Source organism: Rhodovulum sp. HP10 (genome assembly GCF_047553435.1).
Lineage (GTDB): Bacteria > Pseudomonadota > Alphaproteobacteria > Rhodobacterales > Rhodobacteraceae > Rhodovulum.
Map to the genome: position 1 here is coordinate 3,896,913 of NZ_CP180201.1, position 54,706 is coordinate 3,951,618.

The following is a 54,706-nucleotide window of genomic DNA, read 5'->3' on the forward strand; positions in this document are numbered from 1 at the left end:
CGAGGACGGCCCCTCGGCCGAGGATCTGGCCGCGCATCTGGCCTTCCAGCTGGAACGGCTCGAGGCGATGCGGGGCGTCGCGGCACGGTTGATGGGGCGCGATCAGAAGGGCCGCGACTTCTTCGTGCGCGGCCTGCCCGAAGGCGTCGCGCGGGTGCGCCGGGTGCAATATACCGCGACGCTGCTCGATCTGATGCAGGCCTATGCCCGGATCCGCACCCGCGACGATTTCCGGCCCTATGCGCTGGATCGCGAGGCGGTCTATACCATGGAAGAGGCTTTGGAGCGGATGCGCGGGCTGATCGGCTATGCCGGGGACTGGATCGACCTTTCGAGCTGGCTGCCCGAGGGCTGGCAGGCCGATCCCGTCCGTCGCCGCTCGGCCACCGCCGCGCATTTCGCGGCCTCGCTCGAACTCGTCAAGCAGGGCCAGCTCGAACTGCGCCAGTCCGAGACCTTCGCCCCGATCCAGATCCGCCGGAAGCCGCATTGATGAGCCGCCCGCCCGAGACCGAAGAGGACGCCGAGGCCAGCCTGTTCGAGGCGCCGCCCGCGGCCGAGCAGGAGCGCATGGTCGAGGCCATCCTCTTTGCCTCTGCCGAGCCGGTGCGGGTGGCCGAGATGAACGCCCGCATGCCGCATGGCTGCGATGCCGCGCGTGCGCTCGAGACGCTTGCGCGCCGCTATGAGGGGCGGGGGGTGCATCTGGTGCGGGTGGGCGAGGCCTGGGCCTTCCGCACCGCCCCCGATCTGGGCTTCCTGATGCAGAAGGAAACCGTCGAGATGCGCAAGCTCTCGCGGGCCGCGATCGAGACGCTGGCGATCATCGCCTATCACCAGCCGGTGACGCGGGCCGAGATCGAGGAGATCCGCGGCGTCTCGGTCAGCCGCGGCACCGTCGATCAGCTGCTGGATCTGGAATGGATCCGTTTCGGCCGGCGCCGGATGACCCCCGGCCGGCCCGTGACCTATGTCGTGACCGAGGCCTTTCTCGATCATTTCGGGCTGGAAAGCGCCCGCGATCTGCCGGGTCTGCGCGAATTGCGCGCTGCGGGTCTGCTCGACAGCCGCCCGATGCCCGGTTCGGAAGACGAGGACGGAACCGACAGCCAGGGCGACATGTTCGAGGACGAAAGCTGAGGCTCAGCCTCTCCGGCGCGCCGCCCGCCGCCGCCAGGCCTGCCACAGCGCCAGCACCAGAAGCCCCGCCGTCGCCAGCACGAAACCGGCCGCGATGGGGCGTTCGAGAAAGATCATCGGATCGCCCCGGCCGATCAGCATCGCGCGCCGCAGATTGGTCTCGATCAGCGGGCCGAGCACGAAGCCCAGCAGCAGAAGCGCCGGGCTGAACCGCGCCAGAGCCAGCAGATAGCCCGCCAGGCCGATGGCCGCGACTGCCAGGATGTCGAATGTCAGCCCGCGCACCGAATAGACCCCGAGGCAGAGGAAGACGAGGATCGCCGGGTAGAGCCAGCGGAACGGGATGCGCAGCATCGAGACCCAGATCCCGATCAGCGGCAGGTTCAGGATCAGAAGCAGCAGGTTGCCGATCCCGAAACTCGCCACCAGCCCCCAGAACATCTCGGGCCGGGCCTCGAGCATCAGGGGCCCCGGCTGGATCCCGTGAATGACCAGCGCGCCCAGCATCAGCGCCATGATCGGATCGCCCGGAATGCCAAGCGTCAGCGTCGGCACGAAGGCCGAGATCGCTGCGGCGTTGTTGGCGGCCTCGGGTGCCGAGACACCCTCGATCGCGCCGTTGCCGAACCGCTCGGGGCGGCGCGAGACGCGGCGTTCCAGCGCATAGGCCAGGAAGGAGGACAGCGTCGAGCCGGTGCCCGGCAGCGCGCCGAAGAAGCTGCCAAGCGCGCCGCCACGCAGGATCGGGCCGGGCAGGCGCCGCAGATCGTCGCGCCGGGGCATCAGCCCGCGCAGCCCGATCCTTTCGGTCACGCCCTGCCGGTCGGGGTCGCGGACATTGGCGATCAGCTCGGCCACGCCGAACAGCCCCATCGCCAGCGCCACGAGGTTGATGCCATCCAGCAGCTCGGTCCGGCCGAAGGTGAAGCGCTGGACCCCGGAATTGACATCGGTGCCGACACAGCCCAGCAAAAGCCCCAGCACGACCATGGCGAAGCTCTTGACCGGGCTTGTCGAGCCGATGGTCGAGGCGGCGACCAGCCCGAGGATCATCATCGCGGCGTAATCGGCCGCCCCGAAGGCCGTGGCCGCGCGCGACAGCCAGCCCGCCAGCGTCACCAGCACCGCGATGCCGATCAGCGAGCCCGCGAAGGACGAGGCCATGGCGGTGAAGAGGGCCACGCCCGCGCGGCCCTCGCGCGCCAGCGGATAGCCGTCGAGCGAGGTCACCGCCGATTGCGGCGTGCCTGGCAGGCGCATCAGGATCGAGGCGACCGAGCCGCCATATTGCGCGCCGTAATAGACGCCCGCCAGCATGATCAGCGCGGCTTCGGGGGTGATGTAATAGGTGATCGGCAGCAGAAGCGAGATCGCCGCCATCGCGCCGATGCCGGGCAGCACGCCGACAAAGGTGCCCAGCACCACGCCGAGGACGCAATAGACCAGCACCCCGGGCTGAAGCGCAAAGCCGATGCCGTGCAGAAGGCCCTCCCAGGTGGTCATGAGAGGCGCGGCCAGAGCGGGATGTTCATCCGAAGCCCGAGGCCGAAGACAAGCACGGTCAGGGCCGAGATCGCCAGGGCCAGCACCAGGCGCCAGACACGGCCGGGATGGGGGGCGGGCAGCGTGGCGATCAGCACCGCCGCCGCGGTCGCGCCGACAAGGCCGATCCGGAACAGCCCGAGGCCGAAGACGAGGATCGCGGCCAGCACCGCCAGCACCGCGCAGGGCTCGAAGCCGGGCCGGGGGCCTGCCTGCCGTCCGAGCGCGGGCAGGGCGATCGCCAGCCCGAGCCCGGTCAGAAGCGTGCCGAGCGCCACCGGGAAGAAGCCCGGCCCCATCCGGCGCAGGCTGCCGATATCGTAATGCGCAAGGGCCCAGCCCGCCGCCGCCGCGCCAAGCGCGGCCAGCGCGAGGCCGCCGAGGATGTCGGGCCAGTCCTTCTGCATCGGGGCGGCCTCAGGGCTGGGCTTCGACCCGGTCGATCACCGCGCCCCACATCGCGGTATCGGCCGAGATCCGCTCGGCCAGATCCGCGGGCGTGCCCGGCGCGGCCTGCCAGCCGATGGCCAGGAGTTTCTGCTGCACCTCGGGATCGGCGAGGATCTTCCCGATCTCGGTATTCAGCCGCGCGATCACCGCCGGGTCGGTCCCGACAGGCGCGATGAAGGCGTTCCAGAGCTCGGCCCGGAAATCGGCGGGCAGCCCGGCCCGCCCGGCCAGGACGGGCACGTCGGGCGCTTGCGGGAAGGGTTCGGCCGAGGTGATGCCCAGCAGGCGCATCCGGCCCGCGTCGACCTGCGGCAGCGCGGCCGAAGGCGCCATGAAGCCTGCATCGATCTCGCCGCCGACGATCGAGGTGGTGACCTCGGCATAGCTGGCGAAGGGGATGTGCAGCAGGCTGACGCCCGCGGCGTCGGCAAAGAGCTCGGCGGTCAGATGCGCGCCCGAGCCCTGGCCGACCGAGCCGTAGCTGAGAAACTCGGGCTCGGTTCCGGCCGCGGCGACGAAGCTTTCGAGATCGGTGAAATCCGAGCTGGCCGAGACCGCCAGGACCAGCGGCGAGGTCGCGATCAGCGTCACCGGCGCGATATCGGTGGTTGCGTCATAGCCCGTCGATGGCATCAGCCGGGCGGCGGTGGTCAGCGGGCCGTTGATGGTGGTGGCAAAGCTGAGGCCATCGCCGGCATTGGCCAGCATCTGCTGCACCCCGATCACGCCGCCCGCGCCGGGCTTGTTCTCGACCACGACCGGCTGGCCGAGCCGCTCTGCCAGCGGCTCGGTGATGATCCGGGTCAGCGTGTCGGGCGAGGACCCGGCCGGGAAACCGACATAGACATGAATCGGCGCGGTGGGCCAGGCCTCCTGGGCCGCGGCGGGCAGGGCGGTGAGGGCAAGGGCCCCGGCAAGTGCGGCGCGGCGCGTCATCGGGATGGTCACGTCTGGTCTCCTTTTCGCTCGGCGCCAAAGGACACGATCGCGGCGGCCTTTTCAACCGGCTTCCTGCGGACCCGATCCGGGGCGGAAGACGGCGCGGACGGAACGCCGGCCGGGTGGGCGCGAAGGCCGCGGAACGCGCCGTGCGGCGGGGGTGGGGCACGCGGAACGATCACTCGGCCGGTCACCGCGGAACGGGACGGGGTTTTTAATTGGCCGCTATCGGCTCTGCGGGGTTGCACCCGGCCCGGCTTTGGGGCACCCGACGGCCGATGAAAAGACAGTGAAACGGAACGCCATGACCGGGGCGACGATCAGTTTTGAGAATGTCGGCAAGTTCTTTGCCGGCGGGGCCAAGGGCCGGGTGACGGCGTTGCAGGATGTGTCCCTGACGGTGGCCCCGGGCGAGATCTGCGGCATCATCGGTCGCTCGGGCGCGGGCAAGTCGACGCTTCTGCGCATGGTCAACGGGCTTGAGCGGCCAAGCGAGGGCATGGTCAGCGTGGGCGGCAAGGATGTCGGCCGGGCGCGCGGCGCCGCGCTGCGGGCGATCCGCCGCGATGTCGGGATGATCTTCCAGCATTTCAACCTGCTGGCCTCGCGCACGGTCCATGGCAATATCGCGATGCCGCTGGAAATCGCTGGCGTGGCCTCGGCCGAGATCCGGAGCCGGGTCGGGGATCTGATCGCCCGGGTCGGGCTCGAGGCGCAGGCCGACCGCTATCCGGCCGAGCTGTCGGGCGGGCAGAAACAGCGGGTGGGCATCGCCCGGGCGCTGGCCACCCGGCCCAAGGTGCTGCTCTCGGACGAGGCGACCTCGGCGCTCGATCCCGAGACCACGCAGACCGTGCTTGCGCTGCTGCGCGACATCAACCGCGATCTGGGCCTGACGATCCTGCTGATCACCCATGAAATGGCCGTGGTGCGTGACATCGCCAGCCATGTGGCGGTGATCGATCAGGGCCGGATCGTCGAGGCAGGCCCGACCTATGACGTCTTCGTTGCGCCGCAGCATCCGACGACGCGCTCCTTCCTGTCGGGAGTGACCGGCATCACGCTGCCGCGCTTCGTCTCGGGCCGTCTGCTCGGGACCCGGCCGGGCGGCGAGGCCGAAGAGGTTCTGCGGGTTACCTTCGCGGGCGCCCATGCGACCGATCCGATGCTGGCCCGGATGACGGCCGAGCGCGGGATCTCGGTCAATATCCTCGCCGGCGCCATCGAGGAGATCGGCCCGCATCCCTTCGGTAACCTGCTGATCTCGGTCGATGCCGCGCGCGGGGCCGAGGCGCGCGACTATCTCAACCGCCACGGCCTGTCGACGGAGGTGCTTGGCTATGTCCGCTAACCTGATCGCGCTTCTGATCGAGGCGACGCTGCAGACGCTTTACATGGTCTCGGCCGCGGCCGTTCTGGGTACGCTGTTCGGGCTGCCGCTGGGGGTGTTCCTGGCCACGTCGCAGCGTGGCGAGCTGTTGTCCGCACCCTTGGTGAACAAGGTGCTGGGGCTTGTCGTCAATGCCGCGCGCTCGGTGCCCTTCATCATCCTCGTGGTCGCGATCATCCCCTTCACCCGGGCGCTGGTCGGCACCTCGATCGGCACCGATGCCGCCATCGTGCCCCTGACCATCGCCGCCACGCCCTTCATCGCGCGGCTGGTCGAGAATGCCATCCGCGAGGTCGATGCCGGGCTGATCGAGGCTGCGCGCGCGATGGGGGCGACGCCGTTGCAGATCATCCGCAAGGTGCTGCTGCGCGAGTCGCTGCCGGGCATCGTCCTGGGTCTCACGCTCGCCGTTGTCAGCCTGATCGGCTATTCCGCCATGGTCGGTGCGGTCGGCGGCGAGGGCTTGGGCGATCTGGGCATCCGCTACGGCTATCAGCGCTTCATGCCCGACGTTATGCTGGCCGTCGTCGTGATCCTGATCGTGATGGTCCAGCTCGTGCAATCTTTCGGCGAATGGATCGCCGCGCGGGTCGATCGCCGCGCGCCGCGCAATCGCGGCCACTGATTTTCCGAAGAGCTCCCGCAGACAAGAAAGGACCCTTCCGATGCTGCGTCTGATCCCACTCGTTTCCGCCCTCGCGCTGTCCGCCGGTACAGCCTTTGCCGATGACATCCGTGTCGGCGTCTCGCCCGGCGAGCATGCCGAGATCATGGAAGAGGTCGCCAAGGTCGCCGCGACTGCCGGCCTGACCGTCGATATCGTCGAATTCTCGGACTATGTGGTGCCGAACCAGGCGCTGGCCGATGGCGATCTTGACGCCAACAGCTTCCAGCACCGTCCCTATCTCGAGAACCAGATCAAGGATCGCGGTTTCGATCTGGTCGAGGTCGCGACCACCATCACCACGCCGATGGGGATCTATTCCGACAAGATCGAGGACCTGGCCGATCTGCCCGAGAAGGCCCGGGTCGCGATCCCGAACGATCCGACCAATGGCGGACGGGCGCTGTTGCTCCTGCAGGAGCTCGGGCTGGTCAAGCTGGCCGAGGGCACGGGGCTCGTGCCGAGCCCGCTCGACATCGAGGACAACCCCAAGGGACTGAAATTCCTCGAACTCGACGCGGCGCAACTGCCGCGCGCGCTTGCCGATGCCGAGATCGCGGTGATCAACACCAATTACGCCATCGCGGCCGGGCTCAGCCCGAAAACCGACGCCATCGCGATGGAATCTGCCGACAACCCCTATGTGAACATCATCGTGGTGCGCGACGGCGATCAGGACAAGCCCTGGGTCGAGGCTCTGGTGGAGGCCTATCACAGCCCCGAGGTGAAGGCCTTCATCGATGAGAAATACGATGGCGCGGTGCTGACCAGCTGGTAAGCCTTTCCGGGCAGGCCGCTTGCGTCGTGGCCTGCCCATCCCCCGGCCTCCCGGTCCGGCCCGGGGGCCGGCGCTGACCGACGATGCGACTGCTTGCCTGTTTTTTGGGCGCAGATCTTTCCGGCGGCCAAAACGATCGTCACAACGACGTTACGAAGCCGCTGTAGTCAGCCGCCATCGGGCCACCGCATCTGCGGGGCTTGTCAGGTGGCGAACGCCATATATAGTCAAAAGCATGGCAAGGGACGGGCTCGTCCCGTCCCGTGGCCGGGCAGGCGGACGGGGCAGAGGCTGACGATCACGATGGACGGCGATTTCAGGACTTCATTCGTACGGGAGCCGGGCTCCCTCAGGCAGCATCCGGCGCTTGTTCTGAACGCCGATTACCGGCCACTCTCCTACTATCCGCTGTCTCTCTGGCCCTGGCAGGAGGCGGTCAAGGCGGCCTTCCTTCACCGGGTCGATATCGTGGCCGAATATGACAAGGTGGTCCGAAGTCCGACCAGGACGATCCGAATACCCTCCGTTGTCGTCCTCAAAGACTATGTCAAACCGCAGAGGCGCGTGGCTTTCACGCGCTTCAATCTTTTTCTGAGGGACGAATTCACCTGCCAGTATTGCGGCTCGCGGGGCGATCTGACCTTCGACCATGTGGTGCCGCGCGCGCGCGGCGGCATCACCAGCTGGGAGAATGTGGTCGCGGCCTGTTCGCGCTGCAATCTGCGCAAGGGCTCGAAAAGCCTGCGTCAGGCGGGCATGACGCTGCGCCGCGCGCCCCGGCGTCCGGGGGCGGGCGACCTGCGCGATATCGGCCGCAAGTTCCCGCCGAATTATCTCCATGCGAGCTGGCTCGATTTCCTCTACTGGGATGCCGAGCTGGAAGCCTGAGCGCGCCTTCCCCGTGCCGTCGGCAGGGCGGTTCCTCCGGACGGGGCGGCTAGATGTCGACCTCCTGCACGAAGCGGGCATTTTCCTGGATATACTGGAAGCGCAGCTCGGGTTTCTTGCCCATCAGCCGCTCGACCAGATCGGCGGTCTCTCCGGGCTCGTCCTCGTCGATCGAGACCCGGATCAGCTTGCGCGAGGCCGGATCCATGGTGGTTTCCTTCAGGTCCTTGGCATCCATCTCGCCGAGGCCCTTGAACCGGCTGACGTCGATCTTGCCCTTGCCGCCCAGACCCTTGGCCAGCCACATCTCCTTTTCGGCCTCGTCGAGCGCATAGATCCGTTTCGGCCCCTGTGTCAGGCGGAACAGCGGCGGGCAGGCGAGGTAAAGGTGGCCCTGGTCGATCAGCGGGCGCATCTGGGTGAAGAAGAAGGTCATCAGGAGCGACGCGATATGGGCGCCGTCGACATCGGCATCGGTCATGATGATGACCTTGTCATAGCGCAGATCGTCGATGTTGAAGCGCGTGCCGAGCCCGGTCCCCAGCGCCTGGGTCAGATCGTTGATCTCGGCATTCGAGCCGAGCTTGGACGAGGCCGCGCCCAGCACGTTCAGGATCTTGCCCCTGAGCGGCAACAACGCCTGGGTCTTGCGGTCGCGCGCCATCTTGGCCGAGCCGCCGGCCGAGTCGCCCTCGACTATGAACAGCTCGGTGCCGCTGCGATTGGTGGCCGAACAGTCGACCAGCTTGCCCGGCAGCCTGAGCCGCTTGGTGGCCGATTTGCGCTGGGTTTCCTTTTCGGCGCGGCGGCGCAGCCGCTCCTCGGCGCGCAGCACGAGGAAATCGAGGATCGCGCCCGCGGCCTTGGTATCCGAGGCCAGCCAGTTGTCGAAATGGTCGCGCACCGCGCCTTCGACCATGCGCTGGGCCTCGGTGGTGGCGAGGCGGTCCTTGGTCTGGCCGACGAATTCGGGTTCGCGGATGAAGGTCGAGACGATGGCGCAGCCGCCGGTCATCAGGTCGTCGCGGGTGATCTGGGCGGCCTTGCGGTTGTTGGTGAGCTCGCCATAGGCCCGCAGCCCCTTCAGGATCGCCGACCAGAAGCCCGCCTCATGGGTGCCGCCCTCGGGGGTGGGGATGGTGTTGCAATAGGACTGGATGAAGCCGTCGCGGGAGGGCGTCCAGTTCACCGCCCATTCGACCGAGCCGGGCTGGCCGAACTTCTCCTGAAAGCCGACCTTGCCCGAGAACGGGCGCTCGGCATAGGTCGAGGCCCCTTCGAGGGTCTCGCTGAGGTAGTCGGCCAGCCCGCCGGGGAAGTGGAACACCGCTTCCATCGGCGTGTCGCCATCCGCAATGGCGGTCTTCCAGCGGATCTCGACGCCCGAGAACAGATAGGCCTTCGAGCGGACCATCTTCAGAAGCCGTCCCGGCCGGAAGCGGTGATGGCCGAAGATCTGTTCGTCGGCATGGAAGGTGACGGTGGTGCCCCGGCGGTTCGGCGCGGCGCCGAGCTTCTCGACCGGACCCTGCGGCACCCCGCGCGAGAAATCCTGGGCGAACAGCTCGCGGTTGCGCGCCACCTCGACCCGAAGCCGGTCCGAGAGCGCGTTCACCACCGAGACGCCGACGCCATGCAGACCGCCCGAGGTCTCATAGGCCTTGCCCGAGAACTTGCCGCCCGCATGCAGCGTGCAGAGGATCACCTCGAGCGCGGACTTGTCGGGAAATTTCGGATGCGGATCGACCGGGATGCCGCGGCCATTGTCGCGGATCGTCACCGAATGATCGCCATGCAGCTCGACCTCGATCCGGGTGGCATGGCCCGCGACCGCCTCGTCCATGGCATTGTCGAGAACCTCGGCCACCAGATGGTGCAACGCCCGCTCATCGGTGCCGCCGATATACATGCCGGGGCGCTTGCGGACGGGCTCGAGCCCCTCCAGCACCTCGATCGAGGAGGCGTCATAGGTGTCACGGCTGGCGCCGGAGAGCAGATCGTCGGCCATTCTTCGCTCTATCTTGTGGATGCTCGCGGGCATCTTCGCAGGTTTGGGGGGCGGGGGAAAGGCCCGCCTGCCGTCTTGCGGCAGGTTCTCGTTTCCCGACGGGCCCCGACGGGCGCCGGCGGGTGCCAGCGTCCCGGGCCGGGGCGCGCATCGCGAAACCGGGCAGGGGCCGGGCAGGGCGCTCAATCGGGCGGCAACCGCAGAGGCATTGGGGAAGGCATTGCGGCCGCCGTAACCGATTCCCGAGTTTCTCCGGGGCCGACTCGCCCGCGTCGGGGTAGACTTGACCCCGTTCTCGCCGGGAAGGAGATATGCATGGATCCGCTCACCCCGCCATCCGGGGCGCAGAAATCTGCGACCTCGCCCGACACGGAGCAAACCGAGACGGAGCAAACCGAGACGGAGCAGACCGAGACAGACGAGACCGAGACAGCGTCGGCGGCGCGGCCGGGCGCCGCTGCGCCTGCCGCCCCGGTGCCGGGCCCTCGGGGATCCGCTCCGAAGACGGAGGCGCCGCCTGTCTCTGCCGCCGATATCGTCCATGGCTTCGAAACCGGCGAATATCCCTATCGCTCGAAGATGTCGCGCCGCAGCTACGAGGCGCAGAAGGCCAGGCTGCAGGCCGAATTGCTGAAGGTCCAGATCTGGGCGCAGGAGAGCGGCCAGAAATTCGTGATCCTGTTCGAGGGCCGCGATGCCGCCGGCAAGGGCGGCACGATCAAGCGCTTCATGGAGCATCTCAACCCGCGCAGTGCCCGGGTCGTGGCGCTGAACAAGCCCAGCGAGGACGAGCGCGGCCAGTGGTTCTTTCAGCGCTATGTGCGCGAGCTGCCGACAGCGGGCGAAATGGTATTCTACGACCGCTCCTGGTACAACCGGGCGGGGGTCGAGCGGGTGATGGGGTTCTGCACCCCGAACGAGTATCTCGAATTCATGCGCCAGACGCCCGATCTTGAACGCATGCTGGTGCGCTCGGGGCTGCGGTTGTTCAAGTACTGGTTCTCGGTGACCCGGGAAGAACAGCGCCGGCGGTTTCTTGCACGCGAGACAGACCCGCTGAAACGCTGGAAACTGTCTCCCATCGACAAGGCCAGCCTCGACAAGTGGGACGACTATACCGACGCCAAGGAGGCGATGTTCTTCTATACCGACACCGCCGACGCGCCCTGGACGATCATCAAGTCGAATGACAAGAAGCGCGCGCGGCTGAACTGCATGCGCCATTTCCTGCACGGGCTCGATTACCCCGGCAAGGATCCCAAGCTGGCCCATGCGCCCGACCCGCTGATCGTCGGAAGGGCCGAACATGTGATCCACAAGGCCGAGCATATCCTCGGCACCTCTCTGCCTCCCGACCTGCGCCGGGGCCGCGAGGACTGAGCGCGCCCGCCCGGCTTGCGCCGGGCGTTTCGAAGGCCATATCGGCGGGCAGGAGGATCTGCCGATGTGGAATGAGCGTTACGCCGGAGACGACTATCTGTTCGGGACCGAGCCTTCGGCCTTTCTGACGCGCGAGGCGGCGCGGCTGCCGCCCGGCGCACAGGTGCTGTCGGTCGCCGAGGGCGAGGGGCGGAACGCGGTCTGGCTGGCGGGGCAGGGGCACAAGGTGACCGCCGTCGAGGCCGCGCCCAATGCGCTTGCCAAGGCGCGACGGCTGGCCGGGGCGCGTGGCGTGAGCGTCACGTTTTGCGAGGCCGATGTCGAGCGCTGGGACTGGACGCCCGGCGCTTATGATGCGGTTCTGGGCATCTTCATCCAGTTCGGCGACCGCGCCGCGCAGGACCGGATCTTCGCGGGGATGCGGCGGACGCTCAGGCCGGGCGGGCTGGTCCTGTTGCAGGGCTATGCGCCGCGGCAGGTCGAGTACGGCACCGGCGGGCCGGGCGATCCGGCGAAGATGTATACCGAGCCGCTCCTGCGCGAGCGCTTCGCCGGGTTCGAGATCCTGATGCTGCGCGATTACGACACCGAGCTGGCCGACGGGCCGGGCCATTCCGGCCGTTCGGCGCTGGTCGAGATGGTGGCCCGAAAGCCGCGTCCCGAGGCATGACGCACCCCCGCAAGGCGGGGCTCTTGCCGCCGCCCCGGGGCGGGGCTATGCCCCGGGCATGACGTCCGCACAATCCCCTTCATTGTCCGCGCATCTGCGCGCGACACTCGCCCTCGGGCTGCCGCTTGTCGGCAGCCACCTGGCGCAATTCGGCATTTCGCTGACCGATGCGATCATGCTCGGCTGGTACGATGTCGGCGCGCTGGCGGCCGAGGTGCTGGCGACGTCGCTGTTCTTCGTGCTGTTCGTGGTGATCTCGGGCTTTGCCTGGGCGGTGATGCCGATGATCGCGACCGCCGCGGCAGCGGGCGACGAGACCCAGGTCCGGCGCGTGACCCGGATGGCGCTGTGGATCTGCCTCGGCTTCGGGCTGCTGACCGTGCCCGTCTTCTTCATGTCCGAGCGCTTCTTCCTCGCATTGGGCCAGACCGCCGGTCTGTCGGCCATGGCGCAGGACTATCTGGTCGTCGGCGGTCCGGGCCTGTTGCCGGCGCTGGTGGTGATGGTGCTGAAAAGCTATCTCGCGGCGCTGGAACGCGCCCGGGTGGTGCTGTGGATCACGCTTGGCGCGGTCGCGGTCAACGCCTTTGGCAACTATATGCTGATCTTCGGCAAGTTCGGCCTGCCCGAGCTGGGTCTGCAGGGTGCGGCGCTGTCCTCGCTGATCGTGAACCTGGTGTCGATGGTTGCGGTCATGGTCTACGTCCTCTGGGCCACGCCCGAGCACGCGCTGTTCCGCAGGATCTGGCGTCCGGACTGGGAGGCGTTCTGGCGGGTGTTCCGGCTGGGCTGGCCGATCGGGCTGACAAACCTTGCCGAGGTCGGGCTTTTCGCGGCCTCGTCGGTGATGATGGGCTGGATCGGCGAGGTCACGCTGGCCGCGCATGGCATCGCGCTGCAGATCACCTCGGCGATCTTCATGGTTCATCTGGGGCTGTCGAACGCGGCGACGATCCGGGCGGGCGCGGCGCTTGGCCGGCGCGATCGGACCGGGCTTTATCGCGGCGCGGTGGCGGCCTTCGGGGTGTCGGGGGTTGCGGTGGCGGTTTCGGTCGTGGCCTTTCTGGTCTGGCCCGAGCCGCTGATCGGGCTGTTCCTCGACCCCGGCTCGTCCGACCGGGCGGCGGTCATGGCCGTCGGTACCGGGCTTCTGGCGGCGGCAGCTCTGTTCCAGCTGGTCGATGCGGCGCAGGTGATGGCGCTGGGCCTTCTGCGCGGGGTTCAGGATACCCGGGTGCCGATGGTGATGGCGGGGATCAGCTACTGGCTGGTGGGAATGCCGGTCGGATACGCGCTGGGATTCGGGCTTGGCTGGGGCGGCGTCGGCATCTGGCTGGGGCTCGCCTCGGGGCTGGCGCTGGCGGGCGTTCTGATGATGAGCCGGTTCTGGTCGCGCGACTGGGTGCCCGCCGTCTGATGGCGGGCCTTCTGTCTGGAGTGCGCCCGATATGGCTTGATGACCGTGAGGCTGGCGCCCGCGCTTGCCCCTGAGGGGGGCCGGCGGGCGCCGCGATTTCAGCTCAGGCCGGCACAGAAGTCCTGGATGCGGGTGCAGGCCTCTTTCAGCGCCTCATCCGAGGTCGCGTAGCTGACCCGGAAGTTGGGCGACAGCCCGAAGGCCGCGCCGAAGACCACGGCCACGCCCTTTTCCTCCAGCAGCGCGGTCGCGAAGACCTCGTCATTCTCGATCTTCACCCCGGCGGGCGTCGTCTTGCCGATGCAGCCCGCGATCGAGGGATAGACGTAGAAGGCGCCCTCGGGCACCGGGCAGTCGATGCCCTCGGCCTGGTTCAGCATCTCGACCACCATGTCGCGGCGGCGCTGGAACACCGCGTTGTTCGACGCGATGAAATCCTGCGGGCCGGTCAGCGCCTCGAGTGCGGCCCATTGCGAGATCGAGCAGGGGTTCGAGGTCGATTGCGACTGGATCTTGCCCATCGCCTTGATCAGGGCGGCGGGGCCCGCGGCATAGCCGATCCGCCAGCCGGTCATGGCATAGGCCTTCGAGACGCCGTTGCAGGTCAGGGTGCGGTCGTAAAGCCCGGGCTCGACTTCGGCGGGGGTGCAGAATTCAAAATCGCCATAGGTCAGCTTTTCATACATGTCATCGGACATGATATGCACATGCGGATGGCGCATCAGCACCTCGGTCAGCGCCTTCAGCTGATCGCGCGTATAGCCTGCGCCGGTCGGGTTCGAGGGCGAGTTGAAGATGAACCACTTGGTCTTCGGCGTGATCGCCGCTTCCAGAGCCTCGGGCGTGATCCGGAAACCGGTCTCCATCTTGCCTTCGACGATGACCGGCTCGCCGCCCGCCAGCAGCACCATGTCGGGATAGCTGACCCAGTAGGGCGCGGGGATGATCACCTCGTCGCCGGGGTTGAGCGTCGCCATCAGCGCGTTGTAGAGGATCTGCTTGCCGCCGGTCCCGACGCTGACCTGGGCCGGTTCGTAATCGAGATTGTTGTCGGCCTTGAACTTGGCGCAGATCGCCTTTTTCAGCTCGGGCAGGCCATCGACGGCGGTGTATTTCGTCTCGCCCCGGTCGATGGCGGCCTTGGCCGCGTCCTTGACGTTCTGGGGCGTGTCGAAATCGGGCTCGCCCGCGCCAAGACCGATCACGTCCTTGCCCGCGGCCTTGAGTTCCCGAGCCTTGGTGCTTACCGCGATGGTCGGCGAGGGTTTCACACGCGCGAGTGTCGCAGACAGGAAGGACATGGTCGTCTCCGGTTTGAAGTTGGGGTCACTTTCTCATAGGGTGCCTTAGGAAACCGTTCAAGCGGCTTTGCCGAAAGGAGCTTGCACCGATGGGCACTTCCGAACCCGACGCAGCCGACTGGTATTCCGAGGATGCGGCCACTTTCGGCGACCGGGTGATCGCCGCGCGCGAGGCGCTGAGCATGACCCAGACCGAACTGGCCAAGCGGCTGGGCGTCCGGCTCGATACAGTGAAGGACTGGGAAGACGATCTGAGCGAGCCGCGCTCGAACAAGCTGCAGACGCTGGCGGGCGTTCTCAACGTGTCCATCATGTGGCTTCTGAACGGGCATGGCGACGGGCTTGAGGGGCCGGCCGACGAGGCGGTCATTCCCGGCGATGTGCGCAGCATCCTGGGCGAGATCCGCGCGGTGCGGGCCGACATGACGCGGCTTGCCAACCGGCTTGGGGTGCTGGAAAAGCGGCTTCGTCAGGCGTTGAAGGAGCATGGCTGAGATGACCGAGTCGACCGAGTCCCGCCGCAAGCGGATGCACATCCGGGCCTGGCGGCGCGGCACCAAGGAAATGGACCTGATCCTCGGCGGCTATGCCGATGCCCGACTGGCGGCCATGGACGAGACCGAGCTTGAGGCTTTCGACGCTTTGCTCGCCCAGGACGACCACGCCCTCTATCAATGGGTTACGGGGCAGGCGGCGGCGCCCGAAGCCTTCGCGCCTCTGGTCGCCGAACTGGCTGCGCGACCGGCCCAGGGCTAGGAGTTTCCCGCCTTTTCCGCGTTTTAACCGAATATTCGCGACTCATTTCATATTCCTGTCCCGGCACTGCGAACAGCGGAGACTGAAATGAGCATCCATTCCCCCATCCCGGAGGGCGATCATCGGGAAGTCATGACCGACTATCTCGAGGCGCTTTCCCTGGTCGAGCGGCTGCACCGCCTGCTGCTGGACGTGATCAAGGACGAGTTCGAGCGCCTCGGCGTGCTGGAACTGAACTCGGTCCAGGCCCTTCTGCTGTTCAATATCGGCGAGAACGAGGTGACCGCGGGCGAACTGAAATCCCGAGGCTACTATCAGGGTTCGAACGTGTCCTACAATCTCAAGAAACTCGTCGAGAAAGGCTATATGCACCATCAGCGCTGCGAGATCGACCGCCGTGCCGTGCGTGTGCGTCTGACGCCCAAGGGCCGCGAGATCCGCGAAATCGTGGGTCGGCTGTTCTCGCGCCATGCCGAGGGGCTGGTGGCGCGCGATGTCATCGACGATGACGGCCTGCGCGACATCACCGCGGCGCTGAAGCGCATGGAGCGCTACTGGTCGGATCAGATCCGCTACATCTACTGAGGCCTGCGGGGCGGGGGCGGGGTCTGTCCGGCGGTCATGCTCGGCAGCTCGCGCAGAAGCTTGCGCGCCACCGCCGCTGCGAGGTGGGAAAAGCCGCTGGCGATCCCGGCGCAGGCAACGGGCCCGCCTGGCAGCCCGGCCCGGAAATGATCGACCCGCTCGTCGCAATCGGCCCTGGCAGGATCGACCGCGTATCGCGGCGCCGATACCGATCGCCTGCGCATCGGCTCTGACCTCGCCGTTTGCGGCCTGTCGCGGCCGTTCGTTCGAGGGACTGTCGCCGGTCAGACCGAGCGTCGCCCGCCAGAGGTCGCTGCGTTCTGTCGGCAGCATGCCGCCCCGGCCAAGTGCCGCCTTCATGGCCATGATCCGCTCCGGCGAGGGGCTGCCGGTCCGGCGCAGCCTCTCGGCCACCCGTGCCAATGTCGCCGGGCTGGCGATTTCCGTCGCGGACAGGATCAGCCTCTGATCGGGCAGGCCGCTCCCTTCGAAGATTGTCAGCGCGACCGGTGCCGGGGGATCTGCCGGAACGCCGCCCACATCTCGGGCCGCAGCAGCGCCGGGGCCAGCCCGTCGCGCTGGAGCAGATCGTTCCCGGCATCGACGCAGCCCGAGACATCCAGCCCGGTGGCCGGCGGCAGCCGGCGGCCCTGGGGCGGGCAGCATACGGGGCGGTTCAGAAGAGCAGTCCCAGCGCGCGCGACCCCGGCCCCGGGCGTATCGGCTCAGCCACCGCCCGGCGGCAGGGCGAGGCGCCCGCCATAGACCCGCGCCGAGACCTCGCGCATCAGCTTGCGCCGGATCGCGCGCTCGAAATCGGCAAAGTCGCGCGCGGTCTCGACGAAGGCGCCGGGCCCCCGGATCACCCGGTCGCGGTAGAAGGCGAAGACCTCGGAATCGCTGGGGCTGCCGCCGCCGATTGCCAAGCCGTTGACCGTGATGCCCTGGAAGGGAAAGCTGCGATAGGCCAGCTCGGGGCCGAAGCCGTCATTGTTGATGCCGTCGCCCGAGATGTCGAGGGTCCGCGCCGCGCAATCGGGCGCGCTGTCGAACAGCCGCGCCCCGAAGCCGAGCCCGAAGCCCATCGCGGTGGGGAAGGCTGCATAGGAGCGGCGCGATCCGGCAATCGTCTCGGCCGCGCCGAGCATCGCCTCGGGGCTGTCCATCATCCTCCAGCCCAGCACCACGCGCTGCTGATAGCGTCCGCTCCATTCATAGACGGCCAGGGCCACCGGCAGTTCGGGCACCGACAGGAACTCGGCCTGGATCTCGGGTGCGGCCAGCGCCGCGGCCAGTCCGGCCCGCTGCAGCGCGTCTTCGCCCGGATCGACCGAGGACGAGATGTCGAGAGCAAGAAGCAGGGCCAGCCGACAGCCGGCCTCTGCCTTGAAGGGCGCAAGCGCCAGGAAGGCGGCGAGCCTTACCAATGCCCCGTATTGGGCATGCTGGCCCAGGGTTCGGCCGGGGCCAGCGCCTCGCCGATCTGCAACAGCTCGATCGAGATATTGTCGGGGCTGCGCACGAAGGCCATATGCCCGTCGCGCGGCGGACGGTTGATGGTCACGCCGGCCTCCTGCAGGCGCGCGCAGATGTCGTAGATATTCTCGACCCCATAGGCGAGATGGCCGAAATGACGGCTGTCCGAGGGCAGCCCGTCGTCGCCGTCCCAGTTATAGGTCAGCTCGACCGGGCAGTCTTCCTGTCCGGGAGGGGCGAGGAAGATCAGGGTGAAGCGGCCCTTGTCATTCTCGACCCGCCGGGTCTCGGTCAGTCCGAGCAGGCGGTAGAACGCCAGGGATGCCTCGAGGTCCTTCACCCGGACCATGGTGTGCAGGTAACGAATTTTCATGCATGCCTCCGTCTTCTGCGCTGCCATCTAGGACGGATCGGCAGCTCGGCGAGGGGGCAGAGGACCCCGCCCTGATGGATGCGGGCGTCGGCGCAGGTACCAAGGGGGGCAGGCACGACGGGGCTGCGCCCGGCCCCCGTTCCGTTCGAAGCCTGCTGGCCGCGGCATCTGCCTGTTTTCGTCAAAGCGCAGGTTCCTCGTCCGGGCGCGTGTCGCAGAGCGCGGGCCGTTGCAGGAAAACATCGCCGGGCCTTGCTGCACGAGCCACAGGATGTCGCCGTTTTTCTTGGCGTCCGGCATATATATAGTCCGCCGCGACTCACATGCTTGCCGGAAAGGACGCCCGATGCCCGTGACTGAGGATCAGCTAGCCGAGATCGAGGCCCAGCGCGCCGAGACCGCGCCGACCCGTCGGGTGGTGGCCGAGGGCATGGAGGCCCGGCTTTACACCCTTCATCCGGTGCTCGACCACGGTTTCGTGCGGGTGGTCGACTATATGGGCGACGATGCCGCGATCTGTCAGGCGGCACGGGTCAGCTACGGGCGCGGCACCAAGGCGGTCTCGAATGACGAGGGGCTGATCCGCTACCTGATGCGGCACTGGCATTCGACGCCCTTCGAGATGTGCGAGGTCAAGTTTCACGTCAAGCTGCCGGTTTTCGTCGCCCGGCAATGGATCCGTCACCGCACGGCGAATGTGAACGAATATTCGGCGCGTTATTCGATCCTCGACCGTGAATTCTACATTCCCGCCCCCGACGCGCTGGCCGCGCAATCGACGGTGAACAACCAGGGCCGCGGCGAGCTTCTGGAAGGCGAGGAAGCGGCGCGGGTGCTGGAGATCCTCAAAGCCGATGCCGGACGCTGCTATGACAATTACGAGGCGATGCTGGGGCAGGACGGCCAGAAGGGGCTGGCGCGCGAATTGGCGCGGATGAACCTGCCCTCGAATATCTACACGCAATGGTACTGGAAATGCGATCTGCACAATCTGTTCCATTTCCTGCGCCTGCGCGCCGACAGCCATGCGCAATACGAGATCCGGGTCTATGCGCAGACCATCTGCGAAATCGTGGCCGATTGGGTGCCGGTGGCCTACAAGGCCTTCGAGGATTACCGCATCGGCGGGGTCAACCTCTCGGGACCGGCGATGGACTGCATCCGTCGCATGCTGAAGGGCGAGGCCGTGACGCAGGAAACCTCGGGCATGTCGAAGGGGGAATGGCGTGAATTCGAGGGCGTCCTGAAGCGGGACTGAGCGGCGGCCATGTCGGATGCTGCGGCCATGGTCGCCAGTTGCCGGTTGCGCTGAGAAGGCTGACCGAGGGGAAGGCGTTGATCCGACATCCCCGGGGGGCGCGGCTTTCGTCGGGCCAGCGGTCTTGCAAGGCATTGGCAGGACAAAGTGCAAGGACGGGAGGCCCGAAACGCCCTCGTGCCGCGGAATTGAAACCCGCCTTGCCCCGACCATGCGGGGCAAGCGGCTCTCTGCGGTAAGCTAGCCTCCTCTCGGCAGGGGACCGGACGGGGGATGGCCGGTCGGAACAGGGCGGCCAGCCCGCCGACAAGGCGCAGAGCGCAACCGGCGCGCCCAGCCGCACCTTGTCAGGTCCCATGGCCCGGTTTCCGATCTCGGCGGTCGTGCCTGCCTCACGGCTTCGGGCAAGGTCCGGGGAACCCGCACCGCACTCCGGACGTTGGCCGCCCGTAAGGGAAAAGCCATGAAGGAGCGGCAATGTCCGTCATCATCGCCATCATTCTATATCTGGTCACGGTGCTGGTATTTCTGGCGCTCGATGCCTTGATGCTGCGCCATGTCATGCAGCCGCTTTTCGCGCGCTATCTCGGCGACTGGATGCGCGACCGGCCACGCATGGGGGCGGCGGCGGTGTTCTACATGGCCTATGTTCTTGGGCTTGTCTGGCTGGTGTCCTGGCCCGCGCTGGTGCGAGGCAATCCGGGACAGGCGCTGATCGAGGGCATGGTGGTCGGCGCAATGGCCTATGGGACCTATGAATTCACCAATTTCGCGACGCTGAAACGCTGGTCGCCGCTGCAGGTGGCGCTCGATACCTGCTGGGGGACCATTCTGACCGGGGTCTCGGCCTGTATCGGGGTCTTCGTCGCGCGGATCTTCGTCTGACGCGCGACATCCGGTGAACAGTGGCAGCAGGCGCTGCCACCGTCCGCGTCTGCGTCTGCGATCAGATAGCCCTGAGATCCCCGGCCGACTTGCGACCGTCGCGGCCCTCGATCATTTCATAGGCGACCTTCTGATTATCGCTCAACCCGGTCATGCCAGCGCGCTCGACGGCGGAAATGTGCACGAACACGTCCTTGCCGCCATCGTCGGGGGCGATGAAGCCGTAGCCCTTGGTGGTGTTGAACCATTTCACGGTGCCGGTGGGCATCGTCTGTCTCTCCTCGGTCTTTTCCGCGCCCGCGGGATTGCGGCGCGGTAGGTCACAGCCAGGTCTTCCAGTCTTCCGGCTGCCCCTGAAGGAGGAGCGGTCGTCCAGGTCGTCTGCCGTCACATGAGAAACAATGCAGTAAGATTCGTGAAAAAATCAAGACCCCTGTAGATTGCACCGTAAACTCGGCTAGGTTGTGCTGGAAAACAATCGAGGTTTGGAATGGTTATTTACGGTTTAAAAACATGCGATTCCTGTCGAAAGGCAAAGTCGGCGCTGTTGGGCATGGGCAAGGAGGTCCAATTGCACGACCTGCGCGACGATCCGCTGAGCCGGGATGAGCTGGCCCGATTCCTCGCGGCGCTGGGGCCGGATCTGGTGAATCGGCGGTCGACCACATGGCGCGGGCTCGACGAGGCGGCGCGGGCGGGCGATCCGCTCGATCTGCTCGAGGCCCATCCGACGCTGATGAAACGCCCGGTCATCGAGGCCGGGGGGCAGCTTTACCTGGGCTGGAACGCCAGGACCGAAGCCGCGCTGAACGGCTGAGGCACCGGGGGCTTGCAGGCCTGCAGACAGATCGAAGGCGCCGGATCGCCCGGCGCCTTTTCGTTTCGTGCAGCTCTTCGGCTCAGGCCAGATCGGGGGCCTTTGCATCCGCCGTCAGCGTGGCGACGATGGCATCGAGCGCCAGGGTCTCGGTGCGGTTTTCGCCCAGACGGCGGACAGAGACCGTACGCTCCTCGACTTCGCGCGGACCGATGGCTAGGATTACCGGCACCTTGGACAGCGAATGTTCGCGGACCTTGTAGTTGATCTTCTCGTTGCGAATGTCGGCCTCGGCGCGGACGCCCGCGGCCTTCAGCGTCGCGACGATCTCGGCCACGTAATCGTCGGCCTCCGACACGATCGAGGCCACCACGACCTGGCGCGGCGCCAGCCAGAACGGCAGCTTGCCTGCGTAATTCTCGATCAATATGCCGATGAACCGTTCGAACGAGCCCACGACCGCACGGTGCAGCATGATCGGGCGGTGCTTGTCGCCATCGGCGCCGATATAGGTCGCGTCCAGCCGTTCGGGCAGGTTCGGGTCGACCTGCAGCGTGCCGCATTGCCAGTCGCGCCCGATGGCATCGCGCAGCACGAATTCGAGCTTGGGCCCGTAGAACGCGCCTTCGCCCTCGTTGATCTCGTACTCGTAGCCGGCGGCACGGCAGGCCGCTCCCAGCGCCTCTTCGGTGCGGTCCCAGCTTTCCTCGCTGCCGATGCGTTTCTCGGGGCGGGTCGAGAGCTTGACCGACCAGTCCGTGAAGCCGAGATCGGCATAGATCTTCGCCAGGAAGTCGATGAATTTCTTGGCTTCGGCCTCGATCTGATCCTCGGTGCAGAAGATATGCGCGTCATCCTGGGTAAAGCCGCGCACCCGCATGATGCCATGCAGCGCGCCCGAGGGTTCATAGCGGTTGCAGGACCCGAATTCGGCCATCCGCAAGGGCAGGTCGCGATAGGATTTGAGGCCCTGATTGAAGATCTGCACATGGCAGGGGCAGTTCATCGGCTTGAGCGCGTTGACGGCTTTCTGGCGGGCATGCTCCTCGTCGACTTCGACGATGAACATGTTTTCCTGGTAATTGTCCCAGTGCCCCGATTTCTCCCAGAGCTTGCGCTCGACGACCTGCGGGGTGTTCACCTCGACATAGCCGTCGCGCTCCTGCTGGCGGCGCATGTAATCCTGCAGCGTGGTGTAGATCTTCCAGCCATTCGGGTGCCAGAAGATCTGGCCCGGGGCCTCTTCCTGCAGGTGGAACAGATCCATCTCGCGGCCCAGCTTGCGATGGTCGCGCTTCTCGGCCTCTTCGAGGAAGGTCAGGTAATCCTTCAGCTCCTGCCGGCTGCGGAAGCCCACGCCATAGATCCGCTGCAGCATCGGCCGGTCCGAGTCGCCGCGCCAATAGGCGCCCGCGACCTTCATCAGCTTGAAGGCGTCGGCGGGCACCTGGCCGGTATGCTGAAGATGCGGACCGCGGCAGAGATCCTGCCAGTCGCCATGCCAGTACATCCGGATCTGCTGATCCTCGGGAATCATGCCGACGAGTTCCACCTTGTAGGGCTCGTCATTGTCCTCGTAATGCTTCACGGCGCGGGCACGGTCCCAGATCTCGGTGCGGACCGGGTCGCGGGCATTGATGATCTCTTTCATCTTCGCCTCGATCTGGCCCAGATCCTCGGGGGTGAAGGGCTCGGCACGGTCGAAATCGTAATACCAGCCGTTCTCGATGACCGGGCCGATGGTGACCTTCACATCGGGCCAGAGCGCCTGCACCGCCCGCGCCATGATATGCGCGAGGTCATGCCGGATCAGTTCCAGCGCCGGGGCGTCGTCCTTCATGGTGTTGATGGCGATCGAGGCATCTTCCGTGATCGGCCATTGCAGGTCGAAATGGCGGCCATTGACCTGGGCCGAAATCGCCTTCTTGGCCAGCGAGTTGGAGATGCCGGCCGCGATCTCGGCGGGGGTGATCCCGGCCTCGAACTCGCGCTGATTGCCATCGGGGAAGGTGAGAGTGATCTGGCCCATATCTGGCCTCCTCGTCGGTTTGGCGCCCACGGAACGCCCGGTTGCGGGTTATGTCGGTTGGTCTAGTGAACCCGCCGGAACAGCGAGTCAAGACGCCCGGGCTGCGGCAAGGCTGCCCGGGCGGTCCTGAAGGCGGCCTTCCGGCTCAGCCGAGTTCGGCCAGTCTTTCGAGCGCGACGCGCAGCTTCGTGGCCTCGCCGGTCTTGGCCTCGACCAGTTCCCTGGTTTCCTCGACCACGTCCTCGGGGGCGCTTTCGACGAATTTCGGGTTCTTCAGGCGGCCTTCGAGCCCCTTGAGATCCTTCTCGAGCTTCGAGAGCGTCTTTTCCAGCCGCGCCCGTTCGGCCGCGACATCGATGATGCCTTCAAGCGGCAGCGCGAAATTGCCGCCCTCGACCGCGATGGTGACGCAGCCCTTGGGCAGGGTCCCGGCCGCGCTCAGGCTGTCGATCCGGGCCATGCGCCGGATCAGCGCCTCGTTGCGTTCCCAGGCGGCTTTGCCCGCGTCGTCGAGCTCGGTGTACAGCATCGGGATCTTGGCGCCTGCGGGCACGTTCATCTGGGCGCGGGCCGAGCGGATCTCCTCGATCAGCGCGATCACCCAGTTCATCTCGCGGTCGGCCTCTGCGTCGATCAGATCGGCGCCATAGGCGGGCCAGTCGGCATGGACCAGCATCTTCGCCCGTTCGGCGGTCGTGCCCCAGAGTTCCTCGGTGATATAGGGCATGATCGGGTGCAGCAGGATCAGGCACTGGTCGATCACCCAGGCCATGGTGGCGCGGGTCTCGGCCTTCTGGGCCTCGGTGCCATCCATCAACAGGGGCTTCGAGAACTCGACATACCAGTCGCAGACCTTGCCCCAGACGAAGGCGTAAAGCGCATTGGCCGCGTCGTTGAAACGGTAATGGCTCAGCGCCTCGTCGACCGCTTCGCGCACGCGGGCGGTCTCGCCGACGATCCATGTGTTCACGGTTTCCGCGGGGGCGGGGATCTCGCCGGTGGGCGCGTAGCCCTCGAAGACGCCGTTCATCTCGGCAAAGCGGGTGGCGTTCCAGAGCTTGGTGCCGAAATTGCGGTAGCCCGCGATCCGGCTGGTCGAGAGCTTCAGATCGCGCCCCATGGCGGCCATGGCGGTCAGGGTGAAGCGCACCGCATCGGCGCCGTATTCGTCGATCAGCTCCAGCGGGTCGAGCACGTTGCCCAGGGACTTCGACATCTTCTTGCCCTTCTCGTCGCGGACGAGGGCATGGACATAGACGGTGTGGAACGGGATCTGCTCGACCACGGCCAGCTGCATCATCATCATCCGGGCGACCCAGAAGAAGATGATGTCGAAGCCGGTGATCAGCACATCGGTCGGGAAGTATTTCGCCAGTTCCGGCGTGGTCTCGGGCCAGCCCAGCGTGCCGATGGGCCAGAGCCCCGACGAGAACCAGGTGTCGAGGACGTCGGGGTCGCGCCAGATCGGATAGATCAGCCTGGTCGGGTCCTGGCTGAGATTGTAATCCGCAAGGCTCTCGGCCAGCGCCTCCTCGGCGGCGGCGCGGCCCGAGACCTCGACCACCCGCATCGCGTGCAGCGGCGCCGGCAGACCGGCGAGCACGTCCTGGAACTGCGCCGTGACCGTCTCGAAATCGGCGGCACAGTGATGGCGCGCGCCGCGCTGGACGAAGCCCTCGTTGAGCAGGCGGTAGAGCTCCACATCGTCAAGCGCGTTGTCGCCCTCATCGTCGGTGAAATGGGACCCGTCGAGGTTGAGCCCGTACCAGACCGGGATCTGATGCCCCCACCAGAGCTGGCGGCTGATGCACCAGGGCTCGATATTCTCCAGCCAGTGGAAATAGGTTTTGGCGTCGCGTTCGGGCAGGATACGGGTATAACCGGCCTTCTCGTCGAATGCGCCCGCTTCCTGTGCCGCCATGCCCTTGCGGACGGCGTCGAGCGCGGGGTCCACGATCTTGCGGGTGTCGACGAACCACTGGTCGGTCAGATAGGGCTCGATTGCGGTTTTCGAGCGGTCGCCATGGGGCACCATGTGCCGGTCGCTGTCGATGCCGTCGAGCCAGCCCTGCGCCTCGGCCTCGGCGATGATGGCCTTGCGCGCCTCGTAGCGGTCGAGCCCGTCGAACCGCGCGAGGCAATCGGCAACCAGCGCCTCGTCGCAGCCTTCGGCGAAATCGGCATTGTCCTTCAGGAACATCGCGGCGCGGGTCGACATGATGTTGATGGCCCGAAGTCCCGTGCGCTGACCGACGCCCCAGTCGTTGAAATCATGCGCGGGCGTGATCTTGACGGCCCCGGTGCCCTTGGTCGGATCGGCATAGTCATCGGCCACGATCGGGATCGACCGGCCGCAAAGCGGCAGCCGCACGGTCTTGCCGATCAGGTGCCGGTAGCGCGCGTCCTCGGGATGGACGGCAACGCCGGTATCGCCCAGCATGGTCTCGGGGCGGGTAGTCGCGACGACCAGATAATCGCGGGTCTCGAAGGCGGTGGGATTGCCCTCTTCGTCGAACTCGACCGGGTGCTCGTAGCTCGCGCCGGCCTCCAGCGGATAGCGCAGGCGCCACATGTTGCCGTCAAGCTCGACCTGCTCGACCTCGAGATCGGAAATCGCGGTCTCGAAATGCGGGTCCCAGTTCACCAGTCGCTTGCCGCGATAGATGAGGCCCTTGTTGTACATCTCGACGAAGACCTTGATGACGGCATCGTGGAAATTGCCGTCCTCGCCCCCGGGCGCGCCCGGGGCGCCCGACATGGTGAAGGCGTTGCGCGACCAGTCGCAGGAGGCGCCCAGGCGCTTGAGCTGGTTGATGATGGTGCCGCCCGAGCGGCCCTTCCAGTCCCAGACCTTTTCGAGGAATTTCTCGCGCCCCATTTCGCGGCGGCCGGGATTGCCCTCTTTCGCCAGTTGCCGTTCCACGACCATCTGGGTGGCGATGCCCGCATGGTCCTGGCCCGGCTGCCAGAGCGTGTCGAAGCCGCGCATCCGGTGCCAGCGCACAAGGATGTCCTGCAGCGTGTTGTTGAAGGCATGCCCCATATGCAGGCTGCCGGTCACGTTCGGCGGCGGGATCATGATGCAGAAGGTCTCGGGGCGCGAGGCATTCGCCCCGGCGGTGAAGCAGCCGGCTTTTTCCCAGGCCTCGTAGAGGCGCTGTTCGGCTTCGGCGGCATCGAAAGTCTTTTCCATCGGCATCGGAGGATCTCTTGCATCGAAAAGGGGCTGCGGCGTGATTACCGAAAGGCGCGGCCAAGGCCAACCCCTCCGGAAAGCCTTGTGGCGCGGGGGTTGCTCAAGGAGACAGCCAGAAGAGCCGCGGTGGAGAGGGGGGCGGCCGGAACCGGAGCGGAGCACGGGTCGACGACCGGCGGTTTCTGACCGGGCAGGGGCTCCATGGCGACGATATCGCACCGGCCTCGGTGCTGCATGCCGTGTTCCGGCCCGCCCGGTCGCCCATGCCGAGATCCGGGCGCCTGAGCGGGTGTCGGCGCGGGCGGTGCACCGGGGGCGGTGATGGGGGCGACAGCCGCGCGGATGCCGCGCCCGCCCGCTGCGAGCCCTGGACCGGGTGCGTTTCGGGGGCGAGGCGATGGCGGTGGTGATTGCCGGGACCCCGCCAGCCACGAAGGATGCCGCCGAGCGGATCGCTTTCGACCTGGAGGATCTCGAGCCGCATCCGGAATTGACCAGCGGCAGGCCGCCGATAGATCCATGACGCCGCTTACCCTCGCCTGTGACTGGACGATGGACGACGATGCGGCGGTGCAGAAGGCATTCCGAACGACCGCGCGGACGGTCCTTCCTGAGCTGTTCGCGAAGGTGCTGATCGGCCCCATGCCATTCCGTGGCCGTTTTTCGCGGTGAAGGGCGCCTATCCCGACACCATCCGGGCCAGTACGTCCCTGGCCGTGATCAAGGTCATGATATCGGGGTCATGATTGCGGGTGTCACGCCGTTACTTGCCGCCGGGATGGGGATGCAGGCGCCAGAACTGGGCTTCGACGAGGACCGGTTCCGCGCACCCGGATCGAAGCTGGCGCCCGGGTCGATCGAACTGGCGACGATGGCCCGCCGGGCGGGCCAGACGGATCTGTTGTGCCGCCGTGCCGACGGCACCCTGCCGGGGCCGCTCCTCTCCGAACAGCGTTCATGTTGCCGAGATCGGGATCGACCCCGAGCCGATGCGGCGCGGGGGCTGCGTTATGCGGTGGCGGGTGATTTCGGCACGCCGATCAATCCGCGTCCGGCCGAGAAAAGGTGCATGGCGGGCTGAGGCGGTGCAGGGGCTTGGTCGGGCTCTGTGCGAGGGGGGGGGCAGGACGATTATGGCCAGCTTCTGACCGCGAGCTTCATGGTTCGCGCGATGCCGCGTGCGACTGATCTGCCTTTCGTGCGGCTCACGACCGAGCAGGTTTCATCGCCCGCCAATCCTCCGGGCATGTCGGGCTGCGGCGAGGCGGGAAGGGGGGCGATGGCGGCGGCCGACGATGCGATGCTGGATCCACTCTGTGGCAGGGGCATGTGGTGACATGCCCTTCACGTCCGAGCGGGTCTGGCGGCTGTTGCAGGCGATTGCCTGAGGCCGAACCGCGCCACAGGGGCGCGAATTTTCGACGAAAATTCGAACCGGGCGTCCTGCCTGACGCCCGGAGGCGGGGCTCAGGCGACCTTTTCGAGATGCGTGTCGGGAACAACCCCCAGCGCATGGCAGATATCGCGGGTCAGATGCGGCTTGTTCAGCGTGTAGAAATGGAAATCCCGCACGCCGCCTTCCATCAGCCCGGTGCAGAGCTCGGTCGCCATCGCCTTGCCCAGCAGCCCTTCCCGACCGTCGCGGATCGCGGTCTCGAAGGCCTCGTCGACATGGGGGGGCACATGCGCGCCGCAACGCTGGGCAAAGCGGCGAACGCCGGCCCATTTCTCGATCGGCAGGATGCCGGGGATGATCTTCGCGCCATCGATCCCCTGCTTCTCGCAGGCATCGCGGAAACGGAAGAAGGTCTCGGCCTCGAAGAAGAACTGGGTGATGGCCGTGTCCGCACCCGCCTCGAATTTCCGCTTGAGCCAAAGAACATCGGCATCGGGCGCGCCCGCCTCGGGATGCGGGTCGGGATAGGCGCCGACCCGGAGCCGGAATTTGCCGGTCGCGGCCAGCGCCTCGATCAGCTGGCAGGAATTGGCAAAGCCCTCGGGATGCAGCCGGAACGCGCCCTGGTCCTTCGGCGGGTCGCCCCGCAGCGCCACGATCTCGGTCACGCCCGCCGCCGCATAGGCCTCGGCGATCTCCAGCGTCTCGGCCCGTGTCGCGTCGACGCAGGTCAGATGGGCGGCGACGTTCAACCCGTAATGGTTGTGGATGGTCTCGACCGCCTCATGGGTCAGCTTGCGCGTGGTCCCGCCCGCGCCATAGGTCACCGACACGAAGGTCGGTTTCAGCGGTGCAAGCGCCTGCGCGGCTTCCCAGAGCCGGAAGCTTGCCTCCAGCGTCTGGGGCGGAAAGAACTCGAAGGACACGCGGGGGGCGGTCATGGCGGACACTCCCAAGGGGTTCGAAGATTTTCGATCTTGTCGCATAACAGGGACTGTGAAACAAACTCATAGTTTTCAAGATCAATATGAGCCCGGGAACAGGATGCATCTGGAACTGCGCCATCTGAGGACGATCAAGGCCATTCATGACGCGGGCGGTCTGGCCCGGGCTGCCGACCGGCTGAACATCACCCAATCCGCGCTCAGCCATCAGGTGAAGGGCCTCGAGGAGCAGGTGGGGATGGAGCTTTTCGTCCGCCGTACCAAGCCGTTGCGGCTGTCCTCGGCAGGGCTCAGGCTGTTGCGAACGGCCGAGCGCGTGCTGCCCGAGATCGCCGCGCTGCAGGCCGAATTCGAGGGCATGACCTCGGGTCGGGCAGGGCGGCTGCATATCGCGCTCGAATGCCATGCCTGCTATGACTGGCTGCTGCCGGTGCTCGACTCCTTCCGCAAGGCCTGGCCCGAGATCGATGTCGACATCCGCCCCGGCCTGTCCTTCGAGGCACTGCCCGCGCTTGCCCGCGAGGAGGTCGATCTGGTGCTCTCGTCCGATCCCGAGACGCGTGGGGGCATCGACTTTGCGCCGCTTTTCGATTACGAGCCGGTCTTTCTCTGTGCCGCCTCGCATCCGCTGGCCGGGCGCCCCTTCATCCGGGCCGAGGATTTCCGCGGCGAGACGCTGATCACCTATCCGGTCGAACGCTCGCGGCTTGATGTCTTCACCGGGCTTCTGGGTCCGGCCCGGGTCGAGCCGCTGGCGCAGCGCCAGGTCGAGCTCACCGCGGTGATCCTGATGCTGGTCGCTTCGGGGCGCGGGGTGACGGTGCTGCCCGACTGGGTGGTGCGCGAGGCCCGGAGCAATGCCGATTTCGCGGTGCGGCCCCTGACCGAGACCGGACTGACCAGACGGATGTACGCGGCCACCAGATCCGAGGATACCGCAAGGCCCTTCATGGCGCATTTCGTGCGGCTGGCGCGAAGCGAGCCGGTCAAGCTGCAACGCGGGGCCGCCGGGTAGCCGGGCCGGGCTGTCCCATTTCCCTTGGCACCGGGCGCGCCCCCGTGTATGGCCCGCGGCAAGACCGAAGGAGGCTCCCATGCAAGGCAGTGCAAACCTCAACATCATGATCAAGGCCGCCCGCAAGGCCGGCCGCAGCCTGGTCAAGGACTTCCGCGAGGTCGAGAACCTTCAGGTCTCGATGAAGGGTGCGGGCGATTTCGTCAGCCGCGCGGATACCGCCGCCGAGGAGATCCTGCGCCAGGAGCTGCGCGGCGCGCGGCCGACCTATGGCTGGCTCGGCGAGGAGACCGGCAGCGAGGATGGCGACGACCCGACCCGGCGCTGGATCGTCGATCCGCTCGACGGCACCACCAACTTCCTGCACGGCCTGCCGCATTGGGCCGTGTCGATCGCGCTCGAGCACAAGGGCGAAATCGTCTCGGGCGTTGTCTACGACGCCGCCAAGGACGAGCTTTTCTTCGCCGAGAAGGGCGCGGGCGCCTGGATGAACGACCGCCGCCTGCGGGTGTCGTCGCGGTCGCGCATGATCGAGGCGATCTTCGCCACCGGGGTGCCCTTTGCCGCCAAGCGCACGCTGCCTGCCACGCTTCAGGATCTGGCCCGGCTGATGCCGCATTGCGCGGGCGTCAGGCGCTGGGGCGCGGCCGCGCTCGATCTGGCCTATGTCGCCGCCGGCCGTTATGACGGCTACTGGGAACGCGAGCTGAACGCCTGGGACGTGGCCGCGGGCCTGCTTCTGGTGCGCGAGGCGGGCGGCTTTGTCGGCACCATCCATGAGGGCCGCGACCCGCTCGAGCATGGCGAGGTGCTGGTCGCGAACGAGGCGATCTACGACCACTTCGCCAAGGCCATCAGAAACACCTGATCTTCGGCCGAACGCCTGTCCTGCGCCGGCGTTCCGACCGTCCTGTGTGGATGGCTCCTGCATGGCAAGCGGGAAGCGAGTTTATTGCACGCTTGCAGAAGCGGTGGTGTGTCCGGCCCGTTTGCGTGGCGTTTCGGCCGCTGGCCCTGATGGCTTCCGCATCCCGGGTCCCTGTCAGCTTATCGGGCTGTTGCACCCCGGACGTTCGGCGGGATCCCCAGGGGGAGCGGCTGTGGGTGTCGCCATCATCTCGTCGGTCTTGCTATTCTCTGCCCGGGCTTGCGGCATCAGGCAGGTCGCGGCGACCAGGGTTACCTCCCGTGTCAGGACGGTCCGGATGATCCTGGCCGTCTTGTTGGCCATGGCTATCGTTGCCAGCCAGAACGGCTTTCTCTCCGGCAGTTTCCTCAGCCACGGGTCGCCCTTGTCCGGCCGGACCGTCACCTGGATTGCGCGGGAGGTCATGCCGACCACGAGGAACTTCCGGAGGTCCTGAACCCCCATCTTCGTGATCCTGCCCAGCCTTTCCTTGCCGCCGCTGGACTTGTTCCCTGGTGTCCGCCCCAGCCACGCCGCAAACTCATGACCATTGCGGAACTGACGGTCGCTGCCGATGGGCGCCACGATTGCCGAGGCCGTAACCGGTCCGACACCCGGAATAGTCGGCAGCAGTTTCATCCGACGATCCGTCCGCGCCACGGCCTGCAGCTGCGGGTCATGCCAGTGCAGGAGGTAATCGGTCGACAGAAGCTGTCTGCAAAGGACGCGAATGACGTCCTGTCCGATTTCGGGAATATCCGACGCAGCCCCTTCCACGACATCCCGCGCGAAACCCGTCGCCTTCTCCAGGCCTTGAGGCAGGAGGATCTCGAACTCCGCCAGCAGCCCGCGGAGCATGTTCACCAGCTGCGTTCCCTGCCGCACGGAGGACTCACGCGTCCGGTCAAGGCTCAGCAGGACCTGCTGCTCTTCCGATTTGACCTTCTCGACGCGCATGGTCGGACGGGTGAATGCTTCGCGAGACTCGCTTCCGCATCGTTCGCGGGCTTAGGCGGCCCCATTGGGGCCACGTTCCGGCTCACCGTCCGACTTGCCCCGCTTCACGTAGGGGTGAGGTAGATCGGCAGGATCAGCCGTACCTCGTGACCGATCTCGGACAGCTCTCGCGCCCAGTGGTGTCTCGCCGCACAGGCTTCCATGCCGGTCAGACAGGGGGCCAGGCACTCGAAGAACGCAAGCAGTTGAGCCCGGCGCCGTGGCTTGTTGAAGATGACATGGCCTTCATCGGTGATCCCGTGAACCTGAAAGACAGTCTTGGCCAGATCCAGGCCGACTATTGTAACCTTCATGCGGATGGCTCCTCGCGCAGCAGATGATCACATCTGCACTATGGCGCATTGCGACGCCGATGGAGCAGGAGCCATCCAAGCCATCAGCTTTGGCGGGGCGGGAAGGATCGTGCGATGACCGGGGAGGCGAGCTGCGCCGGTGGGTGGCCTCCGCCTCCGTTGCGGCGTTTCTTCCATGACACCTCCGGGGCGGTCGCTGTCGACCGGACCCTGTTGATGGCCGCGATCATCGACGCCTGCATCGCGATGTTTGCGTCGATCCCGTCGGGCGAGGTCCGGCTTGGCGACAGAATGAGCGCGGCGCTTGGCTGGCTCGGTGTCTGCGAACCGGGTGGGCTTGGCCCGCGGTGAGGCCAGTGGTGAGGCCCGAGATGTCGCGGCCGTCTGCCGGGCGCAGGAGGGCGTCCGCGCAGGTCATGCGATACCGCTTGCCGGAGGCCAGGGGGCAACCGGAAACCGCGTTGCGACGTCTCTGCCGACCCTGCAGCTTTTCCGACCCAGCAGTTTTTCGACCCGGCCGCTTTTCCGACGCTGCGGCGTGTGCCGCTCAGCGGTGTCGCCGGACCCGCGGCACCGTGGTCGCACGGTAGACCCCGACGGGATGCGGCGGGCTGCCCTGGGTGCGGTTCCAGAAGGCGGGCCCGCCGAGCCTGAGCCAGAGCGGAAGTGTCAGCGCAAGTCCGGCGATGAAGCCGCCCGAATGCGCCCAGTAGGCGACGCCGCCTTCATCCGCCGCGGCGGAGGCGCCGGAATAAAGCTGCAGGCCGAACCAGAGCCCCAGCATCAGCCAGGCCGGGACCGGGATCACCCGGAAGATCACGATCAGGATGATCAGGAGATCGACCCGGGCCTTCGGGAAAAGCAGAAGATACCCGCCCATCACCGCCGCGATGGCGCCCGAGGCGCCCACGACCGGGACCGTCGATCCCGGCGCCACCGCATATTGCAGAAGCGCCGCCGCCACGCCCCCCGCCAGATAGAACAGCAAAAACCCGACATGTCCGAACCGGTCTTCCATGTTGTCGCCGAAGATCCAGAGGAAAAGCATGTTTCCGGCAAGATGCAGCAGCCCGCCATGCAGGAACATCGAGCTCAGCACGCCCGACCAGTCGCCGGTGCGGGTGATGAGCGCGGGGACCATGCCCCAGTCCATGAACAGGGCCTGCAGCGCCCCCGGATCGGCGAAGAGCGGCAGGCAAAACAGAAACACCGCCACATTCGCCGCAATCAGGGCAAGGGTGACGAAGGGAAAGCGGGAGGAGGGATTGTGGTCGCGCAGCGGGAACATGGCGGGAAGCTAGCCGCTGCGCGAGGGCCGTCAAGCGGAACCGGCCGCGGCCAGCAGCGCCGCATTGCCGCCGGCTGCCGTCGTGTCGATGCAGAGATGCCGCTCGAGCCTCACATGCGCCGGATCGGGCATCCCCGCGATCAGGGGCAGGATCGGCCCCTCGCGTTCGGCCAGCGCCAGCGCATAGGCGCGGCCGGTCTCGGCATCGCCCCACCAGAGCGCGCCCGAGATGCCCTTGAGATCGGTCAGCGCCGCGGGCTCCAGCAGCCCCTCGACCGCAACCGCTGCGCCGCCCTGCGCGCGCACCGCCTCGGCCTGTGCGGCCGAGGCGCCCGGACCCGGCCCGAGGCAAAGCAGGGGCGCGCGCGCCAGCGTCGTCAGCCGGTTGGTCTCGCCGGTCGGCCCGGGCAGATCGAGCGTCTCGGGGTCGCGCGCGGGGGGCGCCGCGCGAACCGCTGCCGCGACCGCGTCGGGCGCGGCCGGGGCGCCCTTCGCAGCTTCGGTCGAGACATGCGCCTCGGGCGCCGGACGGTCGGTGAAGCGGGGCAGGTAATGCGGACCGCCGGCCTTGGGGCCGGTGCCCGAGAGCCCCTCGCCGCCGAAGGGCTGGCTGCCCACCACCGCGCCGATCTGGTTGCGGTTGACATAGACATTGCCGACGGTCAGCCGCGCGGCGATGCGCTTGATCCGGTCGTCGATCCGGCTGTGCAGCCCGAAGGTCAGGCCATAGCCCGATGCGTTCACCGCCTCGACGACGCGGTCGAGATCGCCGCCCGCGAAGCTGGCGACATGCAGCACCGGGCCGAAGATCTCGCGCTCGATGGCCTCGATGCCCGGCACCCGGATCGCGACCGGCGCCTGGAAATGGCCCTCGGGCGGGGCGCTGCCCTCCCAGATCACCCGGCCCTCGGCGCGGGCGGCGGCGACATAGGTGGCGATGGCGGCATGGGCCTCGGCGTCGATCAGCGGCCCCAGATCGGAAGACAGCTCCCATGGCGCGCCAGGGCTCAGCTCTGCCATCGCGCCCTGCAGCATCGCCAGGAAGCCCGGGGCGATGTCCTCCTGTACATAGAGGCAGCGCAGGGCCGAACAGCGTTGCCCGGCCGACTGGAAGGCCGAGGCGATCACGTCGCGGACGGCCTGCTCGGGCAGGGCGGTGCTGTCGACAATCATCGCGTTCAGCCCGCCGGTCTCGGCGATCAGCGGCGTGCCGGGGGCCATATGCGAGGCCATCGCGCGCTGGATCATGCGCGCGGTCTCGGTCGAGCCGGTGAAGGCCACGCCGGTGACGCGGCTGTCCGAGGTCAGTGCCGCGCCGATCCTGCCATCGCCGGGCAGCAGTTGCAGGCATTCCGGCGGAACGCCCGCCTCGTGCAGCAATCCGGTGGCGAGATGGGCGATCAGCGGCGTCTGTTCGGCGGGTTTCGCGATCACCGCATTGCCTGCGGCCAGTGCCGCCGCGATCTGGCCGGTGAAGATCGCCAGCGGGAAGTTCCAGGGCGAGATGCAGACGAAGAGCCCGCGCGCGGGCGCGTCGAGGCCGTCGATCCGGGCGGCGTAATAGCGCAGGAAATCCACCGCCTCGCGCAGCTCGCCCACCGCGTCGGGCAGCGTCTTGCCGGCCTCGCGTGCGAGCAGCGCGAAGATCGCGCCCGCATGGGCCTCGTAGAGGTCGGCCGCCTGGCGCAGCACCTCGGCGCAACGGTGTTCGGGGATGTTCCAGGGCCTTGCATGGGCCAGTGCGGTGCCGACATCGCGGGGCGAGGCGTCCTGCACCCAGCCGACCAGATCGGTCGGGTCGGAGGGGCTGTGGCGCGGGGTTGCCGCTTCGGCGCGGACCGGTCCTGCAAGGCGCGGGGCGGCGTTGAAATGAGCTGTCCTGTAGGGCCCCCGGGCGATCTCGATCTCGGCCAGATGCGGGCCATGGGCCAGGTCCCAGCCGCGCGAATTGCGCCGGTCGGGCTCGAACAGGGCCGGGCCGGGCCGGAGGCCGGCGGGCGCCTCGGCATCGATCAGCGTCTCGAGTTCGGAAAGCGGATCCGCAGCCACCGCCTCGGGCGGCACGGTCTCGTCGACGATCCGGTTGACGAAGGAGGAATTCGCGCCGTTCTCCAGGAGCCGCCGCACGAGATAGGCCAGCAGCTCGCGATGCGCGCCGACCGGGGCATAGATGCGGCAGCGGGTGCCAAGCCCCATTTCCATCACGATCCGGTGCAGCGCCTCGCCCATCCCGTGCAGGCGCTGGAACTCGAACCGGTCCGGGTCGGGCGCCATGTCGAGGATCGCGGCCACGGTATGGGCGTTATGGGTGGCGAATTGCGGGTAGATCCGGTCGGTCATGCGCAGGAGCTTGCGGGCATTGGCGATATAGCTGACATCGGTCGCCGCCTTGCGGGTGAAGACCGGAAAGCCATCGACCCCGACCTCCTGGGCGCGCTTGATCTCGCTGTCCCAGTAGGCGCCCTTGACCAGACGGACCATCAGCCGACGGTCATGCCGCCCGGCCAGCTCGTAAAGCGCGTCGATCACCAGCCCCGCGCGGGGGCTGTAGGCCTGCACCACAACGCCGAACCCGTCCCAGCCCGCCAGCCGCGGATCGGCCAGAACCGCGGCGATCACGTCGAGCGACAGCACCAGCCGGTCGGCCTCCTCGGCATCGACATTGAGTCCCATGCCCATGCGTCGTGCCTGGAGCGCAAGCTCGAGCAGGCGCGGGGCAAGGTCGGTCATCACCCGGTCGCGCTGGGCCAGCTCGTAGCGCGGATGCAGCGCCGAGAGCTTGATCGAGATGCCGGGATTGGCCCGCACGTCATCTTGTGTCGCGGCCAGCCCGATCCGGGCGATGGCGTCGGAATAGGCCCGGTAATAGCGCTCTGCATCGGCCGCACAGCGGGCGGCCTCGCCCAGCATGTCATAGGAATAGGTGTAGCCCTCGGCCTCGAGCTCCTGCGCCCGCTCGAGTGCTGCCTCGATGGTCTCGCCCAGCACGAATTGCCGGCCCATCTCGCGCATCGCCCGCGCCACCGCGGTCCGGATCACCGGTTCGCCCAGCCGCTTGACCGCGCCCTTGAGCGTGGCGATCAGCCCGGGATCGCGCCGTTCCAGCACGCGTCCGGTCACAAGCAGCGCCCAGGTCGAGGCATTGACCATGGGCGAGGGCGAGCGCCCGAGATGGTGCCCCCAGTCCGAGGGCGCGATCTTGTCCTCGATCAGCGCGTCCATGGTCATGATATCGGGCACCCGGAGCAGCGCCTCGGCCAGGCTCATCAGCGCGATGCCTTCATTGGTCGACAGCCCGTATTCGGCCAGGAATACCTCCATCAGGCCCGGCCGCGCGTCCGTCCTGATCGTCCGGACGAGCCGAACCGCCGCCGCCTCGATGCGCTTGCGGTCCTCGTCGCCGAGGCCGGTCGCCTCCAGCAGTTCTTCGAGGACCTGCGCCTGAGGGGCATAGGTGGCCGCTTCGATCCGGTCGCGCAGCGGCAAGGTATCGTCCTGCATGGAAGTCTCCCTGTTTTTCGGCCATGATAGCGCCAAATGCGCAGGTCGTTCGCCTGCTTTTGCTTAAAATGATAGGCGCTACGCCTGAAAATGAGAGGGGCTGCATGTCGGAAGCGACTTTCCTGCCCGACCGTTACGATCGCGCGATTCTGCGGATAATCTCGGCCGAGGGGCGGATCCCTGTTGCAGAGCTCGGCCGCCGGATCGGCCTGTCCAAGACGCCCACCCAGGCCCGGCTGCGGCGGCTCGAGGCCGAGGGCATCGTCACCGGCTACCGCGCGATGCTGAGCCCCATCCGTCTGGGGCTTGCCCATGTCGCCTTTGTCCAGCTGCGGCTGTCGGATACCCGCGAGGCGGCGCTTCGCGCCTTCAATGCCGCGGTCCGGACGATCCCGGAGATCGAGGAATGCCACATGATCGCGGGCGGTTTCGACTATCTGCTGAAGGTGCGCACCGCCGACATGGCCGCCTATCGCGAGGTCATGGCCGAACGGATCTCGGCCTTGCCGCATGTGGCCAACAGCTCCACCTTCGTCGCGATGGAGGCCGTGAAGGAAGTCGCCTTCGCGACCGTCCCCTGAGCCCCGTCGATGACGTCCCGGAGGAGCGCTCCCCTGCCGGGGCTGCAAGCACCGAATGCAAGGGGGACGTCGGGAAGAACGGGTTGCGCCGGCCCGTGCGGTCCTGCGGCGTTGGGATTGCGCGGCGCACCGCTTGGGCGGCTTTGCCGGTGCAGACCCTGTGGTCCGTAGCTGTTCTTCGCCCCTGCATCGGGCAGGCATGGGCCGGGCAGCGGCGATACGTCCGGTCCGGCCGCCGTCTTTGAGATTGTCGCATCTGCCCAGGAACGTTAGGAAAGGTCGGACCCTCCGGTGGTCGTATCGCCCGGAGCTGCCCTTGGCCGGGGCGGGCGTGGTGGAATGGTAGACACATGGCACTTAAAATGCCTGGGCCGAAAGGCCGTGCCGGTTCGAGTCCGGCCGCCCGTACCAGATCCTGTCGCAGAACGGAGGCCCGTCCGTTGGGGCTTGCGGCAATGCGCATCACCGGCTAGACCGCGCGATGCGTCAGTCGATTGGCGCGCCCGGGGCGTCTTTCAGAGCGTGTTTCCGGGCGATCCACGCCTCGTTTGCGCCTGTCCCGAGATCGCGCGCAGCCTTGCGGCGCCGGATCCGGGGGCCGATAGCTCAGGGGTAGAGCGGATGGTTTACACCCATCGACAGCGGGGGTTCGATTCCCTCTCGGCCCACCAGTCCAAAATTAATCATCTGAATTTTAATGATAAATCCAGAAAGTGCCCCACGACGGAACGAGCGTGGGGCACCTTGCAAATTTCCGGTGGCGATTCCGGTCGGAGAATGCCGCCCCATGTCTGATAACCTCACCTCCACCCGATGCCACTGGCTGGGCGCCGAGGATGGCGATGTGATCCTGATATACCGTGGTGGGGCCGTTTGCGGCCCGGGCGACTGTAACTGCGATGTGCCGGAAAGCCGGATCGGGGCAGCTGAACGCGACCGAGCGCAAGTTGAGCGTCAATTGCTCAGGCTGCGGGAGGCGCGTGATCGCCCTTCAAGGAACGCGCGATGACTCGTCCACTTAACCTTCTTTCCATGCTATTTTGGGAAAGGAGGACCCCGCCATGGATGGAACACCGAAAGGGCAGGGCGTGAAGCTCCCGTGCTTCTTGCGTCGTCCAGTCGGTCCGGATCATTGTGTGCGCCCCTTCAGGCGGGTGATCGCCGCGTTCAGGCCGCTGGCCAGCACCCGGGCGCGCGGCCAATCCTGCGGCGATTGCAGAAAGCTGGCGACCACGAGGTCGTGGCTGCCGTCCGGGAAGGTTTCGGCCAGATCGTGTTCTTCGAAGCGGAGGCTCCCGGCCAGTCCGGCGCAGGCGGATCTTTCAGAGGCGTAGGCAAGCGCCACGGCGGACATGTCCACCGCCGTCACCTGCCAGCCCTGCCGGGCCAGCCAGAGAGCGTCGTCGCCCCGGCCGCAGCCCAGTTCCAGCGCCGTCCCCGGCTGCAGCGGGCCGGCGAACTGGGACAGGACGAGGCCGGGTTTGCCGGAGGTCTCGCCGGTCTTTTCGCGGTAGCGGTCGTTCCAGAAGTCTCGGGTGGTTTGTTGCATGGCGATGTTCCTTCAGGGCGTTGCGGTCAGATCGGGGTCGAAGACCAGCGAGCGGTGCGCGGCGCTGCCCGCCATCACGCCCGAGGCCGCGGCGATCGTGGCGTTGGGCATGGGGCTGGCAAGGTCGCCGGCGGCGAAGACGCCGGGCTGGCTGGTGGCCTGCATCGGGTCGACGGCCACATAGGGGCCGGTCGGGCCGTCCGTCAGTGCACAGCCAAGATCGCTTGCCAGATCGCAGGAGGGCGCGGTGTCGGGCGCCAGGAACAGCCCCGCCAGCGCAACCTCTCGTCCGTCCTCCAGGCGCACCCCGTCGAGCGCCGGTGCGGTGCCGAGCAGGTCCACGACAGGCGTTTCCTCGACCGTGACCCTCCGGTCGGCCAGGCTTTGCCGCTGATCTGCGGAGAGGGCGAGCAGGCCTTGCGTAAAGAGCGTGGTCGGCCCCCAATCCGGCAGCAGCATCGCCTGATGCAGCGCCGCTTCGCCGCGCGCCAGAACGCCGACCTGCCCGCCGTTCAGCTCGTAGCCATGGCAATAGGGGCAATGCAGCACGGTGCTTCCCCAGCGTTCGGTCACGCCCGGCAGGTCGGGCAGGCTGTCGCGGACACCGAAGGCCAGCACCAGCCGCCGCGCGGTGATGTCTCCGCCCTCTGCCAGTATCACCCGAAACCCCTCTCCCTCGCGCATAGCCGACGCTCCGGCACCGTCCCGGAAGGACAGAGTGGGGTAGGCCGAGAGTTCGTGTCTAAGGGTCGCGCGGATATCCTGTGGGGCGCGCCCATCCTGCCCGGGGAACCCGTGCGAGGCGGCGGCAAAGCGGTTGCGGGGGGCGCCGGTGTCGAGAACGCAGGCGCGTCTGCGGGCGCGGGCGAGCTGCATTGCGGCGGCGAGCCCGGCAAAACTCCCGCCAATGACGATGACATCATGATCCATGGTGTTCCCTTACATGTATCATTAAGAGTTACGTGATCCGTCGCGCGCCTTTCAAGACACGAAACTTTCATTGTTACTTGAGTGCTGCTAAGGAGGCTGGACAGGCAAGGAAGGGAAACCCGATGGCGCGCGATCTTCGCATGTCCCGCATGTTGCACGTGTTGATCCACATGGACCGGCACGTCGGGCGTGCCACCTCGGAACAGATCGCGCAGATGATTTCGACCAATGCCGTGGTGGTGCGCCGGATGATGGCGGGGCTGCGCGAGCGGGGGATCGTGTCGTCAGAAAAGGGCCACGGCGGTGGCTGGCAACTCGCTTTCCCGCTGGCCGAGATCAGCTTGCGCGACGTCTACGAGGCGGTCGGCCACCCGCCGCTGTTCAACATCGGGCCACAGGCGGACCCGTCGCCCTGTCTGGTCGAGCAGGCGGTCGACGCGCGGCTCGACGCGACGCTGGCGGAGGCCGAGGCACGGCTTCTGGCGCAATTCGCTGCGGTAACGGTGGAGGAGGTCGCGCAGGGTTTCGAGCGCCGTTTCGTCGAAAGCGGTCACACGGTGCCATCCCAATGGCATGGTATGCCGGACGAATGATTTGGGGAGCTGTTGTTTCGAAGTCGACCGAAGGCCAAGGTCGCTTGGACATAAAGCGCCAGACCAGCTCACCAGAAGCGTTCGTAGGTTGATCGTATCTTCCAGTTCAGGGCGGACAGGCGAATTTCAAAACGCGGGCTTTTCAGGGAATCCGGTCAATGGGAGCATGTCACTTTCTGCGCACTCGGTGTGTCGCCTACCAAGATTTGATTTCCTCGTAGATGCGGAGATTGCCTTCTCCGGTCCACATTCTCCATTATCTTCGTGGGTAAAGCGAAAGCGGTCGCGCGAAGGTCAAGCTTGGGTCGCCGTATCACGTGTTGTCGATTGCGAGCTGCAGTCCAGGCCAGCTCGCATACTTGTCGCCTGTTTCCCGGATGTGCGTGTAGCGCTTCAGGCTGACCCAAGACCTGTGCCCACTGACGGCTGCGACATGGGGAATGTTCCAACCCATCTCGAATAGCCGAGAAATGCCTTCGTGGCGAAGATCGTGGAAGTGCAGATCCTCGATTCCGAGCAGCTTACAGGCGCGGGTGAAGTTGGCCGTGATCGCGTCCGGAGAGTAAGGAAATATCTCATCCTTGCTCTTGCACATACTGTCTATGATCTGAATGGCCTCCTCGGGCAGATCGACCCAGGTATCGTTTCCGAGCTTCTCGCCGGGATGCTTCATGTCACGGACCAGGATGCGCTTGTGCTCCTTCTGGAAGTCATCCCAGGTGAGGCGGGTGATCTCTGCCTGTCGGCGCGTCGAGAAGAGAGCGAACACGATCACCTTGTGTATGGGCATGGCCTGAGGTGTTCTTTGGCGCCGATCAATGAAATGGGCCAGCAACCGGTCGAGTTCATCGAGGGTGGGTCTGCGGTTCCGCTGCGCGGAACGCGAGATGATCCCCATGCGGCGCGCGACGGTGATCGCGTCTCTCATCTCCCGATCATCAAGCCGAAAGTCCCACATCGGCCGTGCTATGGCGAATATGGAGGCGAGATGGCTGGCGTAGTTCCCGACGGTTTGAGGTTGTCCGGGCAGAGACTGAAGGAACTCGATGATATCCTTCGACTTGATGGTGGAGCAGGGCAGATCGGCGATTGGGTAGGTCGCGATGGTCCTGAGGACTTGCGCTTTCGTGCGACCGATTTCCTTTACGGCCTCTTCAGTGTAGCGCTCGATCGCTTTGGACAGCGGAGGGTCGGATACGTTCAGTCCTTCCAAGGCACCAGGCTTTGCTAGCTCCTTCTCGCGCTTCTTTATCCAGGTGGTCGCAGCTGGGCGTCTGTCAAAAGTCTTTGTCTCGTGATAGACGGTTCCCTCGCGCATCACTCGTACACGTGCCCTGTAACTGTGACTTCCATCCTTGCGCTTGCGTGTGGTGATCGAGCCCATGACGGTCTCCCCATTTGGTCCACGGAATTGTATTTGGTCCACAGGACCAAATCCAGTGTCAAAATCGACGAATATGGTCCATAATGAGCGGAAACGAGACGAACTGTAGGTGCCTGTAAGTGACGGAAAGTAATAAAAAACTAGATATTTCAACGGCCTCCCGCCTGTCCGTTGCGCCTATGATGGACTGGACCGACCGCCATTGTCGCTACTTCCACCGGCTAATGAGCCGCTCGGCGCTGCTTTATACCGAGATGGTCACGGCGCCTGCACTCGTTCGGGGCGGCGCGCTGCATCTGCTCGATCACGATCCCGAGGAACATCCGGTGGCGGTGCAGCTCGGGGGCTCGGACCCGCGCGAGCTGGCCGAGGCCACGCGGCTGTGTTGCGAGGCCGGCTATGACGAGGTCAATCTCAATGTCGGCTGCCCCTCCGACAAGGTGCAGTCGGGCGCTTTCGGGGCGGTGCTGATGAAAAGCCCGGATCTCGTGGCCGATTGCCTGGCGGCGATGCGGGCGGTCGCAAGCGTCGAGGTCACGGTGAAATGCCGGATCGGGGTCGACGATCAGGAACCGCGCGAGGTGCTGCCCGCCTTTCTGGAAACGGTCGCAGGGACGGGGGTGACGCGGGTCACCATCCATGCCCGCAAGGCCTGGCTGCAGGGGCTGAGCCCGAAGCAGAACCGCGATGTGCCGCCGCTCGATTACGGGCTGGTGACCGAGATGAAGCGGGCTTTCCCGGCGATGCATGTCTCGGTCAATGGCGGCGTCGCCTCGCTGGCCGAGGCGCAGGCCCTGCTGGCCGAGGGGCTCGACGGGGTGATGATCGGGCGTGCGGCCTATCACGACCCGGCCGCGATCCTGCTGGGTGCCGACGAGGAGATCTTCGGGCAGCCCGGCCGCAAGAGCGCGCGGCAGGTGGCCCTGGAGATGCGCCCCTATATCGCCCGGCACCTGGCGGCGGGGGGGCGGCTGCACAATGTCACCCGGCACATGCTGGGGCTGTTTGCGGGGGCGCCCGGGGCACGCGCCTGGCGCCGGGTGCTGTCGGAGGGCGCGGCCGGGCAGGGGGCCGGGCTCGAGGTGCTGGACGCCGCGCTCGACGCGCTGCCGCGGGCGGCCTGACATCTGCCTGAAGATCGACCGGGATGGCGGGCGGCCGCGGCGCGCGGGGGCACTGGTCCTCGCGACCTGGCTCGGCTAAGGGTCTTCGGGCCCCGAGGATCGGCCGAGGGGGCCGCGGACCCGAGGAGAGTTTCCGATGCCCGATACTGTGACGCTTCTGTGGATGCTGGCGCTTTTGCTGAGCATCGGCGCGATCGCGGGAGTGCTGGCGGGGCTTCTGGGCGTGGGCGGCGGCATCGTTCTGGTCACGGCCTTCTTCTATGCCTTCCAGGCGCTCGGTTATGACAGCGCCTATCTGATGCAGATCTGTCTTGCGACCTCGCTGGCCACGATCATCGTCACCTCGACCCGCTCGGTGTTGTCGCATGCCAAGAAGGAAGCGGTCGACTGGCAGGTGCTGAAGGGCTGGGCGCCCGGCATCGCGCTTGGCGCGGTGATCGGGGTGCTGGTCGCGGCGGCGCTGCGCTCGGTCGTGCTGCAGGGCATCTTCGGCGGGCTGGCGATGGCGGTCGGGCTTTACATGGCCTTCGGTCGCAATGACTGGCGGCTGGGCGACAGCATGCCCCGCGGTCTCAGGCGGGCGGTCCTGTCGCCGGTCGTGGGTTTCCTGTCGGTGCTGATGGGCATTGGCGGCGGCAGCTTCGGGGTGCCGCTGATGACGCTTCATGGCGCGCCGATCCACCGCGCGGTGGCGACCGCGTCGGGCTTTGGCGTTCTCATCGCCGTGCCCTCGGTTCTGGGCTTCTTCTTCGTGCAGATCCCCGATGGCGCGCGCCCGCCCTTCACCCTGGGCGCGGTCAACATCCCGGCCTTCCTGGTCATCATCGCGATGACGCTGATCACCACCCCGCTGGGCGTCCGGCTGGCCCATGCGATGGATCCCAAGCCGCTCAAGCGGGTCTTCGCGGTCTTCCTGATCTTCGTCGCGGGCAACATGCTGCGCAAGGCCGCCGGGTTCTGAGCCCGGCGCCGCGGGCGTGACATCGGTCCGTGCCCTGTCTTATGCTGGCGCAAAACCGGATCGGGCGGGCAGGCATGCAGGCAGTTTCAGTCCTTCTTCGCGCGGCGGCAGCGTTCTGGGTGGCGCTCTGGGTCGGACTTGGGTCCGGCTTTGCCGGTGCGCTTGGCGCCGAGCTGCTGACGGCGCTGGCCCGGCCCGATCTCTCGGCCTCGTCGCTTGAGGATCTGCGGGGCGGCGGCGTCGCGCTTTCGCTGGGTCTCAGCCAGCCCGTGCCCTACCGCGTCTTCACGCTCGAGGCGCCGCCCCGGCTGGTGGTGGATTTCCGCGAGGTCGACTGGCGTGGCAGCGATCCGGGCGCGCTGACCGGCAGCAAGCGGGTGCGGGCCGCGCGGGCGGGTGCGATCCGTCCGGGCTGGTCGCGGCTGGTGCTGGAGCTGTCGGCGCCGATGGCACTGGTCTTTGCCGAGATGCCGCGCGATCCGGCAACCGGCCGCGCGCGGCTTGCGCTGCAACTGGCCCCGACCGCGGCCGGGACCGAGGGCGCGGCGCGCCCGCCTGCGCAGACCGCGCTCTGGGGGTTGCCCGAGCCCGAGAAGCTGGCGCCGCCGCCGCGCCGCCATGATGGCAGCCGGGCGCTTCGGGTCGTGATCGATCCGGGCCATGGCGGTATCGATCCGGGCGCCGAGAGTGCGGGGATCCGCGAGGCCGATCTGATGCTGACCTTCGGCCGGGAACTGGCCGAGGCGCTGGCCCGTGCCGGGATCGAGCCGGTCCTGACCCGCAATGCCGATATCTTCGTGCCGCTGGAAACCCGGATCGACATCGCCCGCGCCGCCCGGGCTGATGTGTTCCTGTCGCTGCATGCCGATGCGCTGGCCGATGGCTATGCCTCGGGCGCCACCGTCTACACCCTGTCCGAGACCGCGAGCGACAGTGCCTCGGCCAGGCTGGCCGAGCGCCATGACCGCGACGCGCTGCTGGCCGGGGTCGATCTCAGCGACAAGGATGACGTGATCGCGGGGGTGCTGATGGATCTGGCCCGCACCGATACCCAGCCCCGCTCGGAACGGCTGGCCGAGGCCATCGTCGCCGGGCTGCGCGGCCATGTCGGACAGCTCTACAAGACCCCGCATATGTCGGCGGCCTTCTCGGTGCTGAAATCCCCCGACATTCCCTCGGTGCTGATCGAGACGGGCTTCCTGTCCTCGCCCGACGACCGGGCGCGGCTGATCTCGCCCGAATGGCGTGCGCGGGCGGCGGCGGGAATTGTCGAGGCCTTGCGCGGCTGGGCCGAGGCCGATGCCGCCGCCGCGGCGCTCCTGCGCCGCTGAGCAGCCTGCCGGGACCTTGCGCCCGGTGCCGCCGATACCGCTGCCGACAGATCCAGGCACAGGACAGAAAGGAGCCCCGATGTCCGTCCGCCGCCGCCTTGCCGTCCTTCTTCTGCTGCTGCTGGTGATCTGCGCCGGCCTGCCGCCTTCGCCAGCGATGGCTCAACCGGTCGACCGGGCGGCGATCGAGGCGCAGTTCCGCGACTGGCTCGGTGGCACGGTCTGGCCGAGGGCCAGGGCTGCGGGCGTCTCGCGCCCGACCTTCGATGCCGCGCTCGGGGGGCTCCGGCCCGACTGGGATCTGCCGGGGCTGGTGCCGCCCGGCACGCGCCCGGGGCCGCAGCATCAGGCCGAATTCGGCGCGCCGGGCGCCTATTTCGCCGAGGCGGGACTGCGGGCCGCCGCTGCGGAGGGTCGGCTTATGGCGGCGCGCGAGGCCTCTGCTCTTGCCGCGGCCGAGCGGGCCACGGGCGTGCCCGCGCGGATCGTGCTGGCGGTCTGGAGTCGCGAAAGCGCCTATGGCCGGGCGCCGATCCGGCACGATCTGTTCCGCGTGCTGGCCACGCGCGGCTTCATGAGCCCGCGTGCCGATTATTTCACTGACGAGCTGGTCGCGGCGCTGCGGATCGCCGAGGCCGCTCCGGTGCCGCGCGATCTTATGAAAAGCAGCTGGGCCGGGGCGATGGGGCAGCCGCAATTCATGCCCTCCTCCTATCTGGCCCATGCCGTGGACGGCGATGGCGACGGGCGGGCCGATATCTGGCGCTCGCGCCCCGACACCATTGCCTCGATCGCCAGCTATCTGGGGCGGCATGGCTGGGTCGCTGGGCGTGACTGGGGCTTCGAGGTGCGGCTGCCCGCGCGGGTGTCCTGCACGCTGGAAGGTCCAGACCGGGGCCGCAGCATCGCCGAATGGGAGGCGCTGGGCGTGACCCGGGTCTCGGGCCGCGCCTTTCCCGACCATGAGCGCCGGGGCGAGGGCTTTCTGATGATGCCTGCCGGGCGGCATGGCCCGGCCTTTCTGGTCACGCCCAATTTCTACGTGCTCAAGGCCTATAACATGAGCGATCTCTACGCGCTTCATGTCGGCCATCTGGGCGACCGGATCGCCTTCGGCTCGGGCGCCTTCGTCCGGGGCTGGGCCCCGCTCAAGGGGATCGAGCGTTCCGGGATCGTCGCGATCCAGCGCCGGCTGGAGGCCCGCGGCCGCGATGTCGGCGGGGTCGACGGGCTGCCGGGCTACAAGACCCGGCGCGAGATCGGTCGCTGGCAGGAGGCCTCGGGCCGTGCCGCAACCTGCTTTCCCGAACCGGGGATGGCGGCGGCGATGGCGCGCTGAGCCGGGTCTGTCCGACCGGGGGCGCCCTCGGGGCCGGCCGCTCCCGCCGATGTGACCGCACCGAAGCGTCCGGACCCGCCGATCCGGGGTTCTTCGTTTTGACCCGCCCGGCCCGAAGCCTTATAGAGGGCGGACAACGGCACAGAGGCACGCGCGGGTGATCCGGTTCTTTCTGTCCCTTCTCGGGGCGCTCTTTTCCTTCGCAACACTGGGCGTCGCGGCGGCCGTGCTGATGATCGGCGCGGTGTTCTGGATGTATGCCCGCGATCTTCCCGACCACGAGGATCTGGCCAGCTACCAGCCCAAGACCATCAGCCGGATCTATTCCGGCGAGGGGCGGCTGATCGACGAATTCGCCGAGGAGCGGCGATTGTTCGTGCCCGCCGCCGAGATCCCCGATCTGGTCAAGCAGGCCTTCATCTCGGCCGAGGACAAGAATTTCTATACCCATCACGGCTTTGACGCGCGCGGCATGGCCGCCGCGCTGTTCGATGCCGTGAAAAGCCGCGGCCGCAACCTCAGGGGCGCCTCGACCATCACCCAGCAGGTGATGAAGAACTTCCTGCTGGGCGGCGAGCGCACCGGCGAGCGCAAGATCAAGGAGCTGATCCTCGCCACCCGGATCGAGGAGACGCTGTCGAAGGACCAGATCCTCGAGCTTTATCTCAACGAGATCTTCCTCGGGCAGAATTCCTATGGCGTGGCCGCTGCGGCCCAGACCTATTTCGACAAGACGCTGAGCGAGCTTGCGCCCGAAGAGGCGGCCTATCTGGCGGCGCTGCCCAAGGCGCCCTCGAATTATCATCCTGTGCGCAACCACGATGCCGCGGTCGGGCGGCGCAACTACGTGCTGCACGAGATGCATGATAACGGCTATCTCGACGATGCGGTCTATCAGGCGGCGCTGGCCGCACCCCTCAGGACGGTGCAGAACGGCGATTATCCGCCCTTCAGTGCCAGCCTGCCGCCGCGCGACTATTTCACCGACGAGATCCGCCGCCAGCTGAGCCTGAACTTCGGTCAGGAGGAATTCTTCGGCGGCGGCCTGACGATCCGGGCGACGCTCGATCCCGAGCTGCAGGAAGAGGCCGCCGAGGCGCTGCGCCGGGGGCTCGAGAAATACGACCGCAGCCGCGGCGTCTGGCGCGGCACCGGCAAGGAAATCGATCCGGCCGAGCTCGATACCGAAGAGCACTGGCGCGCCGCGCTGGCGGCGTCCGATGTGCCGCGCGACATCCGGCTTGACGGGCAATGGCTGCCGGCGGTGGTGCTGACGGTCGAGGACCAGCAGATGCGGCTTGGGATCGAGGGCGTCGAGGACGGGCCCGCGCTGGTGCCGCGCAAGGATATCGACTGGCTGCGCGGCGATTTCCACGACAATTTCAAGGTCGGCGACGTGGTGCTGGTGCGCCGCGTGACCGGCGAGGATGGCGGCTTCATCCGCTGGAGCCTGCGCCAGGTGCCCGAGATCCAGGGCGGGTTCGTGGCGATGGACGTCAATACCGGCCGGGTGCTGGCGATGCAGGGCGGGTTCTCCTACCAGGCTTCGGTGTTCAACCGCGCGACCCAGGCGACGCGTCAGCCCGGCTCGTCCTTCAAGCCCTTCGTCTATGCCGCGGCGCTGGACAGCGGCTTCACCCCGGCGACGATCGTGATCGATGCGCCGATCGAGGTCGATACCGGCGGCGGTGCGATCTGGCGGCCCAAGAACTCCTCGAACAGGTATTACGGTCCGACCCCGCTCCGGACCGGGATCGAGCGCTCGCGCAACCTGATGACGGTGCGCCTCGCCCGCGAGGTCGGCATGGATATCGTCGCCCGCTATGCCGAGAAATTCGGCGTCTATGACCGGCTCGAGCCCTATCTGGCCAATTCGCTCGGAAGCCAGGAGACCACGCTTTACCGGATGGTGGCGGCCTATGCGATGTTCGCCAATGGCGGCGAGCGGGTCGAGCCGACGCTGGTCGACCGGGTGCAGGACCGGCAGGGCCGCACCATCTACCGCCATGACAGCCGCATCTGCACCGATTGCGGCGCGGTCTCGATCCCCGAAGGGCAGGGGCCCACCATCGTCTCGGATCGCGAGCGGGTGATGAATGCCATCACCGCCTATCAGCTGACCTCGATGATGCGGGGCGTCGTCGAGCGCGGCACTGCGGCGGGGCGCGTCAATCTGGGCGTGCCGACCGCGGGCAAGACCGGCACCACCAATGACTCGCGCGATGTCTGGTTCGTGGGCTTCACCTCGAACATCGTGGCGGGCTGCTACATGGGATTCGACCGGCCGCGCGGACTGGGACGTGGCGGCTATGGCGGCACCATGTGCGCGCCGGTCTTCAACGAGTTCATGAAGGTCGCCACCGCCAAATATGGCGGCGGGCCGTTCAAGGTGCCGCCGGGTGGGCGCTTCATCAAGATCGACCGCTATACCGGCGAACGGCTGGCCGACGATGCCAGCGGCGAGAATGTGGTGGCGGAATATTTCCGCGCGGGCGAAGAGCCGGTCTTCGGCATCGGCGCGATGATCGATGGCGGCTTCGCCATGGGCTCGAACCTGCCGCTCTTCGGGCGCGGCGAAGAGGAAAGCTACGAGGATGCGCCTTCGGAAGAGGTCACCACCTCGACCGGGCGCAAGGCGGTGGTGGGGCCGAAGGCGAATTTCGGCACGCTGTCCTCGGGCGGGCTTTACTGACCGGGCGGCTGGGGTGCCGGGGACGCTTTCCGGTCTCGCCCGCTTGCCCGTCCCGGCCCCTCGGGATATGACCCCGACCTGACAGTTTATCAGCGAGGCTTCGCCCGATGCGTGCAGAGGCGCAGAATACCGTCGAGGACATCCGCAAGTCGCTGGGGCTTCTGGCCCAGCGTCTGGACTGGGAGACCGCCCAGCACCGGCTGGAAGAATTCAATGCCATGGCCGAGGATCCCGAGCTGTGGAACGATCCCGAACGCGCGCAGAAGCTGATGCGCGAGCGTCAGGCGCTGGTCGATGCGATCGAGACCTACAAGGGCATCCGGCAGGATCTCGAGGACAATATCGAGCTGATCGAGCTCGGCGAGGCTGAGGATGATCATGAGGTGGTCAAGGAGGCCGAGACCGCGCTGAAGGCGCTGCGCGAGACCGCCGCGGCGAAGGAACTCGAGGCGTTGCTCGACGGCGAGGCCGATGCCAATGACACCTTCCTCGAGATCAATTCGGGCGCGGGCGGCACCGAGAGCTGCGACTGGGCCTCTATGCTGGCGCGGATGTATGTCCGCTGGGCCGAGAAGCAGGGCTATGATGTCGAGCTGCAATCGGAAAGCGCGGGCGAGGAGGCGGGGATCAAGTCCGCCACCTACAAGATCACCGGCCGCAATGCCTATGGCTGGCTGAAATCGGAATCGGGCGTGCACCGGCTGGTGCGGATCTCGCCCTATGATTCGGCGGCACGGCGGCATACCTCCTTCTCGTCGGTCTGGGTCTATCCGGTGGTCGACGACAATATCGAGATCGAGGTGAACCCTTCTGACATCCGGATCGATACCTACCGGTCCTCGGGCGCGGGCGGGCAGCACGTCAACACCACCGACTCGGCGGTGCGGATCACCCACATGCCGACCGGCATCGTCGTGACCAGCTCCGAGAAATCCCAGCACCAGAACCGCGACATCGCCATGAAGGCGCTGAAATCGCGCCTGTATCAGCTGGAGCTCGACAAGCGCAATGCCGAGATCAACGCCCAGCACGAGGCCAAGGGCGATGCCGGCTGGGGCAACCAGATCCGCTCCTACGTGCTGCAACCCTATCAGATGGTGAAGGACCTGCGCACCGGGGTCGAGACCTCGGACACGCAAGGGGTGCTGGACGGCGATCTCGGCCAGTTCATGGCCGCCACGCTGGCGCTGAAAGTGTCGGGCAAGAGCCGGGCCGAGGCGCAGGCTGAGGACTGACTGTCGAATGCCGCGCATTTCCGACTGCGCCCGACGAATTTTCTGAATCCTGCCGGTGGGCTCTGGCAACTCCGACCTGAGTGCCAAGAAATTCCGACCCAATCCAGACCGTCGCGGCGATCCCCGCGGTGGTCAGCAATGCGGTACAAAGTGAGTTTTCGCTGCGGTTGCACCAAAGTCGGCTTCGCCAAACTTGCTAGCGAGCGCGGCTGGAAATGATGATCAGGTTGCGTTCTGTATCATGCACCAAGATCAGATCATGTCGTATTTCGATGAAGAAGCCTTGCCGCTCCGATGAGTAGTATTCTGAAAGCTTCCGCAATCCTATGATATTTTGGGCTTTGCGATCAAAGCACTCATTGCCGTCAAACAATGCTTGGGCCGAGAAAGAGCCGTAGTGCACTTTTCCTTCTAGCGGAAGTTGCAACCAATCAGTCGTTGAACGATTTGGCCTTGAAAACGGCACATCTGTATTCTGGGTATCGTTTGCGAGTTGGTAGACGGATACCGCACAGAACAAGATATCCCGTTCGTTATAGATGGAGGGTGCGTCTGCGACTTCCAGCGGCAGGTACTCTCGAAGTTCATCGCCATCAAAGCCGCATGATGTGAGAGTTGTTGCAGTTCCCAAGAGCCAGAGACCTGTGACCCATGAATGCTTCATTACTGGTTGGCCTTTTCCATTGCCAGGTAGAGCGGACCTTAATCGCTTTGCAGAAATTCTGTAAGTTGGGCTCGTTCCTGCCGTTCGCTGCATTCTTCACGAATGACAGCTTCTCCCCTGTCTGTCCTTCATGCGGAGCGCCGTGAACCGGGTCAGTGAAGCGACACAAAAGTCGGTTTTGCTTTGCCACTTATACTGACCGAAGACTGACAGAGGGCGGGGCGCCCTCCGCGCTCAGCCGCGTTTCCGGCGCGGGAGGCCCGCTTCGGCCTCGGGGCTGATGCGGTCGCGGCGCGCGGGCAGTTCGGCCATGATCCGGCGACGTTCGGACGGGCTCATGCTGCCCCAGAGGCCGATCTCCTCCATGCTGCGCAGGCAGCCCACGCAGAGGCGGCTTTCCCAGTCCACGCGGCAGGTGCGGACGCAGGGCGTCTCGATCGGAGCGGTATCGTCGTCAGTCATGGCGTCGCGGTCAGGTTCCGTAATCTGTCGATCAGACCCTGAAGGATATATCCCGCCGCCACATGGTCAATGACCTCGGCCCGGCGTCGGCGGGATGTATCCGCTTCAAGCAGCGCGCGCTCGGCTGCGACCGTCGAGAGCCGCTCGTCCCAGAAGCCGATCGGCAGCTCGGTCAGCCGCGACAGGTTGCGGGCGAAGGCGCGGGTCGACTGGCAGCGCGGACCCTCGGTCCCGTCCATGTTGCGCGGCAGGCCCAGCACGATGCCGCCCGCGTTGCGGCCGGCCGCGATCTCCAGCACCCGGCCGGCATCCAGCGTGAATTTCTTGCGGCGGACGGTCTCGAGCGGGGTGGCAATCGACCAGAACGGATCCGAGACCGCGACGCCGATGGTCTTCTCGCCGAAATCGAGCCCGATCAGCGCGGTGGGCGCCCGCAGTGCGGCGGCGAATTCCTCGAGGCTGTCGTGAACGCTCACTCGGCGACACCCGCCTGCTGCGCGGCGGCCCGGATCGTGGCCAGCGCCTCGGGATCGGCGGCGAAGGTCTGGCGCGCCTCGGCCCAGATCGCTCCGGCCTGCTCGCTGTCGCCCAGCACGCCAAGCGCCCCGATCAGCCGGGCCCAGTCCTCGGGGCTGCCGCCCTGATCGGCCATCCGGGCCGAGAGCCGCGCGACCATGCCCCGGATCATCTCGTCCCGGGCCTCGGGCGTCATCTCGGCGGCGGCTTCGATATCCTCGGCGCTGGGACCGGAGGCAGACCCGGGGGCGCCGGGCTCGGCCGGCATCGGCGGCAGCTGGTAGCGCTCGTCGCCCGCATACCAGGCGAGGTTCGACATCTGCTCGCGCACGATGGGCAGCCAGGGATCGCCCGCATGCGACACGTTCAGAAGCTCGCGCCAGACCCGGAAGGCGATGTCGGGCCGCCCGGTCTGGATATGCATGAGGCCCCAGTAGTACAGCGCGGTGCCGTTCTGCGGATTGCGGTTCAGCGCCTGTTCCAGCGCGGTCTCGGCTGCGGGCGAGACATAGCCCGAGGCGGCCAGCACCATCATGTCGGCCTCGGTTGCGTAATCGGCGGCGGTGGCGGCCTTGCCCTTGAGCGCGATGACCCGGGCCTGAGCCTCGTAGGCCGCCCTGAAATTGCCCAGCGCGGCTTCGTTATGGGCCAGCAGCACCAGCCCCTGCAGATCGTCGCCGCGTTGGGCGACGACCTCGCGGAGCTTCTTCACAAGCTCCAGATGCTCGGCATCGGGGGTGGGCAGGCCGGGCATCGGCGGCGCCTGCTCCTCGGCCTCGGCCTGGCTCATGCGGCTCGCCCGGTAATCGGCCGCTTCGGCCTTGCGCAGTGTCAGCGGCTGATCGGCATAGCCCGGGGCGCCATTGGCGCTGTAGGTGATCCAGGTTCCGCCCAGCAGCACCGCCAGAACCGCGATGCCCGCGGCCAGGCTCAGCGCCTTCGGCGCCTGGCCCGAGCCGGATTGCCGGGCCAGCTTGCGGTCGGCCTCCAGCACCCGGCGCGACACCTCGGTGCGGATGCGCGCGGCCTCGTCCTCGGTGATGACGCCGCGGCCGAGATCGCGCTCGACCTCGCCGAGCTGGTCGCGATAGACGCGCAGATCGTAGGCGGCGGCCGGTTCGTCGCCGCGGCGGCCCCGGATCAGCGTCAGCGTCAGAACCGCGGCGATCACGGCGGCCATGCCGATGGCGACGACGATAAAGGTCATGGGAGTGCTGCCCTCTCTCTGCCTGCCCGCCCGATCTAGTATGCCTTGCCCGGTTTCGAAAGGCCAAAGCGTTCCGGCCCCTTGCGCCCGGCCCGGTGTCGCGTTCTTTTGATGGCATGCCGCTGGCGGGCAGGGGGACACCGGAGCAGGGTGCTTAAACGGGTCTGAGCCGCCCGCCAAACCAAGGGGAGTCGCCCGTGGCCATGAAACGCTATTCCGCCTTCGCCATCGCCCGTGAGGCCGCCAGCTACCACGCGGGCTGGGAACGGGCCTGGACCTCGCCCGAGCCGAAGGCCCGCTATGACGTGATCGTGGTGGGCGCCGGCGGGCACGGGCTCGCCACCGCCTATTACCTGGGCAGGAACCACGGCGTGCGAAATGTCGCGGTGATCGAAAAGGGCTGGCTTGGTGGCGGCAATACCGGCCGCAACACCACCATCATCCGCTCGAATTACCTGCAGGACCCCTCGGCCGCGATCTTCGAGAAGGCGCGCGGGCTTTATGAGGGGCTCAGCCAGGATCTGAACTACAACGTCATGTTCAGCCCGCGCGGCGTCCTGATGCTGGCCCAGTCCGAGCACGAGGCCCGGGGCTGGAAGCGCACCGCGGCGGCCAATGTGCTGCAGGGGATCGCGACCGAATATGTCGATGCCAAGCGCGTAAAGGAGATCGTGCCGATCATCAATATCGACGGACCGCGCTATCCGGTGCTGGGCGGGCTCTGGCAGAAGCGCGGCGGCACCGCGCGCCACGATGCCGTCGCCTGGGGCTATGCGCGGGCCTGTTCGGCGATGGGGATGGATATCCTGCAACAATGCGAGGTGACGGCGATCCGGCAAAAGGCGGGCAAGGTCACGGGCGTCGCCACCACGAAGGGCGAGATCGGCTGCGGCAAGCTTGCGATCGTCGTGGCGGGGCATTCGGGGGTGCTGGCCGAGATGGCGGGCTTCCGGCTGCCGATCGAGTCGGTGGCGCTGCAGGCGCTGGTCTCGGAGCCGATCAAGCCGGTGATCGACACCGTCGTCATGGCCAATACCGTGCATGGCTACATGAGCCAGTCCGACAAGGGCGAACTGGTGATCGGGGGCGGCGCCGACGGGTTCAACAATTACACTCAGCGCGGCAGCTTCCAGCATGTCGAGGACACGATCCGCGCCCTGATCGAGACCTTCCCGATCATCTCGCGGCTGAAGATGCTGCGGCAATGGGGCGGCATCGTCGACATGACCGGCGACCGTTCGCCGATCCTCTCGACCACGCCCCTGGGCAACTGCTTCATCAATTGCGGCTGGGGCACGGGCGGGTTCAAGGCGATCCCGGGCTCGGGCTGGGCGATGGCCGAGCTGGTGGCGAAAGGCGCGCCGGGGCCGCTTTCGGCCGAATTCGGGCTCGACCGCTTCGCCAGGGGCCGTTTCGTCGATGAAAGCGTCGCCGCCGGGGTGGCGCATTGACACCGGGTTCGCGCAGCGACGGCGCCGCGACCGCGACGGTGTCCGGCCGCAGCCGGGCCGCCGCAGGCCGCCCGGCGCCGCCTTTGCGCCCCGTCGGCGGGCGTGCGCGGGGCCTTTCGGACCTGAGCCGCGGTGTCGCAGAAAGGCGCTCCGGGCCTTTGGTCGTCTTGACCCGTGGCGTGGTTTGCATAAGTTGCGCCAAACGCAAATCGGAGAGCCGCGCATGTCTGACCATACCTCGAACGACGACGTCCTGGTGCCCGCATCCGCCGTCAAGTGGATCGCTCTGGTGGGCGGGGTTCTGTTCCCGCTGTTCCTCGCCGTCGTGGGCGCCCATGTCTACTATGCCGGAAGCGGCAGCCAGCACGCTCAGGTCTTCCCGCT

The 54,706-nt window shown here is 66.9% G+C and carries 53 protein-coding genes, 2 tRNA genes and 1 pseudogene (2 of these 56 only partly in view); 33 read left to right on the forward strand and 23 right to left on the reverse strand.

Annotated elements, in window-relative coordinates:
• Window positions 1-493, forward strand: the 3' portion of a protein-coding gene (locus ACK8CO_RS18270; protein ID WP_414897566.1) for a segregation and condensation protein A. It extends 308 nt beyond the left edge of the window; only the last 493 of its 801 coding nucleotides appear in the window; its start codon lies beyond the left edge, outside the window; it ends in the stop codon at window positions 491-493.
• Window positions 493-1,140 carry an SMC-Scp complex subunit ScpB gene (gene scpB / locus ACK8CO_RS18275; protein WP_080616537.1) on the forward strand — a complete coding sequence of 216 codons (648 nt, stop codon included), beginning with the start codon at window positions 493-495 and terminating at the stop codon, window positions 1,138-1,140. Before ACK8CO_RS18270 ends, scpB begins: the two co-directional genes overlap by 1 nt.
• 3 nt (window positions 1,141-1,143) lie before the next feature.
• Here the strand turns inward: scpB and ACK8CO_RS18280 are convergent, their stop codons facing one another.
• The 3 genes from ACK8CO_RS18280 to ACK8CO_RS18290 are packed head-to-tail and all read right to left on the reverse strand — an operon-like array spanning window position 1,144 to window position 4,080.
• Window positions 1,144-2,643, reverse strand: a complete 1,500-nt coding sequence (locus ACK8CO_RS18280) for a tripartite tricarboxylate transporter permease (protein WP_414897567.1) — start codon at window positions 2,641-2,643, stop codon at window positions 1,144-1,146.
• Entirely contained in the window at window positions 2,640-3,089 is a 450-nt protein-coding gene (locus tag ACK8CO_RS18285) for a tripartite tricarboxylate transporter TctB family protein (RefSeq protein WP_414897568.1), read from the reverse strand. The genes ACK8CO_RS18280 and ACK8CO_RS18285 overlap by 4 nt, the downstream gene beginning before the upstream one ends.
• Window positions 3,090-3,099: 10 nt before the next feature.
• Window positions 3,100-4,080, reverse strand: coding sequence for a Bug family tripartite tricarboxylate transporter substrate binding protein (locus ACK8CO_RS18290; RefSeq protein WP_414897569.1), 981 nt, complete (start codon window positions 4,078-4,080; stop codon window positions 3,100-3,102).
• Window positions 4,081-4,375: 295 nt separating this feature from the next.
• On the opposite strand from ACK8CO_RS18290, the gene ACK8CO_RS18295 reads away from it, so the two are divergent.
• From ACK8CO_RS18295 to ACK8CO_RS18310, 4 genes are all read left to right on the forward strand, one after another.
• Entirely contained in the window at window positions 4,376-5,422 is a 1,047-nt protein-coding gene (locus ACK8CO_RS18295; RefSeq protein ID WP_414899044.1) for a methionine ABC transporter ATP-binding protein, read from the forward strand.
• Window positions 5,412-6,086, forward strand: coding sequence for a methionine ABC transporter permease (locus ACK8CO_RS18300; RefSeq protein WP_080616532.1), 675 nt, complete (start codon window positions 5,412-5,414; stop codon window positions 6,084-6,086). The genes ACK8CO_RS18295 and ACK8CO_RS18300 overlap by 11 nt, the downstream gene beginning before the upstream one ends.
• Window positions 6,087-6,126: 40 nt before the next feature.
• A complete protein-coding gene (locus ACK8CO_RS18305) occupies window positions 6,127-6,903 on the forward strand; it encodes a MetQ/NlpA family ABC transporter substrate-binding protein (RefSeq protein WP_414897570.1) in 777 nt (258 codons plus the stop codon).
• Window positions 6,904-7,206: 303 nt separating this feature from the next.
• Complete coding sequence (locus tag ACK8CO_RS18310) at window positions 7,207-7,791, forward strand: HNH endonuclease (protein WP_414897571.1); 585 nt, start codon at window positions 7,207-7,209, stop codon at window positions 7,789-7,791.
• A 49-nt stretch (window positions 7,792-7,840) separates the two neighbouring features.
• Here ACK8CO_RS18310 and parE read toward each other — a convergent pair whose 3' ends face one another.
• Window positions 7,841-9,799 (reverse strand): DNA topoisomerase IV subunit B, encoded by a 1,959-nt coding sequence (gene parE, locus ACK8CO_RS18315; protein ID WP_080616529.1) that lies wholly within the window; start codon window positions 9,797-9,799, stop codon window positions 7,841-7,843.
• Window positions 9,800-10,114: 315 nt separating this feature from the next.
• On the opposite strand from parE, the gene ppk2 reads away from it, so the two are divergent.
• The 3 genes from ppk2 to ACK8CO_RS18330 all read left to right on the forward strand — a co-directional run bounded on the left by ppk2 (window position 10,115) and on the right by ACK8CO_RS18330 (window position 13,266).
• Entirely contained in the window at window positions 10,115-11,179 is a 1,065-nt protein-coding gene (gene ppk2, locus ACK8CO_RS18320) for a polyphosphate kinase 2 (protein ID WP_414897572.1), read from the forward strand.
• A 64-nt stretch (window positions 11,180-11,243) separates the two neighbouring features.
• Entirely contained in the window at window positions 11,244-11,849 is a 606-nt protein-coding gene (locus ACK8CO_RS18325) for an SAM-dependent methyltransferase (RefSeq protein ID WP_414897573.1), read from the forward strand.
• Between the two features lie 58 nt (window positions 11,850-11,907).
• Complete coding sequence (locus tag ACK8CO_RS18330; protein ID WP_080616527.1) at window positions 11,908-13,266, forward strand: MATE family efflux transporter; 1,359 nt, start codon at window positions 11,908-11,910, stop codon at window positions 13,264-13,266.
• Window positions 13,267-13,364: 98 nt separating this feature from the next.
• Here the strand turns inward: ACK8CO_RS18330 and ACK8CO_RS18335 are convergent, their stop codons facing one another.
• Window positions 13,365-14,567 (reverse strand): pyridoxal phosphate-dependent aminotransferase, encoded by a 1,203-nt coding sequence (locus ACK8CO_RS18335; RefSeq protein ID WP_080616526.1) that lies wholly within the window; start codon window positions 14,565-14,567, stop codon window positions 13,365-13,367.
• Between the two features lie 89 nt (window positions 14,568-14,656).
• Here ACK8CO_RS18335 and ACK8CO_RS18340 point away from each other — a divergent pair, with 89 nt between their 5' ends.
• The 3 genes from ACK8CO_RS18340 (at window position 14,657) to ACK8CO_RS18350 (ending at window position 15,908) form a co-directional block, all read left to right on the forward strand.
• Window positions 14,657-15,061 (forward strand): helix-turn-helix domain-containing protein, encoded by a 405-nt coding sequence (locus ACK8CO_RS18340; protein ID WP_080616525.1) that lies wholly within the window; start codon window positions 14,657-14,659, stop codon window positions 15,059-15,061.
• 1 nt (window position 15,062) lies between these two features.
• Entirely contained in the window at window positions 15,063-15,323 is a 261-nt protein-coding gene (locus ACK8CO_RS18345; protein WP_080616524.1) for a succinate dehydrogenase assembly factor 2, read from the forward strand.
• An 87-nt stretch (window positions 15,324-15,410) separates the two neighbouring features.
• The gene (locus ACK8CO_RS18350; RefSeq protein ID WP_080616523.1) at window positions 15,411-15,908 is read left to right on the forward strand and encodes a MarR family winged helix-turn-helix transcriptional regulator; all 498 of its coding nucleotides are present in this window, start codon (window positions 15,411-15,413) and stop codon (window positions 15,906-15,908) included.
• Between the two features lie 264 nt (window positions 15,909-16,172).
• On the opposite strand, the pseudogene ACK8CO_RS18355 reads toward ACK8CO_RS18350, so the two are convergent.
• The 3 genes and pseudogenes from ACK8CO_RS18355 to ACK8CO_RS18365 form a co-directional block, all read right to left on the reverse strand.
• A pseudogene (locus ACK8CO_RS18355) lies at window positions 16,173-16,574 on the reverse strand (DUF1194 domain-containing protein); the annotation flags it as partial.
• A 59-nt stretch (window positions 16,575-16,633) separates the two neighbouring features.
• The gene (locus ACK8CO_RS18360) at window positions 16,634-17,335 is read right to left on the reverse strand and encodes a DUF1194 domain-containing protein (RefSeq protein WP_414897574.1); all 702 of its coding nucleotides are present in this window, start codon (window positions 17,333-17,335) and stop codon (window positions 16,634-16,636) included.
• Complete coding sequence (locus ACK8CO_RS18365) at window positions 17,329-17,757, reverse strand: VOC family protein (RefSeq protein WP_414897575.1); 429 nt, start codon at window positions 17,755-17,757, stop codon at window positions 17,329-17,331. The genes ACK8CO_RS18360 and ACK8CO_RS18365 overlap by 7 nt, the downstream gene beginning before the upstream one ends.
• A 346-nt stretch (window positions 17,758-18,103) precedes the next feature.
• On the opposite strand from ACK8CO_RS18365, the gene thyX reads away from it, so the two are divergent.
• Entirely contained in the window at window positions 18,104-19,015 is a 912-nt protein-coding gene (gene thyX, locus ACK8CO_RS18370) for an FAD-dependent thymidylate synthase (RefSeq protein WP_414897576.1), read from the forward strand.
• 486 nt (window positions 19,016-19,501) lie between these two features.
• A complete protein-coding gene (locus ACK8CO_RS18375; RefSeq protein WP_155774168.1) occupies window positions 19,502-19,900 on the forward strand; it encodes a DUF2177 family protein in 399 nt (132 codons plus the stop codon).
• A 61-nt stretch (window positions 19,901-19,961) separates the two neighbouring features.
• Here ACK8CO_RS18375 and ACK8CO_RS18380 read toward each other — a convergent pair whose 3' ends face one another.
• Window positions 19,962-20,168: a cold-shock protein gene (locus tag ACK8CO_RS18380; protein WP_042461564.1), complete on the reverse strand. Its 207-nt coding sequence runs from the start codon at window positions 20,166-20,168 to the stop codon at window positions 19,962-19,964.
• Window positions 20,169-20,390: 222 nt separating this feature from the next.
• On the opposite strand from ACK8CO_RS18380, the gene ACK8CO_RS18385 reads away from it, so the two are divergent.
• Entirely contained in the window at window positions 20,391-20,717 is a 327-nt protein-coding gene (locus tag ACK8CO_RS18385; RefSeq protein ID WP_414897577.1) for an arsenate reductase family protein, read from the forward strand.
• An 82-nt stretch (window positions 20,718-20,799) separates the two neighbouring features.
• Here ACK8CO_RS18385 and thrS read toward each other — a convergent pair whose 3' ends face one another.
• Together thrS and ACK8CO_RS18395 are read right to left on the reverse strand one after the other, a co-directional pair.
• On the reverse strand, window positions 20,800-22,746 hold the full coding sequence (gene thrS / locus ACK8CO_RS18390) for a threonine--tRNA ligase (protein WP_414897578.1): 1,947 nt from the start codon (window positions 22,744-22,746) through the stop codon (window positions 20,800-20,802).
• A 145-nt stretch (window positions 22,747-22,891) separates the two neighbouring features.
• Window positions 22,892-25,945 carry a valine--tRNA ligase gene (locus ACK8CO_RS18395; RefSeq protein WP_414897579.1) on the reverse strand — a complete coding sequence of 1,018 codons (3,054 nt, stop codon included), beginning with the start codon at window positions 25,943-25,945 and terminating at the stop codon, window positions 22,892-22,894.
• Window positions 25,946-26,339: 394 nt separating this feature from the next.
• Here ACK8CO_RS18395 and ACK8CO_RS18400 point away from each other — a divergent pair, with 394 nt between their 5' ends.
• The 3 genes from ACK8CO_RS18400 (at window position 26,340) to ACK8CO_RS18410 (ending at window position 27,023) form a co-directional block, all read left to right on the forward strand.
• On the forward strand, window positions 26,340-26,465 hold the full coding sequence (locus ACK8CO_RS18400; protein ID WP_414897580.1) for a hypothetical protein: 126 nt from the start codon (window positions 26,340-26,342) through the stop codon (window positions 26,463-26,465).
• Window positions 26,462-26,614, forward strand: coding sequence for a hypothetical protein (locus ACK8CO_RS18405; RefSeq protein ID WP_414897581.1), 153 nt, complete (start codon window positions 26,462-26,464; stop codon window positions 26,612-26,614). Before ACK8CO_RS18400 ends, ACK8CO_RS18405 begins: the two co-directional genes overlap by 4 nt.
• Window positions 26,615-26,684: 70 nt before the next feature.
• Window positions 26,685-27,023 carry a hypothetical protein gene (locus ACK8CO_RS18410; RefSeq protein WP_414897582.1) on the forward strand — a complete coding sequence of 113 codons (339 nt, stop codon included), beginning with the start codon at window positions 26,685-26,687 and terminating at the stop codon, window positions 27,021-27,023.
• Between the two features lie 386 nt (window positions 27,024-27,409).
• On the opposite strand, the gene ACK8CO_RS18415 is transcribed toward ACK8CO_RS18410, so the two are convergent.
• Window positions 27,410-28,279: a methylenetetrahydrofolate reductase gene (locus tag ACK8CO_RS18415; RefSeq protein ID WP_414897583.1), complete on the reverse strand. Its 870-nt coding sequence runs from the start codon at window positions 28,277-28,279 to the stop codon at window positions 27,410-27,412.
• Window positions 28,280-28,382: 103 nt separating this feature from the next.
• Between ACK8CO_RS18415 and ACK8CO_RS18420 the strand changes: the two genes are divergently transcribed.
• Both ACK8CO_RS18420 and ACK8CO_RS18425 read left to right on the forward strand, forming a co-directional pair.
• Window positions 28,383-29,297 (forward strand): LysR family transcriptional regulator, encoded by a 915-nt coding sequence (locus ACK8CO_RS18420; protein ID WP_414897584.1) that lies wholly within the window; start codon window positions 28,383-28,385, stop codon window positions 29,295-29,297.
• Between the two features lie 79 nt (window positions 29,298-29,376).
• On the forward strand, window positions 29,377-30,165 hold the full coding sequence (locus ACK8CO_RS18425; protein WP_080616509.1) for an inositol monophosphatase family protein: 789 nt from the start codon (window positions 29,377-29,379) through the stop codon (window positions 30,163-30,165).
• 174 nt (window positions 30,166-30,339) lie between these two features.
• Here ACK8CO_RS18425 and ACK8CO_RS18430 read toward each other — a convergent pair whose 3' ends face one another.
• Both ACK8CO_RS18430 and ACK8CO_RS18435 read right to left on the reverse strand, forming a co-directional pair.
• Entirely contained in the window at window positions 30,340-31,161 is an 822-nt protein-coding gene (locus ACK8CO_RS18430; RefSeq protein ID WP_414897585.1) for an IS110 family transposase, read from the reverse strand.
• A gap of 104 nt (window positions 31,162-31,265) precedes the next feature.
• Window positions 31,266-31,514 carry a hypothetical protein gene (locus ACK8CO_RS18435; protein WP_414897586.1) on the reverse strand — a complete coding sequence of 83 codons (249 nt, stop codon included), beginning with the start codon at window positions 31,512-31,514 and terminating at the stop codon, window positions 31,266-31,268.
• 216 nt (window positions 31,515-31,730) lie between these two features.
• Between ACK8CO_RS18435 and ACK8CO_RS18440 the strand changes: the two genes are divergently transcribed.
• A complete protein-coding gene (locus ACK8CO_RS18440; RefSeq protein ID WP_414897587.1) occupies window positions 31,731-31,865 on the forward strand; it encodes a hypothetical protein in 135 nt (44 codons plus the stop codon).
• Between the two features lie 196 nt (window positions 31,866-32,061).
• Here ACK8CO_RS18440 and ACK8CO_RS18445 read toward each other — a convergent pair whose 3' ends face one another.
• The gene (locus ACK8CO_RS18445) at window positions 32,062-32,802 is read right to left on the reverse strand and encodes a rhomboid family intramembrane serine protease (RefSeq protein WP_414897588.1); all 741 of its coding nucleotides are present in this window, start codon (window positions 32,800-32,802) and stop codon (window positions 32,062-32,064) included.
• A 30-nt stretch (window positions 32,803-32,832) separates the two neighbouring features.
• Window positions 32,833-36,303: a bifunctional proline dehydrogenase/L-glutamate gamma-semialdehyde dehydrogenase PutA gene (gene putA / locus ACK8CO_RS18450; protein ID WP_414897589.1), complete on the reverse strand. Its 3,471-nt coding sequence runs from the start codon at window positions 36,301-36,303 to the stop codon at window positions 32,833-32,835.
• Between the two features lie 104 nt (window positions 36,304-36,407).
• Here putA and ACK8CO_RS18455 point away from each other — a divergent pair, with 104 nt between their 5' ends.
• The 3 genes from ACK8CO_RS18455 to ACK8CO_RS18465 all read left to right on the forward strand — a co-directional run bounded on the left by ACK8CO_RS18455 (window position 36,408) and on the right by ACK8CO_RS18465 (window position 37,555).
• Window positions 36,408-36,884, forward strand: coding sequence for an Lrp/AsnC family transcriptional regulator (locus ACK8CO_RS18455; protein WP_080616505.1), 477 nt, complete (start codon window positions 36,408-36,410; stop codon window positions 36,882-36,884).
• Between the two features lie 325 nt (window positions 36,885-37,209).
• Window positions 37,210-37,295, forward strand: a tRNA-Leu gene (locus ACK8CO_RS18460).
• Window positions 37,296-37,479: 184 nt separating this feature from the next.
• Window positions 37,480-37,555 (forward strand) — tRNA-Val (locus ACK8CO_RS18465).
• Between the two features lie 458 nt (window positions 37,556-38,013).
• Here the strand turns inward: ACK8CO_RS18465 and ACK8CO_RS18470 are convergent.
• Together ACK8CO_RS18470 and ACK8CO_RS18475 are read right to left on the reverse strand one after the other, a co-directional pair.
• Complete coding sequence (locus tag ACK8CO_RS18470) at window positions 38,014-38,433, reverse strand: SAM-dependent methyltransferase (protein ID WP_414897590.1); 420 nt, start codon at window positions 38,431-38,433, stop codon at window positions 38,014-38,016.
• Window positions 38,434-38,445: 12 nt separating this feature from the next.
• A complete protein-coding gene (locus tag ACK8CO_RS18475) occupies window positions 38,446-39,363 on the reverse strand; it encodes an NAD(P)/FAD-dependent oxidoreductase (RefSeq protein WP_414897591.1) in 918 nt (305 codons plus the stop codon).
• 122 nt (window positions 39,364-39,485) lie between these two features.
• Here ACK8CO_RS18475 and ACK8CO_RS18480 point away from each other — a divergent pair, with 122 nt between their 5' ends.
• Window positions 39,486-39,956, forward strand: coding sequence for an RrF2 family transcriptional regulator (locus ACK8CO_RS18480; RefSeq protein WP_414897592.1), 471 nt, complete (start codon window positions 39,486-39,488; stop codon window positions 39,954-39,956).
• Window positions 39,957-40,269: 313 nt separating this feature from the next.
• Here ACK8CO_RS18480 and ACK8CO_RS18485 read toward each other — a convergent pair whose 3' ends face one another.
• Window positions 40,270-41,340 (reverse strand): tyrosine-type recombinase/integrase, encoded by a 1,071-nt coding sequence (locus ACK8CO_RS18485; protein ID WP_414897593.1) that lies wholly within the window; start codon window positions 41,338-41,340, stop codon window positions 40,270-40,272.
• A 119-nt stretch (window positions 41,341-41,459) separates the two neighbouring features.
• Between ACK8CO_RS18485 and dusA the strand changes: the two genes are divergently transcribed.
• The 6 genes from dusA (at window position 41,460) to prfB (ending at window position 50,022) form a co-directional block, all read left to right on the forward strand.
• Window positions 41,460-42,464, forward strand: coding sequence for a tRNA dihydrouridine(20/20a) synthase DusA (gene dusA, locus ACK8CO_RS18490; protein WP_414897594.1), 1,005 nt, complete (start codon window positions 41,460-41,462; stop codon window positions 42,462-42,464).
• A 136-nt stretch (window positions 42,465-42,600) separates the two neighbouring features.
• Window positions 42,601-43,425: a sulfite exporter TauE/SafE family protein gene (locus tag ACK8CO_RS18495; RefSeq protein ID WP_414897595.1), complete on the forward strand. Its 825-nt coding sequence runs from the start codon at window positions 42,601-42,603 to the stop codon at window positions 43,423-43,425.
• 74 nt (window positions 43,426-43,499) lie between these two features.
• Window positions 43,500-44,756: an N-acetylmuramoyl-L-alanine amidase gene (locus ACK8CO_RS18500; protein WP_414897596.1), complete on the forward strand. Its 1,257-nt coding sequence runs from the start codon at window positions 43,500-43,502 to the stop codon at window positions 44,754-44,756.
• A gap of 79 nt (window positions 44,757-44,835) precedes the next feature.
• Window positions 44,836-46,095 carry a lytic murein transglycosylase gene (locus ACK8CO_RS18505; RefSeq protein ID WP_414897597.1) on the forward strand — a complete coding sequence of 420 codons (1,260 nt, stop codon included), beginning with the start codon at window positions 44,836-44,838 and terminating at the stop codon, window positions 46,093-46,095.
• Window positions 46,096-46,252: 157 nt separating this feature from the next.
• A complete protein-coding gene (locus ACK8CO_RS18510; RefSeq protein ID WP_414897598.1) occupies window positions 46,253-48,787 on the forward strand; it encodes a penicillin-binding protein 1A in 2,535 nt (844 codons plus the stop codon).
• Window positions 48,788-48,894: 107 nt separating this feature from the next.
• The gene (prfB, locus tag ACK8CO_RS18515) at window positions 48,895-50,022 is read left to right on the forward strand and encodes a peptide chain release factor 2 (RefSeq protein WP_414897599.1); all 1,128 of its coding nucleotides are present in this window, start codon (window positions 48,895-48,897) and stop codon (window positions 50,020-50,022) included.
• Between the two features lie 196 nt (window positions 50,023-50,218).
• Here prfB and ACK8CO_RS18520 read toward each other — a convergent pair whose 3' ends face one another.
• From ACK8CO_RS18520 to ccmI, 4 genes are all read right to left on the reverse strand, one after another.
• Complete coding sequence (locus tag ACK8CO_RS18520) at window positions 50,219-50,686, reverse strand: hypothetical protein (protein WP_146176334.1); 468 nt, start codon at window positions 50,684-50,686, stop codon at window positions 50,219-50,221.
• 234 nt (window positions 50,687-50,920) lie between these two features.
• Window positions 50,921-51,148: a DUF1289 domain-containing protein gene (locus ACK8CO_RS18525; protein WP_414897600.1), complete on the reverse strand. Its 228-nt coding sequence runs from the start codon at window positions 51,146-51,148 to the stop codon at window positions 50,921-50,923.
• Window positions 51,145-51,624, reverse strand: coding sequence for a Holliday junction resolvase RuvX (ruvX, locus tag ACK8CO_RS18530; protein WP_080616494.1), 480 nt, complete (start codon window positions 51,622-51,624; stop codon window positions 51,145-51,147). Before ruvX ends, ACK8CO_RS18525 begins: the two co-directional genes overlap by 4 nt.
• Entirely contained in the window at window positions 51,621-52,871 is a 1,251-nt protein-coding gene (gene ccmI / locus ACK8CO_RS18535) for a c-type cytochrome biogenesis protein CcmI (RefSeq protein ID WP_080616493.1), read from the reverse strand. The genes ruvX and ccmI overlap by 4 nt, the downstream gene beginning before the upstream one ends.
• A 203-nt stretch (window positions 52,872-53,074) precedes the next feature.
• On the opposite strand from ccmI, the gene ACK8CO_RS18540 reads away from it, so the two are divergent.
• Together ACK8CO_RS18540 and ACK8CO_RS18545 are read left to right on the forward strand one after the other, a co-directional pair.
• Window positions 53,075-54,322 (forward strand): sarcosine oxidase subunit beta family protein, encoded by a 1,248-nt coding sequence (locus ACK8CO_RS18540; protein WP_414897601.1) that lies wholly within the window; start codon window positions 53,075-53,077, stop codon window positions 54,320-54,322.
• A 223-nt stretch (window positions 54,323-54,545) separates the two neighbouring features.
• Window positions 54,546-54,706 carry the 5' portion of a hypothetical protein gene (locus ACK8CO_RS18545; protein WP_155774014.1) on the forward strand. 13 nt of this gene lie beyond the right edge of the window, so only the first 161 of its 174 coding nucleotides appear in the window; its start codon is at window positions 54,546-54,548; the stop codon falls past the right edge of the window.

Bases quoted from the DNA above. Each gene is read 5' to 3' on its own strand.
- scpB (WP_080616537.1), top strand. From the start codon at position 493: ATGAGCCGCCCGCCCGAGACCGAAGAGGACGCCGAGGCCAGCCTGTTC.
- ACK8CO_RS18280 (WP_414897567.1), bottom strand. From the start codon at position 2,643: ATGACCACCTGGGAGGGCCTTCTGCACGGCATCGGCTTTGCGCTTCAG.
- ACK8CO_RS18285 (WP_414897568.1), bottom strand. From the start codon at position 3,089: ATGCAGAAGGACTGGCCCGACATCCTCGGCGGCCTCGCGCTGGCCGCG.
- ACK8CO_RS18295 (WP_414899044.1), top strand. From the start codon at position 4,376: ATGACCGGGGCGACGATCAGTTTTGAGAATGTCGGCAAGTTCTTTGCC.
- ACK8CO_RS18300 (WP_080616532.1), top strand. From the start codon at position 5,412: ATGTCCGCTAACCTGATCGCGCTTCTGATCGAGGCGACGCTGCAGACG.
- ACK8CO_RS18305 (WP_414897570.1), top strand. From the start codon at position 6,127: ATGCTGCGTCTGATCCCACTCGTTTCCGCCCTCGCGCTGTCCGCCGGT.
- ACK8CO_RS18310 (WP_414897571.1), top strand. From the start codon at position 7,207: ATGGACGGCGATTTCAGGACTTCATTCGTACGGGAGCCGGGCTCCCTC.
- parE (WP_080616529.1), bottom strand. From the start codon at position 9,799: ATGGCCGACGATCTGCTCTCCGGCGCCAGCCGTGACACCTATGACGCC.
- ppk2 (WP_414897572.1), top strand. From the start codon at position 10,115: ATGGATCCGCTCACCCCGCCATCCGGGGCGCAGAAATCTGCGACCTCG.
- ACK8CO_RS18325 (WP_414897573.1), top strand. From the start codon at position 11,244: ATGTGGAATGAGCGTTACGCCGGAGACGACTATCTGTTCGGGACCGAG.
- ACK8CO_RS18330 (WP_080616527.1), top strand. From the start codon at position 11,908: ATGACGTCCGCACAATCCCCTTCATTGTCCGCGCATCTGCGCGCGACA.
- ACK8CO_RS18335 (WP_080616526.1), bottom strand. From the start codon at position 14,567: ATGTCCTTCCTGTCTGCGACACTCGCGCGTGTGAAACCCTCGCCGACC.
- ACK8CO_RS18340 (WP_080616525.1), top strand. From the start codon at position 14,657: ATGGGCACTTCCGAACCCGACGCAGCCGACTGGTATTCCGAGGATGCG.
- ACK8CO_RS18345 (WP_080616524.1), top strand. From the start codon at position 15,063: ATGACCGAGTCGACCGAGTCCCGCCGCAAGCGGATGCACATCCGGGCC.
- ACK8CO_RS18350 (WP_080616523.1), top strand. From the start codon at position 15,411: ATGAGCATCCATTCCCCCATCCCGGAGGGCGATCATCGGGAAGTCATG.
- ACK8CO_RS18365 (WP_414897575.1), bottom strand. From the start codon at position 17,757: ATGAAAATTCGTTACCTGCACACCATGGTCCGGGTGAAGGACCTCGAG.
- thyX (WP_414897576.1), top strand. From the start codon at position 18,104: ATGCCCGTGACTGAGGATCAGCTAGCCGAGATCGAGGCCCAGCGCGCC.
- ACK8CO_RS18380 (WP_042461564.1), bottom strand. From the start codon at position 20,168: ATGCCCACCGGCACCGTGAAATGGTTCAACACCACCAAGGGCTACGGC.
- ACK8CO_RS18385 (WP_414897577.1), top strand. From the start codon at position 20,391: ATGGTTATTTACGGTTTAAAAACATGCGATTCCTGTCGAAAGGCAAAG.
- thrS (WP_414897578.1), bottom strand. From the start codon at position 22,746: ATGGGCCAGATCACTCTCACCTTCCCCGATGGCAATCAGCGCGAGTTC.
- ACK8CO_RS18395 (WP_414897579.1), bottom strand. From the start codon at position 25,945: ATGCCGATGGAAAAGACTTTCGATGCCGCCGAAGCCGAACAGCGCCTC.
- ACK8CO_RS18400 (WP_414897580.1), top strand. From the start codon at position 26,340: ATGGCGGTGGTGATTGCCGGGACCCCGCCAGCCACGAAGGATGCCGCC.
- ACK8CO_RS18405 (WP_414897581.1), top strand. From the start codon at position 26,462: ATGACGCCGCTTACCCTCGCCTGTGACTGGACGATGGACGACGATGCG.
- ACK8CO_RS18410 (WP_414897582.1), top strand. From the start codon at position 26,685: ATGATTGCGGGTGTCACGCCGTTACTTGCCGCCGGGATGGGGATGCAG.
- ACK8CO_RS18415 (WP_414897583.1), bottom strand. From the start codon at position 28,279: ATGACCGCCCCCCGCGTGTCCTTCGAGTTCTTTCCGCCCCAGACGCTG.
- ACK8CO_RS18420 (WP_414897584.1), top strand. From the start codon at position 28,383: ATGCATCTGGAACTGCGCCATCTGAGGACGATCAAGGCCATTCATGAC.
- ACK8CO_RS18425 (WP_080616509.1), top strand. From the start codon at position 29,377: ATGCAAGGCAGTGCAAACCTCAACATCATGATCAAGGCCGCCCGCAAG.
- ACK8CO_RS18430 (WP_414897585.1), bottom strand. From the start codon at position 31,161: ATGCGCGTCGAGAAGGTCAAATCGGAAGAGCAGCAGGTCCTGCTGAGC.
- ACK8CO_RS18435 (WP_414897586.1), bottom strand. From the start codon at position 31,514: ATGAAGGTTACAATAGTCGGCCTGGATCTGGCCAAGACTGTCTTTCAG.
- ACK8CO_RS18440 (WP_414897587.1), top strand. From the start codon at position 31,731: ATGGCCGCGATCATCGACGCCTGCATCGCGATGTTTGCGTCGATCCCG.
- ACK8CO_RS18445 (WP_414897588.1), bottom strand. From the start codon at position 32,802: ATGTTCCCGCTGCGCGACCACAATCCCTCCTCCCGCTTTCCCTTCGTC.
- putA (WP_414897589.1), bottom strand. From the start codon at position 36,303: ATGCAGGACGATACCTTGCCGCTGCGCGACCGGATCGAAGCGGCCACC.
- ACK8CO_RS18455 (WP_080616505.1), top strand. From the start codon at position 36,408: ATGTCGGAAGCGACTTTCCTGCCCGACCGTTACGATCGCGCGATTCTG.
- ACK8CO_RS18470 (WP_414897590.1), bottom strand. From the start codon at position 38,433: ATGCAACAAACCACCCGAGACTTCTGGAACGACCGCTACCGCGAAAAG.
- ACK8CO_RS18475 (WP_414897591.1), bottom strand. From the start codon at position 39,363: ATGGATCATGATGTCATCGTCATTGGCGGGAGTTTTGCCGGGCTCGCC.
- ACK8CO_RS18480 (WP_414897592.1), top strand. From the start codon at position 39,486: ATGGCGCGCGATCTTCGCATGTCCCGCATGTTGCACGTGTTGATCCAC.
- ACK8CO_RS18485 (WP_414897593.1), bottom strand. From the start codon at position 41,340: ATGGGCTCGATCACCACACGCAAGCGCAAGGATGGAAGTCACAGTTAC.
- ACK8CO_RS18495 (WP_414897595.1), top strand. From the start codon at position 42,601: ATGCCCGATACTGTGACGCTTCTGTGGATGCTGGCGCTTTTGCTGAGC.
- ACK8CO_RS18500 (WP_414897596.1), top strand. From the start codon at position 43,500: ATGCAGGCAGTTTCAGTCCTTCTTCGCGCGGCGGCAGCGTTCTGGGTG.
- ACK8CO_RS18505 (WP_414897597.1), top strand. From the start codon at position 44,836: ATGTCCGTCCGCCGCCGCCTTGCCGTCCTTCTTCTGCTGCTGCTGGTG.
- prfB (WP_414897599.1), top strand. From the start codon at position 48,895: ATGCGTGCAGAGGCGCAGAATACCGTCGAGGACATCCGCAAGTCGCTG.
- ACK8CO_RS18520 (WP_146176334.1), bottom strand. From the start codon at position 50,686: ATGAAGCATTCATGGGTCACAGGTCTCTGGCTCTTGGGAACTGCAACA.
- ACK8CO_RS18525 (WP_414897600.1), bottom strand. From the start codon at position 51,148: ATGACTGACGACGATACCGCTCCGATCGAGACGCCCTGCGTCCGCACC.
- ccmI (WP_080616493.1), bottom strand. From the start codon at position 52,871: ATGACCTTTATCGTCGTCGCCATCGGCATGGCCGCCGTGATCGCCGCG.
- ACK8CO_RS18540 (WP_414897601.1), top strand. From the start codon at position 53,075: ATGAAACGCTATTCCGCCTTCGCCATCGCCCGTGAGGCCGCCAGCTAC.